We start from the raw sequence: 56,686 nt of genomic DNA, 5'->3' as shown, positions 1-56,686 counted from the left end.
CCTCGACACGGTGGTCCTGACCTCCCGTCCGGCAACCGGCGACGATCTCGCCCGGCTCGCGACAGTCCACGCCGGACTGCCCCGGCCACCCCACCTCGACGGGGTCTACCTCGAACCGGCGCTGGCCAACTCCTGGCCGACCGATCGGCCGGTCGCGCCCTTCGTGGTCGACGGCACGCTCCGGACCGACCAGCCGTGCGGCGAGCTGACGCCCGTGCTGTGGCTGACCCTGCGGCGGTACGGCATCCCGGTCCGCGGCCCGGCCGTCGCGGACCTCGGGATCCGGGTCGATTCCGAGCAGCTGCGCCGCTACAACCTGGACAACCTGCGGAAGTACTGGCAGCCGCGCGCCGCGACCTTCCCGGCCGAACTGGCCGAGGCGGCCCCCGACACGGTCGTGGACCCGGGGATCGTGGCCTGGTTCGTGCTGGGCCCGGCGCGGTCGCACCACACGCTGGCCCACGGCGACATCATCTCGAAGGCCGCGGCCGGCGAACACCTCGCCCGACTCTTCCCCGAGTACGCCGACCTCGCGCGCCGGGCCGTCCGCTGGCGCGGGGGCGCGGCGGAGCGGTTCACCGCCACCGACCTCGTGGCCGCCGGCGACAGCGTGCACGCGGTGGCCGACGACGCCTGGCGTCGCTTCGGCGGCTGATCCGCCACCGGCCACCCAGCGGAGGATCGCCGACCGAGGTCAGGTCAGGCGACAGCCCGCAGTCGAGCGTAGAGGGCCCGGTGACCGGTCAGAGGTCGATCCAGTAACGCCGGGCCGGTCCGAACGGGGTCTTTCCGACTCCTTCGAGCACGCCGCCGCTCCGCTCGATCGTCGTCGCCGAGGCGGCATTGTCGACCGCGCAGACCGCCAGCACCCGATCCAGGCCCAGCGTGCGCGCCTCCGCCAGCATCCGGCCCAGCGCCCAGGTGGCCAGCCCGCGGCGGCGCGCGGACGGCCGGATGCCGTAACCGATGTGCCCGGCCCAGCGTATGTAGTCACTGTTGCCGTGGCGCAGCGCGATCCCGCCGAGCACCCGGCCGTCCTCCACGATCCATCGGTAGGTGCAAGCGTCCAGTGGCTCCGCCGGGTCCGAGTGCTCCAGTAGCCGGGCCACCCACGCCGCGAACCCGGCCGGCGAGATCACGTCATCGGCCGGCTCGAGCCCGAAACCGTCCTCGTGCCGCCCGGGGCCCCACTCCACGTGCGCGTCGAGCCAGGCGGCGTGCAGGCGGGCGGTGGGCGCGATCAGGTCAGGCACCCGGCAACGGTAGCGCCAGGGGTAGGCCGGCCGCGTCGTCGACGCGTGCCGACGGCCTTGACGAGCGCCGTTAACTTGTGCCGGTGATCGCGTACCGCGGGCCGTCATGAGCGGGAAGCGCATCCGGCTGTCCGTGGACCCGCCGGCGGGGTGCAGGATCGTCACGCTGGCCGCGGGGCTCGTCCTGGCCTCGATCCTCGCCTGCCTGGCCGGGCTACTGGTCAAACCGACGGCGATGTTCTTCACCGAAGGCGACTTCGGTGTCGGCAGTGTGCTCCTGTTCGTCGTCTACGTCGTCATCATGTGCGCCGTCCTCTACGCCGTCGGCGCCCTGGCCCGGGTGTACCTGCGGATGGGACGGACCAGGACGTGGCTCAAGGGCACCGTGCTCGTGGAACGGCGGATCGTGCTGCGCCGGAAGATCGATCTGTCCACCGCACGGGTGGAGTTGCGGCAGACCATCACCGCCGACGACGTCACGCTCATCCTGGTGGCCACCGACCAGCGTTCGGGCCGGAGCCTGGAGCTGACGGTCGTGGACGGTGCGATGATCCTGCCCGGGTCCGAACTCACCGCCCTCGCCCGGGCGATCGTCGGTGTGCGCAGCCTCGGCGGCCGCGCCGGCGACGACCACGCGAACGCGATGATCGTCGCCGGCAGGCTGAGCGAGCTCACGGCCGTGGCCGACGAACGGCCGTAGCCCGTCGACGGCTCCTCGACGGCCGCCCCCGGGCCGCGTCAGTCCAGGCAGAACTCGTTGCCCTCGGGATCGGTCATCACGATGAAGCCGCCGCTCAGCGGGGGTTCCGGCTCGTGGCGCCGGACCCGCGTCGCGCCCAGCGCGACGAGCCGCTCGCACTCGTGTTCCAGCGCCGCCATCCGCTCCTCCCCCACCAGGCCGGGAGCGGCCCGGACGTCGAGGTGGACCCGGTTCTTGGCGACCTTGTCCTCCGGCACCTGCTGGAAGAACAGGCGCGGGCCGTGCCCGTCCGGGTCCTCGATGGCCGATCTGGTGTTGCGCTGCTCCTCCGGTACGCCGATCCGGGCGAGGAAGTCGTCCCACGCGGCGAGCGGGTCGGCACCCTCGGGCAGGTCGACGCCGGGTGGGCCGGGGTGGACGTAGCCGAGGACGTCGCACCAGAAGCTGGAGAGCGCCCGCGGGTCGTGGGCGTCGAAGGTGACCTGGAAGTGGCGGCTCATCGGGTTGCTCCGTCCGTGGCGGGTCTCGGGTGCGGGTGCCGGTCGGGTGGCCGGCCGGCCGCGGACCGGTGGTGGATCGGCGCCGGCGCGGGCTTCCGGTCGAGGTGGCCGTGGTCCATAAAGTCACCCTGACACGTCTGGCGGACAGGATCGTTCCGCAATCGCCAGAACGGTGGACGGTTAGGGCGTCGCGGTCGCGCCGGATCCAGGCCGCGTCCCCCGACCGGCCGGCTGGTCAGCGATGGTGTCGGACGCGGTCCCAGGTGCTCGGCGGCTCCAGCCCTTCGCCGGTGCGCAGCGCCGTGGTGACCGGCGCGCTCTCGCCGGCGACAGCGGTGAGCCGGCCGTGCTCGGTGTGGGCCGGCAGCCGCGCCGGTACGGCCGGGATGTCGAGGTCCAGCCGCACCTCCATGCCGGGCCAGCCGAGCACTGTCACACCGGCGGTAGCGTCGATCGTCGTGCCGGCGCCGAGCGGTCCGCGTACCGCCGCGACCTGGTCGCCGGCCCGCACGATCGGGTGCTCGCCGATCGCCTTGGCGGCGGTGCGGACCAGCGGGCGGGTGGCCCGGAACACCCGGTCCAGTTGCACGGGGGTGTTCGCGCCGGGCTGCCCGAGGACGGCGCCCACGATGGTGAGCTTCCGGCCGCCGACCGTGACGACGGCGGCGAAGACCAGGCAACCGCCGGCCTCGTCGGTGGAGCCGGTCTTGATCCCGACGACGCCGTCCCTGCCGACCAGGGAGTTGTAGTTCTTGACGGTGCCGGCGACCGGCAGGGTGGCCGTCCGCTGCGCCACGATCTCCGCGAACGCCGGCAGCTCCATCGCCTTGCGGGCCAGGATCACCTGGTCCACGGCGGTGCTCACGGTGCCCGCGTCGAGTCCGGCCGGGTCGGTGTAGTGGGTGTCGGCCATGCCGAGCGCGGCGGCGGTGTCGTTCATCTTGTCGACGAACGCCTCGACGCTGCCGGCGTCCCAGGCGGCCAGGATCCGTGCCATGTTGTTCGCCGACGGGAGCAGCACCGCCTGGAGCGCCTGGCGCTCGGTGAAGACCGCGCCGGCGACCACCGGCACCAGCGACTCCCCGCGCGCCAGTTCCCTCGGGTACGCGGCGGCCTGCGCCGCGCTGACCGTCAGCCTCGGCCCGGCCTCGCCCCGGTCGAGGGGGTGCTCGGTGAGGATGACGTACGCCGTCATCACCTTGGCCACGCTCGCGATCGGCACCGGGTCGTTGCCGCCCGAGGTGCCCAGCGAGCCGAGCCCCGCCACCGTGAGGGCGGCCTGACCCCGCTGTGGCCACGGGATCGTCGGGGCGGCGCCGGGGATGACCGTCGACGCGGGCAGGGTCCGGGTGACGGTCGGCGTCGGCAGCGGGCGGCGCAGCGGCTCGACCGCGACCAGCGAGGTGCCGGCCAGCAGCACGGTCAGCAGACCGGCGGTCAGCAGCCGGCGGCCGCGACGCCGACCCGGCGGTGGTGGGGCGGCCGGTCCGGTCACCCGGGCCGTGGCGGAGTAGGTCATCTGGTGGTGTCTCCCGGGGTGGCGCGACAGGCGTGCTGATCTGGTGTTACTGGCGGAAGCGTCGGGCGGGCGCCGGCCGCTCAGGTGAGGGTGTCCACCACGTAGGCGGCGGCCTCGGCGATGAGGGCCTGATCGTATGCGGCGTCCCGGGTGGGCTTGCTGGACATGATCGAGATGACCAGGGGCGCCGCGCCCGGGGGCCAGACCAGGGCGATGTCGTTGAGCGTGCCGTAGTCGCCGGTGCCGGTCTTGTCGGCCACGGTCCAGCCCTTCGGCACGCCGGCCCGGACGCGTTTGGCGGCGGCGCCGGTGGCGTTGCGCTCCAGCAGGTCGCGCAGGAAGGCGCGCTTGTCGGGCGGCAGGGCGTCGCCCAGCACGATCCGCTGGTAGTCGGTGCCGATCGCGCGGGGCGACGTGGTGTCGCGGAGGTCTCCGGGGACGGCTGTCACGATGTGCGGCTCGATCCGGTCCATCCGGGTGACCGGGTCGCCCAGGCCGCGCAGGTACGCGGTCAGCCGCGCCGGGCCGCCGAGGTCGCGGAGCAGGAGGTTGCCGGCGGTGCCGTCGCTGTAGCGGACCGCCGCGTCGCAGATCTGGCGGATCGTCATCCCGGTGGCCACGTGCCGCCGGGTGATGGCGGAACTCTTCATGAGGTCCTCCGCGCCGTACCTGACCAGCGTGTCCAGGTGCGACAGCGGGTGGTGGTGCAGCACGGCCGCCGCGGCCAGGCCCTTGAAGGTGGAGCAGAACGCGAACCGTTCGTCCGCCCGGTGCGCGACCGTCGTGCCGGTGCCGGTGGCGAGGGCGTACACGCCGAGGCGGGCGCCGAACCGGCGCTCCAGCTCGACGAGCCGGTCGTGTCGCTCGTCCGGCCCGGTGGCGGCGGAACTGGTCGCGGCCGCAGCGGTGGGAGCGGAGGCGGTGGGGTCGGCAGCGGGTGCCGAGCCGTCCGTGCAACCGGCCAGGGGTAGCGCCACCGCCGCCCGCAGCAGGGCCCGGCGAGTGGTGGTCGGTCGCGGCGACACGTCCGGGGTCATCGGTCGGAGCAGGCCTTTGGAATGGTTGGTCGAGGTGTCCATCGTTGGTTACACGCGTGATCCACTCGGCGCGGTTGCACCTGGCGGCGGCGCGTCGTGCCGGCCGGCTGGCGGCGCCGTCACCGCCTTCACGGGTCGCCTGGTCCGCACCGGCGCGGTCTACCTGGCCCTGGCGCTGGTGCTCGGCGCGTTCGTCGCGCCGTTCGCGGCGGACGCGTACCGCACCCTGACCCCACCGCCGCCCCCGCCGCCGGCGCCCACCGTCGGTCAGGAGCACAGCGGCGGCGACAATCGCTGTCCGGGCGGGTAGCCGGGGCCGAGTGGGCTGTCCGGGAGCCGGCCACGGGCCTGCTCGCTGGCTCGGCGGTGCGGGAGCCGGCGGCACCCCGCCGGCCGGCCGGGCTCAGCGGTCCGTGCCGGCGGTGGGCGTCTCGTCCCAGGTCCACAGCGAGCGCAGCGCGATCCCGTCGTGCCCCGACAGGGTGCGGTTGGCGGCCAGGTAGCGGGCGGCGAGCTGGCCGAGGGCCTTGCGTTCCTCGCGGAACCCGGTACGCGTCCAACGCCGGCTCATGGCGCGTTCCCACAACCGGTCGACCTCGCGGTCGAGGCTGGGCACCAGCGCGGTGCTGGCCGGCGAGCCGACCAGCAGGACGGCGTACATCGCGCTGTTCCAGGCGATCGTCGCCTCCCGGTAGTCCGCCATCGCCATCGCCGCCTCGTCGCCGTGTTTGTCCTCCAGGTACGCCAGGTTCATCAGCCGCCGTACCAGCGTCTGCAGCGCCGACAGCAGGTCGATCGCGGCCTTCAGCTCCGCGTCCCGTTGCCACCGGCGGCGTTCGTGGCGGACGGTCGCCAGCGCCACCAGCAGCCCACCGGCGATGGCGAGCACTCCCCCGACGAGGGAACCGAGGACAGCCTCCATGGGTGCAGTGTGGTGCCGGCGCACAAGCCGGGCGGCTCAGGCGCGCAGCCGGCGGACGAGTTTGCGGAGCCCGGCCTGCCAGCCGTCCGGGTCCTCGGCGCGGCGGCGGGCGTAGCCGGCGACCTCGGGGTGCGGCAGGATGAGGAACCGCTCCTCGGCCAGCCCGGCGATCACCGCGTCCGCCACCTGGTCCGGGCTGAGCACCGCGCCGGAGGCGGCGATCACCCGGGCGCCGAGGTGCCCGGCGGCGAGCCCGTCGGCGAGCATCGGGGTGTCCACCCCCTGCGGGCAGAGTGCGCTGACCCGCAGGCCCTGGTCGCGGTAGGTGACCGCGAGCCATTCGGCGAAGCCGACCGCGGCGTGCTTGGTGGCGGTGTACGGGGCGTCGCCGACCGCGGTCAGCACGCCCGCCGCCGAGCAGGTGACCAGCAGGTAGCCGCCGCCCCGGGCCAGCATTCCGGGCAGCAGCGCCCGGGCGGCGTAGACGTGGGCGAGCACGTTGACCCGCCAGGCGCGGTCCCAGTCGGCGTCGGGCAGTTCCACTCCCCCGCCGGTGGCCACGCCGGCGTTGGCGCAGAACAGGTCGACCCGGCCGTACCGCCGCTCGGTGTCGGCGACCAGCGCGCGGACCTGCTCCTCGTCGGTGACGTCGACGGCCGCGGCGTGGGCGACCGGGCCGATGCCGGCGGCGACCGCAGCGGCGGCGTCGGCGTCGAGGTCGGCCACCACCACGGCGGCGGCGCCCTCGGCGGCGAACCGGCGGGCCAGCGCGGCGCCGATCCCGCCCGCCCCACCGGTGATCACGGCGATCCGGTCGGTCAGGTTCACCTCAGCTCTCCCGCCCGCCGGCCGCGACCCGGGCGGGGCCGAGCCGGCCGACGAGGTCGGCCAGCGCCGCGGCGCCACCGGCGGCCAGCTCCGGGGTGGGCAGCAGCGCCAGCACGGGTACGTCGACCCCGGCGTCGGCGTACCGGGCGACCTGGTCGCGGCACTGCTCGGGCGAGCCGTGCAGCACCAGCGCGTCGACCACCTCGTCGGGCACCGCCGCGCCGGCACCGCGCCGGTCGCCGGCCGCCCAGGCCCGCCACATCGGCCCGAACACCTCCTCCCGGCCCAGCCAGCGGTGGAACTCGGCGTACGCCGGGACGGTGAGGTAGCTGGTGATCAGCCGGCGGCCCAGCGCGCGGGCGTGCGCGGCGTCCTCGGTGGGGCAGACGAAGATCCGGGCGACCACCTCGAACCCGGGCCGGCGCTCGCCCGTGGCGCCGAGCGCCCGGGGCACGTCGTCGGCGGCCAGCCAGTTGAGGATCACCCCGTCGGCCTCGGCCGCGGCCAGCCGCAGCATGCCGGGGCGCAGCGCGGCGAGCAGCACCGGCGGCGGCGTGGCGGGCGGCCGTTCCAGGCTGAACCGGCGGACGGCGAAGGTGTCGTACGCCCCGTCCACCGTCTCGCCGGCCAGCGCGGCGCGCAGGAAGCGCAGCACGTCCCGGGTACGGCGGAACGGCTCGGTGTACGGGATGGCGTTCCAGTCGCCCACCACCACCGGTGAGGAGGCGCCGATGCCGAGGGCGAACCGGCCGGGGGCCGCGTCGGCGAGCGCGGCGGCGCTCATCGCGAGCAGCCCGGGCCCCCGGGTGAAGGCCGGGGTGATCGCGGTGCCCAGCCGCAGCCGGGGCTGCCAGGCGGCGGCGAGCGCCAGCGGGGTGAACGCGTCCGCCCCGTTGACCTCGGCCGACCAGACGTCGGTGAAACCGGCCCGGTCGAGGGCGGCGTAGACCGCCGCGTGGTCGGCCAGCGGGATCCCGCCCAGCGGAACCGTCATTCCCCATCGCTTCGTCACCGGTCGATCGTGCCCGCTCGCCGCGACCCGGATCAAGGTTCCGCCCGCCGGTTTCCCGGTCACCGGCGAGATCGGTGCCGCCGCCCCGCCGCGGCGAGCCGGCGGCACCGCGGCGGCTGTCGTCGGTGTCAGGTTGGGCGGGTGGCCTTGCCGTCGAGCCACAGGGTGTCGGTGGCGTCGCGGTGTGAACCGGCCGAGCCGACGTGCTTCGTACTGATCGTCGGCCCCTTCTTGATCACGTGGACCAGGGCCATCGCGTGCCCGCGCCCGAGGCCGTACTCGCTCTTCAACCAGTCGACGATCACCCCGGCCTTCACGTCGGGCGCGTCGAAGTTGCGCTGCTTGGCCTCGTCGACGAGGGTGCGGGGGGTCTTGCCGGTCTTGTCCTCGATGGCATCGAGGTACGCCTGGAACGACATGGGTCAGCCTCCGATCCGGTGGTGCAGGTGCACGACGCCGGTCTCGAACGTCGTGGAGTCGTTAACGACCTTCCGGTACGTCACGTCGTCGTCCTTTGCTGCGCGAAGGGGTTACGACAACCACCTTCCGTGACTGCGAGACGACGATCAACGACGGTTCCGGCAATCATCGTTGCCCCAGAGGCAACGATGATTGCCGGACACCCGACGCGTCGTGCCGACCGGAAGCTACCGATGAGGCTTCCCGCTGTGGTCGCTCACGACAGGAGCTCGACGTACCCGTCGGTGCCGTGCACGCGGATCCGCTGCCCGTCCCGGATCAACCGGGTGGCCTGCCGCACGCCCACCACGGCCGGCAGACCGTACTCCCGGGCGATCACCGCGCCGTGGGTCATCAGGCCACCCACCTCCGTGACCAGGCCGGTGATCGCGACGAACAGGGGCGACCAGCTGGGGTCCGTGTAGGCGGTGACCAGGATGTCGCCCGGCTCGAGACGGGCCTGCGCCAAATCGAGGATGACCCGGGCCCTTCCCTCGACGGTCCCGGCGGAAACCGGCAGGCCGACCAGCGCGCCGGCCGGCACGTCGGCGCGCCGGTACGCCCCGTCGACGGCCTCACCGTCGGAGGTGAGCACCCGGGGTGGCGTGAGCGCCCGGTACGACCGGAACGCCTCCTTGCGCTGCCGGATGAGCTGCTCGTCCACCTGGTTGGTGCACGCGACGTCGTGGAGCTCCTGGAAGGTGAGGTAGAAGATGTCCTCCGCCTCGGAGAGCACGTTGGCCCGCACGAGGCGCTCGGCCTCGGCCAGCAGGGCCTGCTTGTAGACGAAGTAGCGGCTGATGATGGCGTACTTCGGGTACTCCCGGTAGCCGATGAAGGTCCGGACCCGGTCGATCATCCGCTTGGTCTCGGCCGCCCTCCGTTCGCCGTCCGGCAGGGCCCGCAGGCGTTCGAGCACGTCCTGTTCCTTCTTCCGCGCCGCCTGCCGGCCGTGCTCGAAGCGCCGCTCGGCGGCGCCCGGCTCGAAGTTCCTGACGTTGTCGAGGATCAGGGGCACCAGTGTGCTGGGGCGTTCGCTCCAGCGCGGCCGGGTGATGTCGATCTCGCCGACGCAGCGCATGCCGTACCGGTCGAGGTAGGCCTCGATGGCCTCGCGCGCTTCGGTGCCGCCCGCGAGCTTCGGCAGCTCGTCCAGGAAGCCGTCGTCCTCGACGCTCCGCAGGAACGCCACCACCTCGGGGTGCGCGCGGACCACGTCGGCGACGTCGAGCAGCGCCAGTCCCATCTCCGAGGTGACGTTGTCGGGGGCGGACAGGGTGAGCGTGTCGGCCGCGTTCTTCTCGCCGAGCCATTCCTCCAGCCGGTCGTTGAGCCACCAGGTGGCCTCCATCCCCGCCATGATCGCCCGCATGCTGCGCGGATCGCTGAGGACCCGCTTGTGCTCGTCGAAGGCCGCCAGCAGGAAGTCGAACAGCGCCGGTCCGGTCTTCGTCCGGATGTCGCGCCGCAGCGCGGCGACGGACGCCTCGCTGTGTTCGATCAGCTCGGTGACGATGGCCGGATCGGTCTCGATCGGGTCGGGCGGGCCGCCGGCCGGCGGCCCGCCGGGACCCGCGTCCGGCAGCGCCGGCAGGAAGTCGTCACGGTCGAGGACGGTCTCCAGCGCGTCCCTGGTCAGCGGGTCGGACCTCCCCGCCATGTCGAGGAGGCCGGCGCGGCTCGCGGGTGTGGCCAGGGCCCGGGTGACGTCCACGAACAGCCGTCCCCCGGCCTCGTGCATCGGTGCCATGGCCGTCAGTTGCCACACGGACAGCCCCAGTGGCCTCATGGGGTCGGTCATCATCTGCTGATGGCCGACCGAGAGGTAGACGTGGTTCTCCCGGTCGCCGGCCGCGGGGATCGGGAACAGCGTGGTGATCGGCCGGCTCTGCACGACCTGGAAGTCGTCGTCGACCAGGCACCATTCGATGTCCTGCGGGCGGCCGAAGTGCGCCTCGATCCGCCGGCCGAGCTGCACCAGCCGCACGACCTGCGCATCCGTCAGCGCCGGCTGCTCCTGCCGTTGCGGGTCGATCGTCACGTCCTGCGTTCCGCCGGCCGGGCGAGCCTGTACGGCACGCTGCTTGGCGGCGATCGACCGGGCGATGACCTCGCCGTCGCGCACCCGGAAGACGTCCGGGTTCACCAGGCCGGAGACCAGGGCCTCGCCGAGGCCGAAGCTGGCGTCCACGGTGGCGACCCTCCGGTTGCCCGTGACGGGGTCGGCGGTGAACAGGATGCCGGACGCATGCGGGAAGACCATCTGCTGCACGACCACCGCCATCTGGACCTTCCGGTGGTCGAAGCCGTTGCGCAGGCGGTAGGTCACGGCCCGCTCGGTGAACAGCGACGCCCAGCAGCGGCTGACGTGCTCGAGGACCGCCGCCGGCCCCACGACGTTGAGGTACGTGTCCTGCTGGCCGGCGAAGGAGGCCGTCGGCAGGTCCTCGGCTGTCGCGCTGGACCGGACGGCGTAGGCCGCTTCCGCCCCGTGCCGGGCGAGCGCCCGGGTGATCGCCGCCGCGAGATCGGCCGGGATGGCGATCCCTTCGATGCTCCGGCGGATCTCCGCGCTCAGCGTGCCGGTCGCCGCCCGGTCGTCCGGCTCCAGGCGCGCCAACTGGTCGAGCCGGTCGTCGATCGACGGCACCTGCGCCATGATCCGCCGGAAGGCGGCCGTCGTCACGCAGCAGCCGGCCGGGACGCGGACGCCGTCGATGCGCGACAGCCCGCCCAGGTGGGCGCCCTTGCCGCCGACGAGCGCGACCTGCGTCTCGTCGACCTCTCGAAGATCCAGGACGTACCGCTCGGTCATCGCGCCACCTCCGCGGCGGCCGTGCTCGGTCGCACCGCACCGGCTGATCGAATCACCGGCGCCGCCGCCTCTGTCGAGCCGCTCATGGAACACGTCCGCATCGCTGGTTGCCTTCCCTCTGATGAGTCGGCCGGCCGCGCCGCCCAGCCGGGCGGCGCGCACACGGCACCTCGAGCCCGAGCGCCCGCAACCGCATCGCCAGTGGCACCACCGGCTCGGACGGCACGTCCGTTCGTCGACAACGGCACGCACGCCGTGCCGGCTGTTGCCGCAGGTTGTGGCCTCGGCGGACGATTCTGCGCCACGACCCGGGTCTTGCCACAAGCCCCCGGGTGCGCTATATGTTGACAGTGGCAGGGAGACATCTCCTTGCCATTGTTGTTTGTCCGTCCGCCGGGCCAGCCCACAACATCCGGATTCCGTTTCGGATCGACAGCCCCGGGGCCTACAGGCGCAGGGCCGGATCCAGGCCCACGGCGATCAGTTGCTCGGCAGTGAACGGGCCATGCGTGCCGGAGTCCGGGCCAGCGTTCGGGTCGTGGCAGGCGATGAAGATCCCCGTGCCGTCCGGCTTACTCATCTTCAACACGTACGGCTTGGCCAAGATCCACTCACCATTCGGGCCCCGCTGCGGCCTGTCGCTGTACGCTTCGGGGGATCGATGCATGATCGCGTCGGTCCCGTTGTCTGGTCGGGCCGCGGGCTCGGGCTCGTGGTGAGTGGTCCGGATGATGTCGACCCGGACGTCGTACACACCCGCAGAAGAGGTCAAAGTGCCTCGCCAGATGTAGGACTCACCGCCACTATCCGGCGAACCGGGGCAGGACTGGTCCAGCCGTGCGGCGTCGTACGGCACCAGCTGGCTGCTGGAAGGATTCTCGGTGTCGCACTTGTGCATCTGTCGCTGCAAGGTGTCGAAGCCACCGACGTTGGGCGCCTCCCGGGCGAACGCCGATGTCAGCGCCCTCAGCAGCCGCTCCGCCGGGTCGGCCGCCGCGATGCTCGCAGACGCGGTGGCCGCGGCCGGTCCTCCCGTCGACGGCTTGAGCGTGCTGGCGCCGAGGAGCGCCGACACGGCCAACAGCCCCAACGCGCCCGAACCGACCGCGAGCCGTCGCCTGCGCTGCCCGCGTCGACCACGCCGCACGAGGTCGTCGATGTCGATGGCGGTACGCGGGGAATCTCCCACGTACTCGTCGAGGGTCTTCCGGTACTCGTTCATGTCATCCCTCACCCACACACGTATTCGCCGCCACCGACCGCAGCGTCTCCAGTGCCCGAGCGGACTGACTCTTGACGGTCCCCTCGGAGATGCCGAGCAGACGGGCCGTCTGCTCGACGGAAAGGTCGCAGTAGTACCGCAGGACCACCACCGCCCGCTGCCGGGGCCCGAGCCCGAGCAGCAGCCGTCCGATGGCGCCCCGGTCCTCGGGTTCCGGCGCCGCTGTCCAGTGATCCGGCAACCGCGCGGTGCTGTGTTCACGGCGGCGCCACGGCCGCCGGAGCTCGTCCAGCCAGGCGTTGGTCAGCATCCCCCGCACATAGGCGTCCAGGTTGTCCGCACGCTTGGCCGACCGCCAGGACCGGAAGAGCTTCAACAACACTGTCGACACCAGGTCCTCGGCGGCGTGCCAGTCGTGACAGAGCAGGTATGCGACGCGACGTAGGTGCTCCAGCCGCGCGGACACGTAGTCCCGGTACTCGGCCTCGTCCTCGCGCGTCACACCCACCTCTTTCCGTCGCCACAAGCAGGGGACGTAGCGCAGCCGGGTCGGGGTTGCATCCCCGCGTACCGGGTCGGGGCCCCACGCGACGGGAGGAACCGTCGTCCGCCTGGCGACGCGTCCGCCCGCGCACGGACAGGTCGGCGCGGTGGCACGCCGGTGGGACGGGCGTGTCCCCGGGTCCTGCGCGGCGGGATCAGTCGAGCAGGCCGGCCTGGTGGGCGAGGATCGCCGCCTGCACCCGGTTGGCCAGGGCCAGCTTCGCGAGGATCCGGCTGACGTGCGTCTTCGCCGTCGCCTCGCTCATGTAGAGCGTGGCGGCGATCTCGGTGTTCGACAGCCCGCCGCCGACCGCGACCAGCACCTCTCGTTCCTTGCCGGTGAGCACCGCGAGCCGCCGCTCGGCGTCGCCACGCCGGTCCGGTGTCGGCTCGGCGAAGGTGCGCAGCAGCCGGCGGGTGACCCGTGGCGAGATCATCGCGTCGCCGCGCGCCGCGCTGCGCACCGCGGCGAGCATGTCGCCGGCCGACGCGTCCTTCAGCAGGAACCCGACCGCCCCGTTGCGGAGCGCGGTCCGCACGTACTCGTCGAGGTCGAACGTGGTGAGCACGACGACGTACGGCGCCCGGTCCAGCCGTGCCATCCGCTCGGTGGCGGTCAGCCCGTCGCCCCGGGGCATCCGGATGTCCATGAGTACGACGTCGGGGCGGAGCGTCCGGGCGAGGTCGACGGCCTCGACGCCGTCGGAGGCCTCCCCCGTCACGGTGATGTCGGGGGCCGCCTCCAGGATGGTGCGCAGCATCGACCGCACCATCCACTCGTCGTCGACGACCAGGACGCGGATCGGGCCGCTCGGAGAGGTCACCGCTGCTCCCCTCGGTGGATCGGCACCTCGGCGATCACCTCGAAGCCGCCGTCGGCGGTGGGGCCCGCGGTGAACGCGCCGCCGACCAGCCGCACCCGCTCCGCGAGCCCGAGCAGCCCGTGGCCGCCGGCCGGCAGTGAGGCACCGTCGACCGGCCGCCCCCGGCCGTTGCTGACCGACAGTCGCACCAGGTGCGGGGTCTGCTGGACGCACACCCGGGTCGGTGCTCCCGGTGCGTGCTTGTGCACGTTGGTCAGCGCCTCCTGGACGAACCGGTAGGCCGTGTGCTCCACGAGCAGCGGGGGCCGTTCCCCCGCGTGGTTCGCCACGTCGAGGGTGACGGGGGTGCCGATCCGTCGGGACTCCTCGATCAGGACGTCCAGCTCGGCCAGTCCCGGGTGCGGCGTGAGCGGGGCGTCGCCGTCGTTGCGCAGGACCGCCACCAGGGAGCGGAGTTCGGCGAGCGCCTCGCGTCCGGTCGCGCCGATCTGCCGGCCGATGGTGACCGCATCCTCGCCCTGGGCCACTTCCAGGGCGGTGGCCTGCAGCACCATCACCGAGACCCGGTGCGCGACCAGGTCGTGCATGTCCCGGGCGATCTGGGCCCGCTCGTCGCTGCGGGCGCGGGCGACCCGCTGCTGGTGCTCGCGTTCGACGCGTTCGGCCCGCTCCCGGATGCGTTCCACCAGTTCGTGCCGGGTGCCGACGTACATACCGAGCAGCGCCGGCGCGACACAGACCGCCGTGCTGATCGGAATCGCGCCGTCGGCTCCGGCGAAGCGCCAGAGCGGGATGCCCACCAGGACGGCGGATGCCACCGTGCCGGTGGTGACCTTGGGCCAGGCGGTGGTGCGCTCGGCCAGCGTGTAGAGCGCGACCGCGACGGCCGCGTGCGCCGGCACGAGGGCGTTCGCCAGCAGTGCTCCCGCCAGCACGGTCACCGGAAGCCGGCGTCGCCACCGGGTGAGCAGCCCGACTCCCACGGCGAGCGGGAGGCCGAGCCAGGGCGGCGGAACGCCGTCGTCGAGCCCGGCGAGCGTCGGCCCGAAGAAGTCGGTACCGAACTCGCCCGTCGCCGTGAGCACCGCGACGACGAGCGCCACCGCCGTGTCGGTCACCGGGCGGCGGGACCAGGGCGTCGCCGGGCGCGGGTCGTGCGCGTTCATCGTGCTCCAGGCTAGGCACCCCCGCCGCCGTGCGCGTCGGCAGAAAGTTGTACGTGACCCCGGTGAATGACACCCGATCCAACGATCCGCCTTCCCGGATCGGCCGACGTCCCGGCCCGGTCGGACCGGCAACGCTGGTCGCATGGTCATCCCAGAACGGCTGCGCCGATGGCTCGGCCCCAGGAACCTCCAGCTCGCCTTCGGGATCTTCGCCGTCGTCGCGGGGGCGTCGATCGCGCTGCGGCAGGACGCTCACCATCCCCTGTTCCAGTCGGCCGGGACAGTCGGGTACGCGGTCGCCACCGTGCTCTCCGTCGGGAGCTGGTTGGCGCTCGGCCGCGCGCCGAGCGCCGCACGCGCCCGGCGGATCCTGATCGGCTTCCACCTGCTCTTCATTCCCGCGCAGTTCCTGTTCCTGCTCGCCCACCAGCTGCCGTGGCTCGGCATGCTGCTGTCGACGATGATCACCGCCGGGCTGAAGCCGCGCTTCCCGCGGCTCGGGCGGATCGCGCGCAAGGTGTGGTTGACGCTGCACATCGGCATCGGCGTCGGCTGGCTGGGCATCTCCCTCGCGATGCTCACCCTGTCCGTCGTCGGGGTGACCGCGGACAGCCACGCCGTACGGCACGGCGCCTACCTGCTCATGGACACGTTCAACCTCGCGCTGGCGATCCCGAGCGTCTTCTTGGCGATCATCACCGGTGTGGTGGTGTCGCTCGGCACGCCGTGGGGGTTGATCAAGCACCGCTGGGTGGTCGCCAAGTTGATCATCGCGCTCAGCCTTCCGGTCCTCGCCACCTTCGAGGGCCCGTGGATCGACGAACTGGTGGCGCGCAGCGCGGACCCTGCCGCCCGACCCGGCGGGACGGGGATCCTGCTGGTCGGCGCCATGGCGCTGTTCCTCGCCCTGCTCTGGACCGCGACGATCCTCTCCGTGTTCAAACCGGGCGGCCGGACGCGCTGGGGGCGCCGGGAGAGCCCGCGAGGGCGGCCCGCGGCGACCGCCGAAGGCACCGTCCAGCCGGCCACCGGCACCAGCCGTCGCGGCCTCGCGGTGGCCGACAGGGCCGGACTAAACGCCTGAACGCCCAGCACACGCTGCCGGAGGTGGCGTCGGCCATCCATCAACGCTGATGCGTACCGGGCCGGGGGCGCTACTCTCCAGGCGTGACCTTCTCCATCGTCGCCCGCTCCGCCGACGGCCGCCTGCACGGGGTCGCCGTGGCCAGCAAGTTCCTCGCCGCCGGGGCGCTCGTCCCGGCCGCCGAGGCCGAGGTCGGCGCGCTCGCCACCCAGGCCCACGTGAACCTCGCCTACCGCCCCCAGGGGCTGACCATGCTGCGTACCGGCGTGGCCGCCGCCGACGTCGTGGCCGGGCTGGTCGCCGCCGACCCGGACCGGGACCACCGCCAGGTCGGCGTGGTCGCCGCCACCGGGCCGGGCGCGACCTTCACCGGGCCGATGTGCCACGACTGGGCCGGTGGGCAGGCCGGGGACGGGTGGGCGGCGCAGGGCAACATCCTGGCCGGCCCGCAGGTGATCGACGCGATCCGGGACGCCTGGCTGGGCGGGGGCACCCTGCCGTTCCCGGAGCGGCTGCTGGCCGCGCTGCGCGCCGGCGACCAGGCCGGCGGGGACCGGCGGGGCCGGCAGAGCGCCGGGCTGCTGGTGGTCGAGCGCGGCGGCGGGTACGGCGGCACCGGCGACGTGCTGGTCGACCTGCGGGTCGACGACCACGCCGACCCGGTGACCGAGCTGGGCCGGCTGCTCGCCGTGCACACCCTGCTGTTCAGCCGGCCGGACCCGGCGACGCTGCTGGAGCTGACCGGCGCGGTCGCCGCGGAGGTCGGCGCGCTGCTGACCGCGCTGGGCCACCCGGTCGACCCGGCCGACCCGGAGGAGGCGCTCTTCTCCTGGGCGGGCATGGAGAACCTGGAGGAGCGGCTGGTGCCCGGGCGGATCGACCCGGTGGTGCTGGACCACCTGCGCAAGGCGGTGCCGCAGGTGCCCGCGCCGCGGGTCGGCGCCTGAGGTCCGGGCTCCGCTCCCGCGCCGGGATCTGCCGGGTGTCGGGGTACGTCGGTGCGGCGCCGCCGCGCAGCCGCTGCCCGACGGCGAGGCCGGGCAGGCGTCGGCACTGGTTACCTGTTGGACGCCCATGGCAAGATCAGCCGCGTGCAGCTCGGGATGCTCGGACCGTTCGAGGTTCGCCTGGACGACGGCGAGATCGCCGACGTGCCGGGCGCCCGGTTGCGCGGACTGCTGGTCGCCCTCGCGCTCGAACCGGGTCGCGTGGTGCCGAAGGCGACGCTCGTCGACTGGATCTGGGGCGAACACCCGCCCGCCGACGCGGCGAACGCCCTGCACCGCCTGGTCTCCCGGCTGCGCAAGGTGCTGCCGGACGGTTCGGTCGAGGGGCAGCCGGACGGCTACCGCCTGGCGGTGCAACCCGACGCCGTCGACGCGGTGCGTTTCGAACGCCTCGTCGCGCGGGCCCGGGACGACGAGGGTCCGCAGCGGGCACGCCGGCTGCGCGAGGCCCTCGCCCTGTGGCGCGGCGCGGCCATGCAGGACGTCGGCCTGCCCGAGAGCGGGGCGTTCGACGCGGCGGTCGCCCGGCTGGAGAGGCTGCGCCTGGCCGCCCTGGAGGACCGGTTCGACGCGGAGATCGGCCTCGGCCACGGCGCCGACCTGATCGCCGACCTGACCGACCTGGTGGCCGCCCACCCGATCCGGGAGCGGCTGGCCGCCGCGCTGATGCGTGCCCTCGTCGCGGCCGGCCGCGACACCGAGGCGCTGCTCGTCTACCAGCGCACCCGGGAAGCCCTGGCCGACGCGCTCGGGGTGGACCCGTCACCGGAGCTGTCCGCGTTGCACGTCACGCTGCTGCGGGGCGAGTCCGGACGGCGGGAGGAGAACCGGAAGACCAACCTGCGGGCCGAGCTGACCAGCTTCATCGGCAAGGACGCCGATGTCACCGCCGTGGGCAGACTCGTCGCCGAACATCGACTCACCACGCTGATCGGGCCGGGCGGCTCGGGGAAGACCCGGCTGGCCACGGAAACCGCGCGCACCCTGCTGGGTGACCTGCCGGACGGGGCCTGGCTGGTGGAGCTGGCGGCCATCGGCGCCGACGGCGACGTGGCGCAGGCGGCACTGGCCGCGCTCGGCCTCCGGGATGCGCTGCTCGGCGAGACCCCGAACGTGGAGCCGACGGAGCGTCTCGTCGCCGCGATCCGCGAGCGGGAGACGCTGCTGATCCTGGACAACTGCGAGCACGTGATCGAGTCGGCGGCGGCGTTCGCCCATCGCGTGCTGGGTGAGTGCCGGCGGCTGCGGATCCTGGCGACGAGCCGGGAACCGCTCGGCATCACCGGTGAGGTGCTGTGGCCGGTCGTGCCGCTGGCCCTGCCGGAGCGGCACGCCGGTCCCGCCGAGATGGCGTCCGCGCCCGCCGTCCAGTTGCTGCGGGACCGGGCGAGCGCGGTGCGCAAGGATCTGGCGGTGGACGCCCACACGCTGTCGACGATGGTGCGGGTCTGCCGGGCGCTGGACGGGATGCCGCTGGCGATCGAACTGGCCGCGGCCAGGTTGCGCACCATGTCCCTCGATCAGCTCGCCAACCGGCTCGACGACCGGTTCCGCCTGCTGACCGGCGGCAGCCGTACGGCGCTGCCGCGACACCGGACGCTGCGCGCGATGGTCGACTGGAGCTGGGAGTTGCTGACCGACGCGGAGCGGATGGTGCTGCGCCGGCTCTCGGTGTTCGCCGGCGGGGCGAGCCTGGAGGCGGCCGAGCGGGTCTGCGCCGGCGACGCGGTCGAGCCGGAGCAGGTCCTCGACCTGCTCATCGCGCTGGTGGAGAAGTCGCTGCTGGTCGCGGAGGGCGGCGACGCGCCGCGCTACCGGATGCTCGGCACGATCAAGGAGTACGCCGGGCACCGCCTCAGCGACGCCGGGGAGTCGGATCTGGCGCGCCAGGCGCACCTCGCCTACTTCACCGAACTGGCCGAGACCGCGGAGCCGCACCTTCGCCGCGCCCAGCAACTGGAGTGGCTCGCCACGCTCAACGTCGAGCACGACAACATCAGCGCCGCTATGCGGGGCGCGCTCGCGGCCGGCGAGGCGCAGGCGGCGATGCGGCTCGCGGCCGGCGCCGGCTGGTACTGGTGGCTCAGCGGGCACAAGGCCGAGGGCATCGAGCTGCTCATCGCGGCCACCAGGACGCCCGGCGAGGTGCCCGACGAGATCCGGGCCATGGTGTACGCGTTCGTCGTGCTGTTCGTCAGCGGTGGGCGGGGCGACGAGCACCAGGCCGCGGAGTGGATCCACCAGGCCTACCGGCTCAGCCAGCGCAGCCGGTCCCGCAAGCCGCTGCTGGCGCTGGTCGTTCCGCTGGAGCGCATGTTGCAGGCGCCGGACGCGGTCCTGCCCGCCTGGGAACCCCTGCTGGACAGCGAGGACCCCTGGGTACGCGCACTGGCCCGGCTGCAACTGGGCAAGATGCGGATCCTGCTCGGTCACGGCGGGCGGGACGCGGACGCCCACCTCGAGCTGGCGCTGGCCGAGTTCCGGGCGACCGGCGAACGGTACGGGATCTCGTTCGCGCTGACCGAGCTGGCGGACCGCGTCGCCATGCGCGGCGAGTTCGCCGCCGCGTGCCGGCACTACGAAGAGGCGATCGCGATCGTCACCGAGGTCGGCGCCGTCGAGGACGTCATCCGGATGCGGTCCCGGCAGGCGCAGCTGTACTGGCTGCTGGGTGACGAGCAGTCGAGCGCGACCGCCCTGGCCGAGGCGCACCGGTGCGCGGAACGGGTCACCTGGCCGGACGCGCTGGCCCTGCTGGCCCTGTCGAGGGCGGATCTCGCTCGGTGGAGCGGCGACGCCGAGGAGGCGTACCGCCAGCTCGAGGTCGCGACGACCATGCTGGGCGACGACGCGGAGCTGGCGAACGCCCGTGCGGTGACCCACGACCTGCTGGGCTACCTCGCGACCGACCTCGACGAGGCCCGGAAGCACCACGCCGCGGCCTGCCAGGCCGCGGCCGAGACCGGGCACGCCCCGCTGATCGCCCGGATCCTCGTCGGCGTCGCGGACCTGGCGCTGCGCCGCGGCCAGTACGAGCAGGCCGCGCGGCTGCTCGCGGCGAGCACCGGGGTGCGCGGGCTGCCGGATCTGTCGCATCCGGATCTGGCCCGGGTCGAGCGGGTGGCGTGGAGCCGCCTCGGCGAGGTGGGGTTCGTCGAGGCGGCTCGGGTGGGTGCGGAGGTGGGTTGGGGTCAGCTGGTCGAGGTCACGCTCGCTTGTTGAAGGTGGCACGCGCCCACAGGTATCCGACGAGGGCGATGGCGGTGCACCAGGCGACGGCGATGATGGTGTCGGTGGTCGAGGGTGTGCCGTTGAGCAGTCCGCGGAGGGTTTCGATGATGGGTGTGAAGGGCTGGTACTCGGCGAATTCGCGCAGGCCGGGGCCCATCTTGTCGGCGGGGACGATGGCGCTGCTGAAGAAGGGCAGCATGACCAGGGGCACGGCGGCCAGGCCGGCGGTTTCCACGGATTTGGCGGCGAGTCCGAGGGCGACGGTGAGCCAGGCGGCGGCGAAGCCGAGTAGCACGATGATGCCGAGCACGCCGAGCCAGTCGAGCAGACTCGCCGAGGGGTTGAATCCGAGGAGGAAGGCCACCGCGATCAGGGCGGTGATGGCGACCAGGTTGGTCAGCACGGTGGCGACGACGTGGCCGGTGAGCACCGCGCCGCGGGAGACGTGCATGACTTTGAACCGGTTGATGATGCCTTTGGTCATGTCGGAGTTCACCGCGGTGGCGGTGGCGCCGAGGCCGTAGCAGACGGCCAGCAGCATCAGTCCGGGTGTGGCGTAGTCGATGTAGTCGACCCCGACGCTGAAGGCGTCGCCGAACATGTACACGAACATCAGCATGATCACGATCGGCATCAGGACCGCGTTGAACACCGAGGTCGGATTCCGGGTGATGTGCGTGAAGTTGCGACGCAGCATGACCATCGCGTGGGACGTGCTCATTTCGCGGTCACCTCCGTGGTGCGGCCCGTGAGGGCGAGGAAAACATCGTCGAGGTCGGGGGTGTGCACGGAGAACTCCTCCGCGCGCAGGTGGTACTCGTCGAGCCGGTCCAGCAGCGCCCGCAGCGACGCCGTCCCGCCGTCGCTGGGCACCCGCACGGTCAACGCCTCCTCGTCGCGCGCGGCGTCGGGGAAGATCCGGCCGGCCGCGTCGAGGTCCGCGGCGGTGGCCAACCGCAGCCGCACGTGCGTTCCCGGGATCTGGCGCTTGAGCTCGTCGGGCGTGCCCTGGGCGACCAGCCGCCCCTGGTCGAGCACCGCGACCCGGTGGGCCAGCTGGTCGGCTTCCTCCAGGTACTGGGTGGTGAGGAAGACGCTCACCCCGTCGGCCACCAGATCCCGGATGATCGACCACATGGTCCGGCGGCTGCGCGGGTCCAGCCCGGTCGTCGGCTCGTCCAGGAAAATGATCCGCGGGTTGCCGACCAGCGTCATCGCCAGGTCGAGCTTGCGGCGCATACCACCGGAGTACGTCGACGCGGGCTTACCCGCCGACTCGGTCAACTCGAACCGCTCCAACAACTCCGCCACGACCCGCTTACCGTCCCGGGCCGGCACCCGACCCAGGTCCACCATCAACTGCAGGTTCTCCCGCCCGGTCAACAACTCGTCCACCGCCGCGAACTGACCAGTCACCCCGATCACCGACCGCACCGCCCTCGCCTCGGTCGCCACATCGTGACCCGCCACCCGCACCGACCCACCGTCAGCCCGCACCAACGTCGTCAACACATTCACCGTCGTCGTCTTACCCGCCCCATTCGGACCCAGCAGAGAGAAGATCGTGCCCGCCTCGACCCGCAGATCGATGCCATCGAGCACCACCCTGTCCCCGAACGCCTTCCGCAAACCGGAAACCTCAATCGCTGAACTTGTCATGCGACCACGATCGCCGGGTGATCTGTCACCGCCCTGTCATGCCGCTGACACGACCACTGACACGGCTGGCCGGGGCGGGCCGGGCGACCCGCTCCGACTCGGCCATCGAGCCGCCGGGCGGTGATCAGCCGGCGAAGGAGAGCCAGCGGAAGCCGGCGGCGTCGGCGGTCGCCCGCTCGGCGTCGGTGAGGTCGACCCGGCCGGTCGCCTTGCGGATCAGGGTCAGCCGGTCCCAGCCCAGCTCGGCCGGGACCGGGTGGCCGCCGGTGAGCAGGCCGGCGACGACCTCCGCCGCGGTCGGGGTGAGCCACGGCGACCGGTCCAGCGCCGCCGCCAGGTCCAGGCCGTGCACGGCGACCTCCACCACCCGGGTACGCAGGAACTCGCCGAGCGCCATCGCGTCGCCGTGCCGGGTGCGTACCACGCGGCCGGGCGGCTGGGCGTCGACCGCGTCGAGGGTGGCCCGCCAGGCCCGGTCGAAGTCCGCGACCAGGGCGGCGCCGTCGAGTTTCCGCGCCTCCCGCCGGCCGGCGTCGATCCGGTCGGCGTCCACCGCCGGGGCGAACTTGGCCGCGCCGAAGTAGCCGGCGGCGTCCACCTCGGCGCGGGCCGGGGCCGGCGCGGCGAGCATGTCGACCAGCCGCCCGGCGCCGGTCCGCACGTGCGCGAGCAACTCCCGCACGGTCCACGGCGCGCAGCCGGTGGGCCGGTCGAAGTCTGCCTCGTCGAGGTCGCGCAGCGCCTCGCCCAGCCGGGCACACTCGTCCCGGAATCCCGCCCGCACGGTCTCCACCGGTCCCCCCTCCGCCGGTCCGTACCCTCTCACATCGTCCGGAGCCTGGAAGCCCATGGTCAGCCGCGCCGCCACCAGGACCAGTTCGCCCGCGAGTCGGCCGGGTGGGGCGGTTCCGGCGGGCGGCGGGCGGCGCGACGGGTGTCGACGACGGCGATGCCGAACAGCACCAGCGCGGCGGTGATCCCGGCGGCCAGCGGCGGGGCGGCGAGCAGCGGCAGCACGGCGGCCAGCAGCACACCGACGCCGATCCAACGGCGTACGGAAACCCGGGAGAAGACCGCGTGTTCCAGGGCGGCCCGGCCGGCGAGGAAACAGGCCGGCCCGCCGAGGACCAGCACCAGCCACGCCGGGTAGGCCCGGCCGAGGGTGTGGATCTGGACGAGTTCGTGCCCGATCGCCGTGATCACGATCCCGAAGATGATCACCGCGTGGACGGACGCGACGAAGCGCCCCAACCCGGCGGGGTCCCGGGCCGCGGCGACGGCCTCACCGAGCACCAGGCCGGCCCGGTGGAAGTAGATGCGCCACAGCAGGACCACCGTGACGAAGGCGGTGACCAGCGCGGTCGTCGCGTAGCCGGCACCGCGGTCGGGGCCGGTGGAGTAGATGATGCCGACCGCGAGGAACGTCTCGCCGAGGGCGATCAACACCAGCTGCGTGTACCGGTCGGCGAGATGGTGCGGCGCGGCCGTCCACGCCGACGTCCTGCCACGTCCCAGCCGCGGTACCGGCCAGCCCAGCCGGGCCGAGCCGACGTCGATGACCGCCGCCAGGATCCACAGCAGCAGGTGCGCCCGGCCGGGTACGAGCGCACCGAGAATCCAGAACGGTCCCGACCCGGCGAACCAGAGCGCGATCCGCCAGTACACCCGGGCCAGCGGGTGCCCGCCGAGCATCACGGCGAAGATCACCGACCAGCTCAGCTGGCCGAGCACGTACGACAACGCGAAGGGCAGGGCGCCAGCGCCGTCGAACACGTGCTCCACGTTGGCGCCCATGATCAGCAGAGCGAATCCCGTGGTCAGGATCGCCCACTGCGCCGCCGGACCCCGCGGATCGAGGCGCGCGGTCCGGTAGGCGGTGATCGTCCACATCCAGAACAACGGCACGAACATCAGCACCGTACGCCCCAGGGCGGTCCAGCGCCGGGCCACGTCGGGGCTGTCCAGGCCCGGCCCCTCCAGGCCGGTCACCGCGGAGGCCACCAGCCGGTTCAGGGCGAACACCATCACCAGGTCGAAGAAGAGCTCCACGTACGTGGCCTGCTGCGCGCTCTCCGGGCTGCGCAGCAACCCGGCCGCCTGATCCTGCCCCCGGCTCCGCCACGCTCTGCGCACCTGCCCATCGCAGCCGACTTCCGACCGGTTCGTGGCACAACCGCCGGATGCGCTGGTCCCGCGTCCGGTGGCGGGCCGTTTCGGCGCCCGTCCGGCGGGTACGCGCGACCCGGTCGACGGAGAGGAGCGTCAGGGATGGCCGGGATCATGATGCGCAGCCCCGCGTTCAACGACCACGACCGGCTGCCGGACCGGGTCTCCCGCGACGGCGGCAACGTCTCGCCGCCGCTGGAGTGGTCCCAGGTGCCGGATTCCGCCGTCGAGCTGGTGCTGCTCGTGGAGGATCCGGACGCCGGGAAGACGCCGTTCCTGCACTGGCTGGTCACCGGCATCGCGCGGGACTCGGACGGATCGCCGGAGGGCGGCGTGCCGCTCGGTGGCCGGGAGTGGCCCAACGGCTTCGGCGAGCTGGGCTGGGGCGGGCCGCAGCCGCCCCGGGGCGACGACCCGCACCGCTACTTCTTCCGGCTCTACGCCCTGCAACGGCCGCTGGAACTGCCCGACGCGCCGCAGGTGCCCGACGTGTACCGGGCGCTCACCGACAAGGAGTTCGCCAGCGGCACCATGGTCGGCACGTACGCCCGCTGACCGCGGTCAGCCCGGGCGGCGCGGGACCAGCCGGTGCACGACGCCGAGCACCAGCGCCATCACCAGCCCCATCGTGCCGGCGATGCCCGCGGCGCTGCCGGCGTAGCCGACGAACAGCGGCCGCCGGGACAGCTCGGTGGGTGGGGTCCCACGCAGGTCGACCAACCAGGACAGGGCCAGCGCGCAGCCGATCACCGCCAGCGCGCCGCCGACGCCGAGCACCGCCGCGGCGACCCGGTGCGCGTCGGCGGCGACCACCTGCGCCTGTTCGCGCTGGAGGACCAGGAGCAGCAGCCCGGCCAGCGCCGCCCAGACGCCGACCACGAGGAACGCCGCCACCGCGTCGCTGGGCCGGTGCCAGCCGGCGGAGAGGGTGGCCACCCCGGCGACCGCGGCGTAGCCGGCGCCGAGGAAGGCACCGAGCGCCCGGACCTTGCGGGGCAGCACGAGCACCAGCGCCACCGCCACCGAGGCGGCGACCGTGGCGTGGCCGCTGGGCAGGCTGTTGCCGGCGTACGCGCGTTGCAGGTCGATGCCGAAGTCCGGCCGGTCCAGGCCGTACTTGAGCAGTTGGGTGCTGACGTTGGCGCCGACGACCAGCAGGGTGGCCGTGACGGCCAGGGCGATCCGCCCCCGGATCAGGGCGATGAAGCCGATCACCGCGGTGGTCGCCAGCAGGGACACCACCGACATGGCGTTGAGCAACCGGTCCACCGGCTCGTCGATGCGGTCCTGGCCGATCCGGTTGCCGGTCAGCGCGACGGTGTCCACCCACTGGCCCAGCCCGGTGTGCACGGCGACCCGCCACACGACGACCAGGGCCGCCGCCTGGACGATGGCCAGTACGACCAACCAGACCGCCGTCCAACCCCTTGCCGTCGCGCGCACCCGCACACGGTAGCCGGGCGGGTGGGCCGGAACGGCGACGGCCCGCGGGCTGCCACTGCGTCGATTCACCACGTCCGACCGGGTACCCGATAACGCGTCGCGGCTACCACATTAGGTTGGTGTCGACGGTAGGAGGTGACGGTGGCCAGCGGACCGGAGCAGAACCTGCCGCCCACCGACCGGTCCGAGGCGGCGGTGGGCCGGCCGGAGTCGCTCGCCGACCTGCTCGGTGGCCGGCGGGGCGCGGTCGACGCCACCCTGCCGCCGGTGGCGTTCGCCGCCGGCTGGGTGCTCGGCGGGCAGTCGCTCTGGGCCGGGATCGGGGCGGCCGTGGTCGCCGGCACGGCGGTCGCCGGCTGGCGGCTGCGCCGCGGCGACCGTCCCCGGTCGGTGCTGATCGGGTTGCTCGCCGTCTGCGTGGCCGCGCTGATCGCGTTGCGTACCGGCCGGGCGGAGGATTTCTTCCTGCTGCAACTGCTCTCCAACGCGGCGAGCGCGTTGGCCTGGATGGTGAGCATCGCGGTGCGCTGGCCGCTGCTCGGGGTGGTGGTCGGGGTGGCCCTCGGGCAGCGCAGCCGGTGGCGGCGGGATCCGGCGCTGCTGCGCGCGTACGGGCGGGGCAGCTGGGTCTGGGCGGCGAGCTACGTGGTGCGGGTGGCGGTGTTCCTGCCGCTCTACCTCGCCGGCCAGGTGCTCGCGCTGACCGTGGCCCGGGTGGCGCTGAGCTGGCCGCTGGTGGCCACCGCGCTGACGGTGAGCTGGGTGGTGGTGCGCCGGTCGCTGCCGGCGGGCCATCCAGGGCTGCGGCACCCGGTGGACCGGGCCGCCGAGGTGGCGACGGCGCCGGAAAAGTGAGGGAGAGGCCGCCACGGGGGGAGCGGCCTCTCCGGTGACGTACGTTACTCCGTCCCGGCTCCGCGCGTGATCCCGTGACGGCCTCTTTTTTCGGGCTTTTTCGAGCCGCGCGGTGTCCGGGCGGTGGGGTGGGCCGACCGACCCGCTGCGTCGGCCGGATGGCCGGCCCACCCCGGCCTGACCGTGGGCGTCAGGCCGCCTCGCCGACCGGGCTCGGGGTCTGCTCCCGCCGCCCGATCGGCTCCCGGGTGGACGACCGCGCCGTCCACCCGGGACGCCGGTTCAGCCGTTCGGGAACAGGTGTCCGTAGTCGGCGTACGCCATGGCGACGTCGGCCTGCGCCCAGAACCGGTGGTAGTTGAAGGTCGGCTCGGGGCCGCCGTTCAGGTACGCCTGGACCTTGGGCCAGGCCGGGTCGTTCTTGTAGAAGGAACGGATGTCGACGAAGCTCTTGCCGGCGGCGATGGCGTCGCCGTTGGGCATCGTCCCGGTCCAGCCCGGCGGGATGTAGAGCCCCTGGCCGGTGCCGGCGTCGTAGACGTCGTCGAAGCGGCGGTAGTCGCCGCGCTTCTCGGTGGTGGAGACGCCCTGCGCGTCGCTGGCCGCGTGCAGCGCGTCCAGCAGCCCCTTGGCGGTGTTCTTCGCCGCGGTGTTGCCGGACTTGGCCGCGTACGCGATGAGGGTGCGGGCGTAGGCGGCGGCGACGCCGACGTCCTGGCCCCGCGTGGTGACCTCGACGTGCAGGTTGGTGTTGGGCTGCGGGTTGGTCGGGTTCCAGGTGGTCGGCTGGCCGCTCCAGGTCATGTCCGACGGGATCGACCAGTTGGTGCCGAGCGTGGTGTTGGCGATCGCCCACGGCACCCACTTGTCCAGCAGCGCCTTGGCCCGCGCGTTGCCGGTCTGCAGGTAGAGCTCGGCGATCCGCTGCATCGACCAGGCCTGCATGCCGAACCACTGGTTGGACGGCGGGTCGTTGTAGACCGGGTCGACGTCGTAGAACATGCCGTAGAAGGTGGAGGTGCCGGCCGGCGGCTGGCCGTAGTGCCCACCCCAGCTGTTGGTCGCGCCGCCGGCGATGCCGCCCTCGGCGGACTGGAGCCAGGTGTAGAACTCCAACTGCCGCTCGAAGCTCTTGGTCCAGTCGTCCACCGCGGTGGGCGACTTCGGCTTCAGCTCGGTCACGTTGGTCAGCGCCCAGGCCGCGAACGGGTTCTGGTAGCCGAAGTGGTTGTGGCTGGAGCCGATCCGCCAGGACCAGTTCTGGTTCGTCTCGTACGCGCCGCCCCAGGCGTAGTACCAGGACATCAGGTAGTGCGCGGAGTCCCGGCCGGTGCCGGCCGGGCAGGTGGTGGGGCCGACGCAGTTGCCGATCTTCTTGAAGTACTTGTCGAACATCGCGTAGCGCAGGTAGTCACCCATCTTGGCGGCCTTGGCCACGGTGGCCGCCACGTCGGCCGCCTTGCCCTGCTCCTTGGCCCAGGTCAGCGCCCAGTAGGCGGCCTGCACCGCGCGGGCGTCGGCGTCCGGGGCGTTGGTGTACTTCCACTGCTTCGCCGGTGCGTTGGACTCCTTGATGAACAGGTCCAGGTAGCCGTACCGGCCGCCGTGGGCGAAGGTGTCGCAGGACGGCTGCGGCACGGTCTCCCACACCGACTCCTGGGTGCCGCGCTGGAAGGTGTTGATGTACGCCGGCCGGCTGGTGCCGTCGCCGCACCGGCCGTAGCCGTAGGTGTTGTCCACGTCGAGCAGCCAGTGCATGCCGTAGATGTCGCCGGTGCCGTAGGTGGACTGCAACTCGCTGCGCAGCGGGTCCTGGCCGACCGACACCGACGGTTCCAGCTGGGACGGGTACTGGCTGGGCAGGTCGTGCTCGGCGGCGTACTGCGGGGTGCCCGCCGCGCCGGCAGTCGGCTGGTCGGCGTGCGACGGGATGATGTACTTCTCCATCACCGTCCAGGCGTTGTTGAACGGGGCCCAGTTCTGGGTGACCCGGCCGTACTGGGCCTCCAGCCACAGCCAGAAGCTGAACGCCTCGGAGGTGGTCTCGTGGCCGTGGTCGGGCGCCTCGACGATCAGCGTCTCGATGGAGTGGTACGGCACGCCCTCCGGGCTGAAGTAGCCGGAGTTCTTGATCTTGCCGTACTGGGTGAGGAACCGCTCGACGTACTCGTTGTCGCCGCCGGGGGTGTCGTTGTCGATCTCGGTGGCGGTGATCGCCAGCGGGGCGTACCCGGTGGCCGAGGCGGTGAGGGTGGCGGTGCCGCCGACGGTGTCGGCGTCCTCCGCCGCGGCGACGGTGACGTTCACCCCGGTGTTCCAGTTGCTCGGGGTCAGCGTCACGGTGCTCGGCGCGACGGTGATGTCCGCGTCCCCGGTGCGGGCGACGGTCACCGGGACGTTGGCCGTCGGGGCCGCGCTGAGCTTGAGGTTGACGGTGGAGCTGGCGCCCTCGGTCACGCTCACCGAGGACGGGGTGGCCACCAGCACCGGCCCGCTGGCCGGGGTCACCGTGAAGGCCCGCTCCGCGGTGGCGGTCAGGTTGGCGTTGTCGTACGCCTTGGCCTGGACGGTGTAGTCGCCGGCCGGCAGGTCCTCCAGCGTGTAGCCGTACGGGGCCGTGGTGTCGGTGTTGACCAGCAGGCCGTTGCGGTAGAACTCGACCTTGCTGATGGTGCCGTCCGGGTCGCTGGCGGTGGCGGTCAGCGGCACGTCGGCCGGCGCCTCGAACGGGCCGGCGGGCACGCTCAGCCCGACCGTCGGGGGCTGCTGCGGCGTGCCGCCGCAGGTGACGCCGTTGACCGAGAACGAGGTCGGCTTCGGGTTGCTGCCGCTGTACGAGCCGTTGAAGCCGATGCTGGTGCTGGCTCCGGTGCCCAGGTTGCCGTTCCACGCCTCGTTGGTGGCGGTGACCTCGTTGCCGGTCTGGCTCCACCGGGCCGACCAGCCCTGGGTGACCCGCTGGTTGCCGGGGAAGGTGAACTTCAGGGTCCAGCCGTTGATCGGGTCGCCGAGGTTCCTGATGGTGACGTTGGCGGTGAAGCCGGTGTTCCAGTCGTTGGTCGCGTAGACCACGTCGCAGGCCGGGGCGGCCTGCGCGGCGCCGGCCGGCAGGGTGACCCCGCCGACGGCCAGCGCGGTGACCGCGACCATCGCCAGCCGGCGACGTCGTGCCAGATTTCTCATGTGCGCGGTGTCTCCTCGGACCAGGCCGGGGGCTCGAAACCCCGGCGAGGCGCCCGCCCCGACGACGGGGATCCGGGCGCCCGGGATGGTGGTGGCCCCCGGCCCGGGCGGGGTACGGCGTCGACGCCCCTGCTCGGGCGGCGTTCGCCGGCTGGCTCGGGTGCCGTGCCGGACCTGCCGGATGCCCTCGGCGACCCGCGCTCTCGCGCGCTGGCTCCGCGACGCGGTCGATCGACAGTGTGTCATGGAAGCGCTCCCACAACAAGCACGACCCGTCCCGGGCAGTCAGATGTTTCGATCTCGTTTTGGGGCTTTCACAAAGCCGTGACGGGCGTTACAGTCGCAAGCATCGTCGATGGGAGCGCTTCCATCGACAAAGTTCCACCAACAAGATCGACCTGGGGCGAGTCCGCGGACGGACCCCGGGACCAGCCCGAAGGCTGACGGCGGGCCAGCCCGGACGCCGCCGCCAGCCAACGTCCCACCCAGCGGAGGGAGGTGGATCCTCAGCCACTCGCGTGGCCCGGCTCCCGCGCGACACGCACGACAGGGACGCCAAATCCGCTCGTGCGTGCACTGCAACGGTGGGGACGGGGGTTGCCCTCCCCCGTCCCCACACTAAACCCCCCTTCATGACGGGGAAAGAGGCCGATCGGACCGACCGCGACGCCGCCACAGCCGCCTCCGTCCGCGCCTCCCCCGCCTCGCCAGCCCCCCGGCGCCCCACCGGCGCCTCGGCCGGCGCGCCACCCGCGCCCCGGCTCGGTCGCGGCACACCCACCGGCGCGCGCCGCACCCTCCCGCTCCGCCATCCCCGATCGCCGCCGCCACGGCCCGGGACCCCGTCCCGCCCCGGCCGGCGGATGACCGGCTGGCAACGCGTGACTATGCTGGGAGCGCTCCCGGCACCCGCGGCGGCCACGCACCATCAGAGGAGAATCCATGTCGACACTCACCCGGCGGCACCTGCTCCGCCGCGCCGCGCTCTCCGCCAGTTCCGCCACGGCCGCCGGGCTGGGCACCACCACGACCGCCGCCGTGGTGGGCGCCGCCGGCGGCTGCGACGACCCGGACGAGGGCGCCACGGACCCGCGGACGGACAGCGCCGGCGCGCCCGCCGGGCCGCTGCGCTTCCCGCCGGACTTCGGCTGGGGCGCGGCCACCTCCGCGTACCAGATCGAGGGCGCCGCCAAGGAGGACGGCCGCGGCGAGTCGGTGTGGGACACCTTCAGCCGGACCCCGGGCCGGGTCCGCAACGGTGACACCGGGGACGTGGCCGCCGACCACTACCACCGCTGGCGCGACGACCTCGACCTGATGCGCGACCTGGGGCTGCGCAGCTACCGGTTCTCCATCTCCTGGCCGCGCATCCAGGCCGACGGCACCGGCGCGCCCAACCAGCGGGGCCTCGACTTCTACCGTCGCCTCGTCGACGGGCTGCACGAGCGGGGCATCGCGCCGATGGCCACGCTGTTCCACTGGGACCTGCCCCAGGCCCTCCAGGACGCCGGCGGCTGGGAGTCCCGGGACGTCGCCCACCGCTTCGCCGACTACGCCGACGCCGTCTTCCGCGCCCTCGGCGACCGGGTGCCGGTGTGGCTGACCATCAACGAGCCGAAGACCGTCGTGCAGAACGGCTACCTCTCCGGGCACCACGCCCCCGGCCGGCAGGACCCGGCCGCCGCGTACCTGGTCGCCCACCACCTCCAGCTCGCCCACGGACTCGCCGTCCAGGCGCTGCGCGCCGCGGACCGCGCCGGGCGGATCGGTCCCGCCTTCAACCTGCACCCCTGCTACCCCGCCGACGATTCCGCGGCGGCGGCCGCCGCCACCCGGCTCTACGACGGGTACGAGAACCGGCTCTACCTCGACTCCGTCCTGCGCGGTCGCTACCCCGACGACGTGCTGGCCGACCTCGGCCCGGACAGCCGGATGGTGCGGGGCATCCACGACGGCGACCTGGCCGTCATCTCCACCCCGGTCGACCTGCTCGCCGTGCAGTACTACACGCCGATCTACGTCACCGCCGACGGCGGCACGGTGCGCCGGTGGCCCACCTCCGAGGCCGACTGGCAGCAGATCTACCCCGACGGCATGTACGACATCCTGACCCGGGTCACCCGCGACTACGGCCCGATCCCGCTCACCGTCACCGAGAACGGCCTGCCCACCCCGGACGCGCTCGGCCCCGACGGCACCGTCGACGACGCCGGTCGGATCGACTTCCTCCGCGACCACCTGGCCGCCGCGCACCGCGCGATCGGCGCCGGCGTGCCGCTGGAGAGCTTCCACGTCTGGTCGCTGCTGGACAACTTCGAGTGGGCCGAGGGCTACGACCAGCGCTGGGGCCTGATCTACGTGGACTACCCGACGCAGCGTCGGGTGCTCAAGCGCAGCGCCCACTGGTACCGCACGGTGATCGCCCGCAACGGTCTCTGACCGTCGCGGCGACCACCGGCCCGGTCGGCGGGGGCCGGTGGGGATCCGGGACGCGCGTCGCCGGGGCCCGGCACGGGGGTCCGGCGGCGCGCGACCGCCCGCGTCAGCGGGGCAGCGCCTGCTGCAACTCGGCGCGCAGCGCCGGGGTGAGCATCTCCCCCGCCTGCTTGGCCAGCCGCGCCATCTCGTAGCCGACCACGCCGATGTCGGCGTCCGCGCCGGCCAGGGTGGCCAGGATGGAACCGTCGCGCACCTGCATGACCAGGAAGTAGCCGCGCCCCATCTCGACCACCGTCTGCTTGACCACGTCGCCGTCGAACATCTGGGCCGCGCCCGCGGTGATGCTCATCAGTCCGGACGTGACCGCCGCCAGCTTGTCGGCGTGGTCCCGGGGCAGGTGGTCGGAGATGGCGACCAGGAGCCCGTCGGAGGAGACCACCACCGCGTGCGCCACCCCCGGCACCCGCTGCGCGAACGCGCTGACCAGCCAGCTCAGGTCGCGAGCCTCCTGGCTCAACGTCGTCGTCACTGTCGTCCCCCTTCGGTGGGCACGCCGCCGCGCGGCATGGGTATCTCTCGGGTTTCCTCGGCCTCGGCCCGGCGCACGCCGCTGTAGAGCCGCGAGAGCATCCCGCCGACCGCGTCCGGATCCGGTTCGTGACGGATGGGCTGCTGCTCGGGCCGGGCCGATCGGGTGACCGCCGACAACTGCGCCATCGGCACCCGGACCGGCAGGCCGCGGGCGTTGGTGCCGCCGGTCACCGGGACAGGCGGCGGGACGGGGAAGCCGTCCCCGGACGGGGTCGTCGCCGGGCCGCGCCGGGACCACCAGCCGCCGCCGTCCGGCACCGGCGCCGCGGCCGGGGCGAGCACGTCCTCGGCCCGGACCGGCACCGGCCGGTTCGACCGGGGCACGGCCGGATCGGGGCGCCGACCGGCCACCGGCAGCTCGACCGGGCGGGCCCGGTTCGCGGCGGCGATCGCGCCGGTGAGCATCCGGGACGCCCCCGGCGGGTCCAGCTCCGGCCCCGGGTCCGGGGCGAGCAGCTCGCGCGGCAGCCGGATCCGGGCGGTCAGCCCGTCCGCGCTCGCGTGCAGCCGTACCTCGATCTTGTGGCGGGCGGCCAGGTGGCTCACCACGAACAGGCCCATCCGCTCGACGGCGGCGACGTCGGCCGCCGGTGGTTCGGCCAGCACCGCGTTCGCCTCGGCCAACGCGGTCGGGCTCATGCCCAGGCCCTGGTCGGCGATCTCGATCACCGCGCCGTGGCCCTCCGGCCGGGCGGTGACCCGGACGACGGTGTCCGGCCGGGAGAAGGCGGTGGCGTTCTCCAGCAGCTCGGCCAGCAGGTGCACCACCTCCCCCACGGCGTGCCCGACCACGTGCAGCTCGGCCACCGACTCGTGCCGCACCCGCTGGTACTGCTCGATCTCGGCGCCGGCGGCGAGCAGCACCACGGCCAACCGGACCGGCCGGTTCCACCGCCGGGTGGACTCGGTGCCGGCCAGCACCAGCAGGCTCTCGTCGTTGCGCCGCATCCGGGCGGCCAGGTGGTCGAGCTTGAACAGGTTCTCCAGCTGGTCCGGGTCGCTCTCCTCCCGCTCCAGGTCGTCGAGGAGTTCCAGCTGCCGTTCCACCAGCACCTGGCTGCGCCGGGCGAGGTTGACGAACATGCCGTTGACGTTGCGGCGCATGGTGGCCTGCTCGACGGCGACGCTGACCGCGCTGCGGTGCACCGCGACGAACGCCTCGGCCAGCTCGCCGATCTCGTCGAGGGAGCGGACCACGGCCGGCGCCACGTCGATGGCCGGCACGCCCCCGGTGACCGTACGCAGCCGGTCCAGCGCGTCGGGCAGCTCCACCTGGGCGATCCGCAACGCCTGGCTGCGCAGCAGCCGCATCGACCGGGCCACCGAGCGTCCCACCAGGACGGAGATGAGCAGCGCGAACAGCAGCACCGTGACGATCGCGCCGGCGACCAGCAGGGTGGTCCGCAGCTGGCCGTTGCTCGCGCCGTCGGCCTGCCGGACCGCGTCGTCCAGCACCGACACCTCGAACTGCCGGAGCAGCTCCTGGCGGTCCTCGCTGGCCGCCCACCACTCCGGGGCGGGCAGCACCTGCGGTTCGCCGTCGCCCGGCAGGCTGCGCTCCTCCAGCCGGGTGGCGGCGAGGAACTCCGGATCCACCGAGGTCTGGTCGTAGCGGCGGATCTGCTCGGCGGTGGCGGCGACCCGGAACGCGCCGAGCGCGGTCAACTGCTGGGCACGCAGGTCGCTCAGCGCTACCTGGTCCTCCACGTCGTACCGGCCGGCCCGGGCGGCCTCGTAGAGCTCGGCGCGCACCCGGGAGGAGAGCTCCTTGACCCGGGCGAGCTGCACGTAGCGCAGCACCGCGTCGCTGAGCGCCGGGTGGTCGTCGCCGGGCGAGGGCTCGGCGAGCAGGTTGAGCAGCACGTCGATCGCCCGGTGGTAGTTGCTCAGGATGGTGTCGCTGCCCAGCACCGCCGGCGGCACCGCGGCCCGGATGTAGACCACCTGGTCGTACGCCTCGAGCGCCTCGGAGAAGGCGACCCGCCAGGACGCGTCGGCGTCGGTCAGCGGTTCGGCCGCCTGGCGCAGCTCCCGCATCGCCTGGTCGGTGGCGGCCTCCAGCGGCTTCAGCGCGGCGATGGCGACGTCCCGGTCGCCGCCCGCGCCGGCCCGGCGCAGCTCGGCCAGCTCACCGGCGACCCGGTCGCGCTCCTGCTGGAGCCGGTGCACCGCGGCGGTGATCTCCCGGCCGATGCCCACCTGCTCGGCGAAGTCGCTCAGCGCCGTGGTCTGGTTGACCAGCGCGCCGGTCTGCACGCCGGCCAGCACGAGGAACGCCACCGAGGGGACGACCAGCACGGTGGCGAGCTTGGTCCGCATCCGCCAGTCGCGCAGCCGGAACGGCGAGCGGCGTCGGTGCGGCACGACCCGGACGTCGAACCGGCGCCGGCGGTGACTGGACACCGCGCCGTGCGCCCGGTCCGGCCCTGCGCCCACACCTGCCTCCTACGTTCCCCGCGTCCGCCGCGACCCGGGGAGCGCAGTCCATCCAATCAGGCACGCGAGCTGTGTCAACGGGCCGGGCTGAGGTGCGACTCAGGAGGGTGAGGGGCTCTCATCCGTCCGGCTGATGTCGGCGAGTCGGGCGGCGTCGTCGACCCGGCCGGACGCCACCAGCGCCGCGCCGCTGGCGCCGATCTCCGGGTTACTGCCGTGCCACACCGGCCGGGGCGCGAGCACCGCGGCGAACGCCGAGCGCCACCACCGCGAGGCGGTCACCGCTCCCCCGCCCAGCACCACCTCGACCGGTCCGTCGACGGTGGACTCCAGCACCGTCAGGTTCTCGGCGACCAGGTCGCACAGGCCCCGCATCAGAGCGGCCAGGATGTCCACCGCGCTGGTGTTGAAGCTCAGCCCGCGGAGCTCGCCCGAGCCGGCCGGCACCAGGCCCGGCGGCCGGTCCCCACCGAAGCGGACGTTCACCGGCAGGCGACCGTCGGCCGGCAGCCGGGCCAGGGCGGCATCCAGCTCGACGCCCTCGGGCAGCCGCAGCTCCCGCCGGGCCCAGGCGAAGAGGTTGCCGCCGGAGGAGTAGGCCGCGCCGGTCACCACGTGGTCGTGGTCGACCCGGTAGCGCCAGAGCTCCTCGGGCAGCGGGGGCAGCGCCGCTCCGGCCGGAACCCGCTGCACCAGGCGGACCGCCGCCGAGGTGCCGACGGTCACCGCGGCCCGGTCCGGCCCGACGCAGCCGGAGCCGACGTTCGCCGCCGCCCCGTCGCCCACCGGGCCGGCCCACGGCGCGTCGCCGAGCTGCGGCCAGCGCCGCGCGTACGCCGGCCGCAGCCGGCCCCGCCAGGAGACCGGGGCCAGCTCGGGCAGGCCGGCGGGGCGGCTGCCGGCCAGCGCGCAGGCCTCCGGGTCCCAGTCCATCGTCCGCAGGTCCAGCAGGCCGGTGCCGGAGGCCTGGGACATCGACATGGGCGCGGCGTCGAGCAGCTCGCCGAGCACGTACTCGGGCAGGCCGAGGAACCGGGCGATCCGTGCGCCGGTGTGCTCCCGCAGCCAGGGCAGCCGCATCGACCAGTAGCAGCGGTGCCACCACGTGCCCGTGCGCCGGTGGTACTCGTCCGGGTCGGCCGGCCCGGACGCGCCGGGCAGCGCCTCCGGTCGCGTGTCCAACCAGGTCAGCACCGGCCCCAGCGGCACGCCGTCGGCGCCCACCGGTACCACCGAGTGCCACTGCGCACTCGTCGCCACCAGCGACACGTCCCGCAGGTGGCCGCCGGCGGCCAGCTCGTCCAGGCACTCGACCAGGCAGGCCAGGTAGCGGGGGCCGTCCAGGGTGCCGGTGCCGTCGTCGCCGACCATCAGCTCCACCCGGCGCCGGGCCAGCGCACCCGGCAACGGCCGGGCCTCCGGGTCCAGCACGAGCCCACGTACCGACGAGGTGCCCAGGTCGAGCGCGAGAATGTTCATCGCGGGTCAAGGTACCCGCTGAGCTGGCCGGCGAAGCGCTGGCGCAACGGCGTACGCCCGATCGGCTTCCCGCCGGCCGGCCCACCGCGTAGGGTGGTCGCATGCTCGCGCGACTGACCTGCTGGTGGCCCGCCGACCCGGCGGCCATCCCCCGCGCGTAGCCATCCCACGCGGCCGCCCGTCGAGGCGGCCGCCGGTCTGCTCCGGCCCCCGGGCCGTCCCGCCGGACGGCACCCGGCCCGAGGAGAGACCATGACCCACCTGTCCGACCTGCTCGCCGCCGTCGCCCGCGGCGCGGACCCCGGCCCGTTCGCGCTCGTCCGCCGCGAGGGCGCCGACCACCTGGACCTGTACGCCGGCCCGGTGCGCGCCGTCGACCGGCTCGCCGACGTGCCGCTGCCGGCCGGCCCGCCCGGACCGCGCACGCTGGCGCTGGTGCCCTACCGGCAGGTCACCGAGCGCGGCTTCGCCTGCGTGGACGACGGGATGCCGCTGGAGTGCCTGCTGGTCGAGCGACACGAACGGGTGACCCTGGCCGAGGCGCTCGCCGCGCTGCCGGACCAGCCGGTGGTCACCACCGGCGCCGGGTTCGACGTGGACGACGACGAGTACGCGGCCACCGTCGGCCGGGTGCTGACCGAGGAGATCGGCCGGGGCGAGGGGGCCAACTTCGTCATCCACCGGACGCTGCGGGCCACCGTGCAGGGTCCGCCGCTGCGCGCCGCGCTGGCCGCGCTGCGCCGCCTGCTGCTCGGCGAGCGCGGGGCGTACTGGACGTTCCTGGTGCACACCGGCGGCCGGGTGCTGGTCGGAGCGAGCCCCGAGCGGCACGTCAGCGTCGACGACGGCCTGGTGATGATGAACCCGATCAGCGGCACCTTCCGCTACGGCGCCGCCCCGGACCGCGCCGCGCTGCTGCGCTTCCTCGCCGACCCCAAGGAGGTGGAGGAGCTGTACATGGTGCTGGACGAGGAGCTGAAGATGATGGCCACCGTGGCCGAGCGGGGCGGGCAGGTGGTCGGGCCGTACCTGAAGGAGATGTCCCACCTGGCGCACACCGAGTACCTGCTCGCCGGCCGGGGCTCGAAGGACGTCCGCGAGGTGCTGCGGGAGACGATGTTCGCGCCCACCGTCACCGGCAGCCCGATGGAGAACGCCTGCCGGGTGATCGCCCGGCACGAGCGCACCGGGCGGCGCTACTACGCGGGCGTACTGGCCCTGCTGGGGCACGACGACGCCGGCCGGCAGACCCTGGACGCGCCCATCCTGATCCGGACCGCGGAGATCAGCCCGGCGGGCGAGCTGCGGGTGCCGGTCGGGGCGACCCTGGTCCGGCACTCCACCGCCGCCGGCGAGGTGGCCGAGACCCACGCCAAGGCGGCCGGCGTGCTCGCCGCGCTGGGGCTCGGCCCCCAGGCGCCGGCACCCGGCCCGCGGCCGGCGGCACGCCACGACAGCGCCGTCCCGGCGCGTCCCGGCCCGGACCAGCCGCTCGCCGAGGACCCCGAGGTGCGGGCCGCGCTCGCCGCCCGCAACGCGCCGCTGGCCCGGTTCTGGCTGGACCAGCGCACGCCCGGCGCGACCGGCCGGCCCGGGCTGACCGGCCGGCGGGCACTGATCGTCGACGGCGAGGACACCTTCACCGGCATGCTGGCCCACCAGTTGGGCGCGCTCGGCCTGGCGGTGACCGTACGCCCCTGGCACACCCCCGGCCCGCTCGACGGGCACGACCTGGTGGTGGTCGGCCCCGGCCCGGGCGACCCGGGCAGCGGCACCGACCCGAAGATGCGTGCGCTGCGCGGGCTGCTCACCGGCCTGCTGGCCGACGGCCGGCCCACGCTGGCGGTCTGCCTGGGCCACCAGCTGCTGGCCGGGCTGTTGGGGCTGACCCTGCACCGCCGGGACGCGCCGTACCAGGGGCTGCAACGCGAGGTGACCCTCTTCGGCGTGCCGCGCCGGGTCGGCTTCTACTCCAGCTTCACCGCCCGCGCCGAGGACGACCGGCTGGCCACCCGGTACGGGCCGGTGCTGCTGGCCCGGGACGGGGCGGACGGCGCGGTGCACGCGCTCCGCGGCCCGGGCTTCGCCGGGGTGCAGTTCCACCCCGAGTCGGTGCTCAGCCCGGACGGGCTGGCCGTGCTCGACGAGCTGCTGACCGAGCTGCTTGCCGCGCACCTGCCGGCCGCCGAGCCGGCGTGACGGCGGGCCCACCGGGGTAGAGCAGGCGGTGCCGGTGGTCCGGACGGGCCCGAGAGCCCCCGCCCGGGCCACCGGTCACCGGCCCGTTTCCGCGCCCCCGACGAGCAGGTCCGCTGGCCCGGTCAGGCGGCCAGGCCCTTCTTCACCGCGGTACCGAGCTGCACCGCCCGGCGGGCGGTCAGCGCGGTGGCGGTGAGCGCGATGTCGTCCGGCGCGGTCTCCCCGTTGTTGCTGGTGTGCGAGGCGCCGTACGGGTTGCCGCCGACGAACTGGCTCGCCTCGGTGTAGCCGGGGGTGACCACGACTCCGCCCCAGTGGTAGATGACGTTGAACAGCGACAGCAGGGTGGACTCCTGCCCACCGTGCGAGGTGGCCGTCGAGCAGAACGCCGAATAGACCTTGTTCACCAGGGCGCCCTGCGACCACAACGGGCCGGTGGTGTCGATGAACTGCTTGAGCTGGGCGGCCATCACGCCGTACCGGGTCGGCGTGCCGAAGATGACGACGTCGGCCCAGGAGAGGTCGTCCAGCGACGCCTCGGGCACGTCCTGGGTCTCCATGGCGTGCGCGTGCCAGCCCGAGTTGGAGCGGATCGCCTCGTCCGGCGCCAGCTCGTGCACCTTCCGCAGCCGTACCTCGGCGCCGGCGTCGCCCGCGGCCTCGCAGGCCGCCTGTGCCATCTGGTACGTGATGCCGGTCGCGCTGTAGTAGATCACCGCGACCTTGGTCCGGTCAGCCATCGAAGGGTCCCTCCTCGTCTCGGGCCAGCTCCGGCGACTACCCGACAAAAGCCCCGGCAAACGACGCCCGGGCGGGTACGGGCACGGCCGGCCCCGGGTGCGGTCGGGCCGCGCGGGCGGGCGATGCTGGGGGCATGGAGATCAGACCCGCCACCACCGACGCCTGGCCACGGATCTGGCCGTTCCTGCGCGAGATCGTGGCCGCCGGGGAGACGTACACCTGGCCCCGCGACGTCGACGAGGACCGGGCCCGGGCGATGTGGCTGGTGCCGGAGCCGGGCCGGACCGTGGTGGCGGTCGACCCGGACGGCACCGTGCTCGGCACCGCCAAGCTGACCCCCAACCAGCTCGGGCCGGGCGACCACGTCGCCAATGCCAGCTTCATGGTCGCCCCCGCCGCCGCCGGCCGCGGGGTGGGGCGGGCGCTCGGCGAGCACGTGCTGACGCTGGCCCGGGCGCAGGGCTACCGGGCCATGCAGTTCAACGCGGTGGTGGCGACGAACACCCGGGCGGTGGCGCTGTGGCGCTCGCTCGGCTTCGAGGTGGTCGGCCGGGTGCCGGAGGCGTTCCGGCACCCACGGGACGGCCTCGTCGACCTGCTCGTCATGCACCGGCGGCTCTGAACCGGAACCCTTGTCGCGGCTCAAGATTTCCGCAAGTTCCGATGTGAACCGGTGCCGAGCCGGCCGCCGGCCAGGGATCCTGGTGGCACCGGCGCGACCGGCGGCCCCCGTCGCACCGGGAAACCTGAACGGGGGATCGCGCTCCGCCGGCAACGGCGCTGGCGTAGCGCGATCAGGGGGCCACCGCCCCGAACCGTCCGGCCCGAACGGTCATTCGAGCCGGTCGCGCAGGTCGTCGACCTGCTGTTGCATCCGGTCCACCGCCGCCTCGTTGTTGAGGAAGGTGGTGATCCCGGCGCCGAACGCCAGCCCGATCAGCACCGCCAGCGCGCTGAGCACCAGGCCGCCGATGGCCACGCCCCGGCCGGTCACCCCCGGGCGGCGGGCCATCCGGAGCCCCACGATGCCGAGCACGACGCCGATGATGCCGAGCAGCAGGCCGACCCAGGACAGGATCACGGTGAGCACGCTGATCAGCGCGGCCACCCCGAACACGAGGGCGAAGGTGGCCGCCGCGCTGGTCTTGGCCGCCGTGCCGGTCCGGCCGGCCCGGGCCGGTGCGCCGGTGCCCCGCACCGGCTCGCTGGACGCTGTCATGTCGCTCCCTTCGGGCGCGGAGCGCGCCCCCGTCACGGCCGCATCCCCGTTCCGCCGGCCGTCATGCCTCGCCCGCGGCGGCAGCGGCGGCGCCCGGAAACGTCGGTGCCGGCGCCTACGCTGACGCCCAGCCGACCGGAAAGGGCCGCCCCGTGCACCTGCTCACCGCCACCGACGCGCTGGCGCTGCGGTTGACCAGCCTGCTGCTCCGTCCCCACCCGGCCGCCGCCCCGGCCACGGTGGCCGAGGTGGTGGAGTGGTTCGGCGCCATGCAGGCGCAGGATCTGGCCAGCGGCATGTGGTCGCTCGGGGTCCGGCTGCCCGGGCACGACCACGCCGCGGTGCACGCCGCGCTGGAGCGGCGGGAGGCGCTGCGCACCTGGCCGATGCGGGGCACCGTGCACCTGGTGCCGCCCCGCGACGCCCGCTGGATGCTGGAGCTGACCGGCGTCCGCTCGCTGGCCGGCGCGGCGACCCGCTGGGCCCAGCTCGACCTCACCGCGGCCGACGTGGAGCGGGCGGCCGACGTGCTCGGCGGCGCGCTGGCCGGCGGCGGCCGGCTCACCCGCGCCGAATGCCTGGCCGCCCTGGAGGCCGCCGGGATCGGCACCGCCGGACAGCGCGGCTACCACCTGCTCTGGTACGCGAGCGTGCGCGGGGTCACCTGCCTGGCCCCGAACGTCGGCACCGAGCAGACGTTCGCCCTGCTCGACGAGTGGGCACCGGAGCCGCACCGGCCCGACCGCGACGAGGCGCTGGCCATCCTGGCCCGCCGCTACGTGCGGGGGCACGGCCCGACCACCGACCGGGAGTTCGCCGGCTGGACGGGGCTGACCCTCACCGACGCGCGCCGGGGCCTCGCGGCGGCCGGCGACGCGCTGGCCCAGGTGCGGGTGGACGGGACGGCGATGGTGGTCGACGCGGCCCTGCTCGACGCGCCCCGCGCGCCGCTGGGCGACCTGCTGGTGCTGCCCGGCTTCGACGAGTACCTGCTCGGCTACAAGGACCGCTCGCTGATGCTCGACCCGGCACACAAGGACGCGATAGTGCCGGGCGGCAACGGCGTCTTCCAGCCCACGATCGTGCGGGACGGGCGGGTGGTCGGCACCTGGAAACGCAGCGTCGGCCGGGACGCGGTCACCGTCACGGTCCGCCCGCTGGTGCCGCTGGACGCCGAGCGGGCCCGGGTCGAGCGGGCGCTGGCCGGCTACGCCGATTTCCTTGGCCTGCCACTGCGGGTGGACTGGGCCGCCTGACGCCCCGGGCGTCCCGGAGCGTGCTCGGGCGCCCGCGAGCCTCACCGGCATCACCCGCCCCAGCTTCCACCCCCTGCTCCTATTCGGCGGGCCGGTGACGAATCCGCTCCGGCCCGTCGGGTATCCGCGGGCTGAAGACAGAGGGAGGTACGGTCCATGAAGCTCAACGCACAGCAGGTCAGTTCGCTGTACGGACAGAACGTCACGGACCGCTCAGGGTCGAAGATCGGCAGCGTGGGTCAGATCTGGGCCGACAACGCCGGCGAGCCGACCTGGGTCAGCGTGAAGACCGGGGTGATGGGCACGAAGGAGCAGATGGCTCCGCTGCAGAAGGCCCGGATCGCCGGCGACGGGCTCGCCGTCGACTACGACAAGTCGACGGTGAAGAACGCCCCCGTCGTGGACGCCGACACCGACGAGCCGCTCAGCACGGCGCAGGTCGAGCAGCTCTACCGGCACTATCAGCTCGCGCCGCAGCCGGCTCCGCCGGCGCGGGAGCGCGGGCGAGCGCCGGGCGCCGGTGAGGACCTCATCCGGTCCGAGGAGCGCCTGCGGGTCGGCACCGAGAGCCAGCCCGCCGGCACGGCGCGGCTGCGCAAGTACGTCGTCTCCGAGGACGTGCACACCACCGTGCCGGTCGAGCACGACGAGGTGTACGTGGAGCGCGAGCCGATCGCCGCCGGGGATGCCCGCAACGTCCGCGGCGACATCGGCGAGGCCCAGCAGGAGATGACCCTGCGCGCCGAGCGGCCGGTGGTCAGCAAGGAGACGGTCCCGGTGGAGCGCGTCCGCCTGGCGAAGGACGAGGTGGTCGACCAGCGGGCCGTCGACGAGCAGATCCGGCGGGAGCAGGTCGAGGCCGACATCCCGGAGCCCAGCCGGCGACGTCGCTGACGCCTGACGCACGACGGGCGGGTGGGTCGGTTCCGACCCACCCGCCCGCTCGGTCGTACCGTCAGTCGGCCAGCGCGCCGGCCGCCCGGCCCTCGTGCAGGGTGAGGTTGCGGCCGTTCGCCGGGTCGAACAGGTGGATCTTCTCCAGGTTGAACCAGACCCGGCGGGTCTCCCCCTCCACCACCGGCGACTCCGCCGACAGCCGGGTCACCAGGTTCGCCCCGGCCCCGGTGAAGTCGGCAGCGCCGGCGTCGGCGGCCAGTTCCTCCAGCTCGGCGGCGGTGGCCCGCTCCCCCTCGACGGTGAGGTAGACGTACTTGTCCGAGCCCATCGACTCGACGATCTCCACCGGCGCCTCGAACTCCATGCCGCGGCGGCGGGTGTCCTCGTCGACCAGGTCGGCGTCCTCGAAGTGCTCCGGCCGGATGCCGAGGATCAGCTCGCGCGGGGCGTCGGCCCCTTCCAGCTCGCGCCGGACCCGGTCACCGAGCGGCACCTCGCCCAGCGCGGTACGCAGCGCGCCCTCCTCGACGACGGCGTGCAGGAAGTTCATCGAGGGCGAGCCGATGAAGCCGGCCACGAAGAGGTTGCGCGGGTGGTCGTAGAGCTCCTGCGGCGGGCCGACCTGCTGCACCGCGCCGCCGCGCATGATGACCACCCGGTCGCCGAGGGTCATCGCCTCGGTCTGGTCGTGGGTCACGTAGACGGTGGTGGTGCCGAGCTGCTTCTGCAGCCGGGAGACCACCGTGCGCATCTGCACGCGCAGCTTGGCGTCCAGGTTGGACAGCGGCTCGTCCATCAGGAACGCCTTGGGCTGCCGGACGATCGCCCGGCCCATCGCCACCCGCTGCCGCTGGCCGCCGGAGAGGTTGGCCGGCTTGCGGTCCAGCAGCGCGGTCAGCTCCAGGACCTTCGCCGCCTCCTCGACCTTGGTGTTGATGGTCTCCTTGTCCAGCTTCGCCAGGCGCAGCGGGAACGCCATGTTCTCCCGGACGGTCATGTTCGGGTAGAGGGCGTACGACTGGAAGACCATGGCGATGTCCCGGTCCCGGGGCGCCTTGTCGTTGACCCGCTCCCCGCCGATCCGCAGCTCGCCGGAGCTGATGTCCTCCAGCCCGGCGATCATGTTGAGGGTGGTCGACTTCCCGCAGCCGGACGGGCCGACCAGGATGACGAACTCGCCGTCGGCGATCTCCAGGTCGACGTCGGCCACCGCGACCGTCCCGTCCGGGAACTTCTTGCTCACCTTGTCGAGCACGATGTCAGCCACGACTATCACCTATCCCTTGACGGCGCCGGAGGTCAGGCCGGAGACGATGCGGCGCTGGAAGAAGAGGACGAACAGGATGATCGGAATGGTGATCACCACGGCGGCGGCGCAGATCGCCCCGGTGGGGTCCTCGAACTGCGACTCGCCGGTGAAGAACGACAGCGCCACCGGCACCGTGCGGGACCGCTCGGTGGAGGTCAGCGAGATGGCGAAGAGGAAGTCGTTCCAGCAGAAGATGAAGACCAGGATGGCCGTGGTGAACAGGCCGGGCGCGGCCAGCGGCGCGATCACCCGGCGGAACGCCTGGCCCTGGGTCGCGCCGTCCATCTTCGCCGCCTTCTCCAGGTCCCACGGGATCTGCTTGAAGAACGCCGACAGCGTGTAGATCGCCAGCGGCAGGGCGAAGGTGATGTACGGCAGGATCAGGCCCGGCCAGGTGTCGAAGAGGCCGAGCTGCCGCTCGATGTCGAACAGCGGCGAGACCAGCGACACCTGCGGGAACATCGCGATCAGCAGCGAGACGCCGACCAGCAGCCGCTTGCCGGGGAAGTCCAGCCGGGAGATCGCGTACGCGGCCATGGCGCCGAGCACCACCGCGATCACGGTGGCGATCAACGCGATGCCGATGGAGTTGACCAGGGCCCGGACGAACTGGTCGGTGGCGAAGATCGTCCGGTAGTTGTCCAGCGTCCACTCGCGGGGCCAGAACCTGCCGTCGGTGAGGGTGGCCGGCGTCTTGAACGACAGCGACGCGATCCACAGCACCGGGATCAGCGCGAAGACGACCACGACGACGTCCAGCAGACCCCAGCGGAGCTTGGCCCGGGTGGTGGTTTCGACAGCCATCTCAGCGCCTCTCCCCGTCGTCGCTGCCGGGGGCAGCGGTACCGAACAGCTTCACGAAGACGAAGGCGATGATCGCCACGGTGAGGAAGATCAGCACCGACATCGTCGACCCGATGCCGAGGTTGAGGCCCCGGATCAGGTTGTTGTAGGCGAGCATCGAGACCGAGGAGGTCTCGTTGCCGCCCGCGGTGAGCACGAAGATGTTGTCGAAGACCCGGAACGCGTCCAGGGTGCGGAACAGCAGCGCGACCAGGATCGCCGGCTTCATCACCGGCAGCATCACCTTGGTGAACCGCTGCCAGGCGGTGGCCCCGTCGGTCGAGGCGGCCTTGAGCAGGTCCTCCGGGACCAGCGCCAGGCCGGCCATCAGCAGCAGCGCCATGAACGGCGTGGTCTTCCAGATCTCGGCCAGCATGATGATCGCCAGCGAGCTGGCCCGCTCGGTCAGCGGCGCGCCCTCGCTGAACAGGTTGGCCAGGTAGCCGGTGCCGGGCGTCCAGGCGTACCGCCAGGAGAAGGCGGCGACCACCGTGACGATGCCGTACGGGATCAGCGCGGCGGTGCGCACGATGCCCCGGCCGACCAGCGTGCGATGCATGATCAGCGCCAGGCCCATGCCGAGCACCAGTTCGATCGCGACGGTGACCACGGTGATCAGCGCGGTGACGCCGAACGCCGTCCACCAGAACTCGTTGGTCAGCACGGTGACGTAGTTCTCCAGCCCGATGAACTCGCGCTGGTCGGGAAAGCGCAGGTCGAAACGCTGCAGGGACAACCAGACCGAGTAGAGGATCGGATAGGCCGTCACCAGGACCATGACCAGCGCGGCCGGCGCGCAGAGCAGCCAGCCCAGCCGGCGCTCGGCCTTCTTGTTCTCGCTCAGCGGCGGCTTGCGCCGGCGGTTGCGCTGGGCGGGCACGGCGGCGTGCCGGGCACCGGACCGGGTAGCGGTCTCGTCGGCCGCGACGTCCGCCCCGCCGGGCGTGGCGTTGACACTCACGGCAGCACCCCCTTGGACTCGAGCGCGTCGGCGATGGCGCCGCGCAGTTCGTCGGCGGTCCGCTGCGGGTCGATCGCCGACGGCGGCGAGAGCATCGCCGACATCACGGTGGAGATGCTCTGGTACGCCGGGGTCAGCGGTCGGGTCGCCGGCTCCTTGAGCTCCTCCAGGATGGTCTCCTTCATCGGGTACGCCTCGGTCATCTCCGGGTCGGCGTAGATCCGCTCGATGGTCGGCGGCACGCCGTCGTTGATCGCGGAGAACTTCTGGTTCTCGGCGTTGCGGATGCACTTGGCCGCCTCGAAGGACTCCGCCGGGTGCTCGGAGTAGGCGCTGACCGCCATGTTCACCCCGCCGATGGTTACCTTGCTCGGGATGTTCTCGTCGATGCCCGGCACCCGGGCCCAGGTGACCTGCTTGGCCAGCTCCGGGTTGGCCTCCTGCATGGCCGGGTAGACGAACGGCCAGTTCACCTGGAAGGCGCCGTTGCCGGACTGGAACTCCAGCCGCACCGGGTCCTCGGTGGCGTTGCTGAACGACGGCGAGGTCACCCCGGAGGTGGCGAACCGCTGGAGCTGCTCCAGCGCCCTGACGGTGCCCTCGTCCATCACGGCCCGCCTGCCGTCGTCGCTGAGGATGTGCCCGCCCGCGCTCTCGGCCAGGGTGTTGTAGAGAACCACCAGGCCCTCGTACTGGGCGCCCATGGTGAGCACCTGGTACGGCTTGCCCTGCTGCTTCAGCCGCTGGGCCGCCGAGATCATCTGGTCCCAACTCTTCGGCGGCTCGGGCACCAGGTCCTGGCGGTACCACAGCAGCTGGACGTTGGTGTTCTTCGGCGCGGCGAAGAGCTTGTCCTGGTAACGCGCGGTCTCCAGCGGGCCGGCCAGGGTGCCCTGCTCGACCTCCGCCTTGTCCTGCCCGGTCCACTCCAGGATCCAGTCGGCGCTGGCGAACTCCTGGGTCCAGGTGACGTCGAGGCCGAGCACGTCCATGCCGGGGTCCTGCGCGGCGAGCCGGCGCACCATCTGCACCCGCTGGTCGTCGGCCTGGCGCGGCAGCACCCGATAGGCGATCCGGTACCGGCCCTGGGCCGCGGCGTTGCAGTTGTCCACCACCTTCTGCAGGTTCTGCTCCGGCGGGTAGTACAGGTTGATCGTCGGCACACCGCCGTCGTCGCCGGATCCGCAGGCCGCCATGGGCGCCACCAACGTCAGCGCCGCGGCCGCGGCCAGCGCGCGTACGCGAGGCCGGCGCCGGGTCCCGTCGGGATCGCTCATCACCCCTCCCCTCGCAACAGCCGGGGTGACGCACCGTGCCCCGGCGCACGGCGAGACGGTCGGGACGCTGACCAGTGAGTGATCGGTCCCGGACGTTTCGTGGCCCCAACACTGCCCGACCTGCTGCGGCGCGAAACCTGGCGGCGGTGAGACGGCCACGACAGGCGATGCGTGTGGCGTGGCTCACCGCGCTGCGGGCCGGCCGGCCGGCGCTTACCCTCGGCCGATGGACGCCACCTTCTTCTTCGATCCCGCCTGCCCGTGGACCTGGCGGACCTCGCGGTGGCTGGTCGCCGTCGCCGACGCCCGTGGCCTGCGGGTCGAGTGGCGGGCCTTCAGCCTGGCCATCCTCAACGAGGGCGACGTCGCCCCCGAGTTCGCCGACGTGCTGGCCGCGTCGAGCCGGGCGTTGCGGCTGGTCGAGGCGCTGCGCGCGGACGGCTGCCCGGACGACGTCGCCCGGTTCTACGCCGAGTTGGGCGCGCGCAGCCACGAGGCCGGCAACCCGCTGTCGCCGAGGGCCGTGGACGCGGCCGTCGAGGCGGCCGGCCTGGGTGACGCGGCAGCGGCGCTCGACGACGAGCGCTGGGACCGGGCGGTACGCGAGTCGCACGCGCTGGCGTACGCCTCGGCCGGCCCGGACATCGGCTCGCCGGTGCTCATGGTGCCCGGCGCGGAGCGGGGCATGCACGGCCCGATCCTCACCGAGGTACCCGGCACCGACGACGCCCTGACCATCTGGGACAGCATGCTCCCCCTCCTCCACCTCCCGGCCTTCCACGAACTAAAACGCGCCCGCCACTAACCCCCCTCCCTCCCTCCCTCCCTCCCCCCCCCGGGACCCGCGCTGATCATGAGGTTGGCCGGGCGTTTCGTCCGTTTCGACGCCGCCAACCTCATGATCAATGGAGTTGAGGGGGCCGGGGGTGGGTGGGGAGGATGGGGGGATGATGGGTCGGTTCAAGGATCTCTGTCTGGATGCGGCGGAGCCGCGGGCGCTGGGGGCGTTCTGGGCCCGGATCCTCGACGGTGAGCTGGTGGACCTCGGCGACGGGGACAGCCGGGTCGACCCGCGCGGCGGCTCCGGGGCGGAGTCGATCTGGGTCAACCGGGTGCCCGAGCCGCGTACCGGCAAGACCCGCGTCCACCTGGATCTGCGGCTGGCCGACGCGGAGCCGGCGGCGCTGCTCGCCGCCGGGGCCCGGCTGGTCCGCGAGCCGGACGCGGAGATCAGCTGGTGGGTGCTGGCCGACCCGGACGGCAACCTGTTCTGCGCCTTCCCGGCCCGCGAGGGTGCGTCGCCGGGCCCGATCGCGCTGGTCGTGGACTCCGCGGACCCGGTCGCCCAGGCGACGTGGTGGGCCGGCGTGGCCGGTGGCGAGGTGCGCACCAGCGACCGCGGGCACGCCTCGCTGCTCGGCGCGGCCGGCTTCCCCTGGCGCCAGTGGATCTTCGACCCGGTGCCGGAGCGCAAGACCGTGAAGAACCGGATGCACTGGGACGTCGACCTGACCGGCCCGGAGCCGACCGAGCTGATCAGGGCCGGGGCGACGCTGCTGCGCGAGCCGGACGACACGGTCAGCTGGTGGGTCCTGGCCGACCCGGAGGGCAACGAGTTCTGCGCGTTCGCGCCACGTCCCACCCAGTGAGCGGTGGTGCTACCCAGCGGCCGCCGGGTGGACTAGCGTTTTCCTAGCTCCGCAGCCAGCGCGTTCGCCGTCGACGTCGACACGCCTCCGGCCGACCCCAGCCCGTCCGATCGGTTGGTTCTCGCGGGAACTTCCCTCTGCCGGTCCACCGGTTGGGCAGGATCGTCCCCAACGAGGAGGTGCCGTCGTGGTGCAGGACACCCGCGCTCTCGCCCTGACGTTCGAGGTGAGCGGCCTGCCACCGGTGAAGACCGAGGCGCTGTCCATCTTCGCCGCCGGTCACCGGCAGGCGACGAGGGTCCGCGCCCTGCTCGAAGCGGCCTGTACGGCGGCTCAGCGCACCGGCTGGACCCCGCTGTCCGGGCCGATCGAGGTGGACGTGGTGCTGCGCTGCCCGCCCGGGCACCGCACCTCCGACGCCAGCACACTGCTCGGCGGGGTGTGCGCCGTGCTCCAGGACAAGAAGCGGGTGTCCAGCATCGGCCTGGCCCACCTCGGCGTCCTGGTCGACGTCGCGCTCTACGACGACGACCGGCAGATCCGCCGGCTGTCGTACGTCGAGGAGCCGGCGGAGGACTTCTCGTACCAGGTGCGGGTCGCCGCCGTACCGAACGTGGTTTGACCGACGGCCGCGGTGGGGTACCGCGGACGCCGACGAAGGGAGCGCCGATGTCGGAGCCACATGTCACGCTGGACCCCCGCGGGCTCGACCCCGTGCAGCAGAAGCTGCGCGGCCCGCTGGAAGACCAGCTGACCTCGGCGCTGCAGGCGGCGACGGAACGGGTCCGCGCCGGTTACGCCGGCGAACCGGTCGAGCAGGTCTGCCAGCGGCTGCTCGACGAGACCCGGGCCGGGCTGCACCCCGACATCGCGGCCGGCTTCGAGCCCGACATGGACGAGTTCTGCCGGGTGGCGGTGGCCATCGTCCGCGGCGGAGACACCTGACCGCCGAGTCGGCAGTCGCCGGCCCGCCGGAACGGCCCGGTCGGCGGATGTCGGCCGATGTCGGCACTCCCCGCGGCCGGGCCCGGTTACGGTCGGGCCCGTGCAGCCCGAGGAACTGCGGCACCGGGTCGGCTCGGCCCGGGTGGCCCGGCTCGCCACCGTCCGGCCCGACGGCCGCCCGCACCTGGTGCCGGTCTGCTTCGCCCTGCTCGGCGACGTGGCCTACCACGCGGTGGACGAGAAGCCCAAGCGCCACCGCCGGCTGCGTCGACTGGTGAACATCGAGGCGACGGAGCACGCCTGCCTGCTCGTCGACGAGTACGACGAGGACTGGTCGGCGCTGTGGTGGGTCCGGCTGGACGGCCGCGGCCGCCTGGTCGGCGACCCGGCGGAGGAGGGCGCGGCCCGGGCGGCGCTGGCCGCCAAGTACCCGCAGTACGCGCGGCGCCCACCGGGCGGGCCGATCGTCGCGGTCACGGTGACCCGGTGGTCGGCGTGGTCGGCGGCCGGCGGCGCGGTGGACCTGACGGGGTGAGCGCGGCCCGTGTGGTGCGCCGGACGGGTGTGTCGCCGTCGTGATCCACCGGTGGTTCGACGACAGCGAGATCGGCCACGACCAGGCACGCAGGCGCCCCCTTCCCGGACGGGTAGGTGGTCAGTACCGGCCGAGGTTCTGCACCGGGCAGATCACGATCCGCGGGGCGCGCGCCGGGTCGAGCCAGGTGAGCACCCGGACCAGGTTGGCGTGCGACAGGCTGACGCAGCCGGCGGTCGCGTTGCCGCCGCTGGTGCTGAACTCGTGCAGGAAGATCCCGCTGCCGGCGTTCGGGATCGGCTTCGGCACGTTCGGCGGCATGTTGTACGTGATCACCGCGAAGTGGGTGTACGCGGGGATCTCCTTCCACAGCGCCTCGCTGAAGCCACCGGGGTTGGTGGTGCTGTGCTGGAAGGTGTTGTACAGCGGCGAGTCGGGGTTCTCGTTCCACCAGTCGTTCGTCACCACCCGGTGGTACGGGTAGCGCATCCCCGGGTCGGCGCCGATGCCGTACATCGTCTCGCCGAACGAGTAGACGCCGGTCGGCGTGGTGGGCACGCCCTCGACGTGGTTGTCGCTGAAGCCCCGGGAGCCGATCCGTGCCGGCAGCGGCGGGAAGACCGCCACCCAGTGCCCACCGGCCACGGCGAACGTCTCCAGCGTCGCGTACGTGGTGCTGTAGCCGTTGCCGGTGACGAGGACGACCTGCCGGGTCTCCTCCGGCAGGGTGGTCAGCGCCGAGGCCCGGTTCGGCGGCGGGATCGGCCGCGCCCGCCCGGTCACGAGCGCCCCCGCAGGGTGCCGGTACGCACGGAAGAGTGACTCCGTTCCATTCGCAGCATGATCGCAGTTCCGGTTCGGGCCGGCTGCCCCGGAAAAGGTGAGGAATCTCCGCCGGGGGCAGCGGCGGGTCGGTGTAACGGCATCGGCGCGACGGACGCAGCAGCCGCCCGTCCGGCTCCCGGGAAGACAGGACGGGTCAGGACCGGGTCCGCAACTCCCCGGTCCTGACCCCCAGCCGTCCGGCGTGGTAGCGAGCTGCGCCGGATTGGACACGCGGGCGTGGCACGCCGCCCACGCTCGGCTCAACCCGACGAGCCGGCCCGCCTGCACTCAGCTCCACGGTGCCCAGCTACCGGACTTCGGTGCGCTCCCGACCCACCCCGAAGAGCCGTGAGCGCCGGATCAGGCTAGGCGGGTCCTTCCAGGTCGGACAAGGCGCCCGGCCCTCGACGGAGGGTGATTGATATCAACGTTGAAAACCGGCATGTCGGCGTAACACGACCGTCGACAGGAGCGCTATTTCCGGTCGGAGCGACCTCTGCGCAAGCCGGTTCAGAAGTGCTCGAGCAGGTCGGGGAAGGCGCCCAGGTGCAGCACGCCCGGGTCGGTGCGGTCCAGTTCGTCGTGCTCCAGCACCCAGGTGTTGTCGTTGGGGATGAAGACGGCGTTCAGCCCGGCCGCCCGGGCCGGCAGGATGTCCGACTTCGGGGAGTTGCCGATCATCCACGCGCTGGCCGGGTCGAGGCCGTGCTCCCGGGTCAGCCAGCGGTACGTCTCGACGTCCTTCTCCGGCACGATGTGCGCGGCCTCGAAGTGGTGCAGCAGCCCGGAGGCGTCCAGCTTGCGCTGCTGCTCCTCCCGGTCCCCCTTGGTCAGCAGCAGCAGCGCGTGCCGGCCGGCCAGCTCGTCCAGCGCGTCCGCCACCCCGGGCATCAGCTCGACCTGGTGCTCCACCAGCGCCACCGCCAGCTCCTGGATCTCCCGGCGCTCGGCCTCGGTGGCCGGACGCTGACGCAGCCGCTCCAGGCACTCGCCGAGGCTGTGCAGGAAGACCTTGCTGCCGTAGCCGTGCACCGCCGCGTTGGCCCGCTCGATGTCGTCCAGGACGGCCCGGATCGCGACCCGGTCGAGGGTGGGGTGGTCCAGCCAGGCCAGGAAGTCGTCGATCACCCGCTCGAAGAGCACGTTGTTCTCCCAGAGCGTGTCGTCGGCGTCGAACACCAACACCTGCCCGGGCGACACCCGCGCACCACCGTCCGTCATGCCGTTCCCTCCCCGCGCCGGGCCCGGCCGGCGCCCGGCCCGGGCGGGAACTATAGGACACCGCCGCCGGAGCGCCCAGGGACTTTCCCGCGGCGCCGGGCCGGTGGCGCCGGTACCTCCAGCAGCCGGGTGGCGATCATCTCCTCCCGCTGCTCCTGCGCCTCGGGGCGGAGCCGGCCGCCGCGGGTGAGCATGACCACCCCGTGCAGCAGACTCCAGCCGACCTCGGCGAGGGTGTCCGGGTCCCGGCCGGCGGCCAGCGGCGCCACGGCGGCGCGCAGCTGCGCGAACGCGGCCGCCGGCGTGACCGGCGCCCGGTCCGCGCCGAGGGTCAGGTCGGGGGTGTGCGCGAGCATCGCGTCGTACACCTCGGGGTTGGCGTAGGCGAAGTCGAGGTAGCCGGAGACCACCGCGGACCAGGCCCGGTGCGGGCCGTCGGCGGCGGCCCGGGCGGCGGTGAGCGCGGCGGCCAGCTCGGCGAAGCCGCGCACCGCGACCGCGGCCAGCACGGCGTCCCGGTCGGCGAAGCACCGGTAGAAGTCGCCGAGGTCGACCCCGGCGCGCTCGGCCAACCTCCGCGGGGTCACCGCCGGCCAGCCCTCCGCCTCGGCCAGCTGCCGGGCCGCCGCGACGATGCCCGCCGCCGCGCCCGGCTCGGCGTGGGGCCCGACCTCGCCCGGCTCGGCGGGGGCCGGGACCTCGCCCGGCCGGGCGGGGACGGCGGCCCGGTGGTCGGCGTCGCCGTCCTCTTCGTGGGACACCCCGCCGAGCCTAGCGGCGGTCGCGGACGGTGAGCGGCCGGCGACGGATTGGCGACTGTTCGCCGCCGCGACACAATCCGCAGGTCAGCGGCGCAGGGTCAGGATCAGGTCGGCGACCAGCGCGGTCCACCCGGTCTGGTGCCAGGCGCCGAGCCCCGCCCCGTTGTCCCCGTGGAAGTACTCGGGGAAGGCGATCAGGTCCCGCCAGTCGGGGTGGGTCTGGAAGAGCTGGCAGGCGCCGTAGATCGGCCGGCGGCCCCAGCCGTCGCGGGTGAAGAGCGCGATCAGCCGGGCGGAGAGGTCGTCGGCGATCTCGTCGAGCGTCCGCTTCACCCCGGACCGGGTCGGGTACTCCACCTGGAGGTCGTCACCGAAGAAGGCCGCGTAGTCGCGCAACGCGCTGATCAGCAGGAAGTTGGTCGGCATCCAGATCGGCCCGCGCCAGTTGGAGTTGCCGCCGAACAGGCCGCTGGTCGACTCGGCCGGCTCGTAGCCGACGCAGAACTCCTGCCCGCCGAGGGTCACCGCGAACGGCTTGTCCAGGTGCGCCCGGGAGAGTGTGCGCAGGCCGTACTCGGAGAGGAACTCGTCGGGGTCGAGCATCCGGGCCAGCAGCCGGACCACCTGCTCCGGGCCGACCATGGACAGCAGTCGCTGCTGGCGGCCGTCCGGGCCGAGCCGGCGGGCGCCGATCACGTCGGCGTACTCGGGGCGGTTGGTGAGGAACCAGCGCAGCCGGGCGCCCAGCTCGGGCAGCCGGTGCAGGGTACGCGCGGTGAGCCGGGTGACCGCGGCCAGCGGCAGCAGCCCCACCACCGAGCGGACCTTCAACGGCACCCTGGTGCCGTCGGTCAGCCGCAGCACGTCGTAGAAGAACGCGTCCTCGTCGTCCCAGAGCCCCTGCGAGTACGCGGCCGCCGCGATGTAGGCGAAGTGCTCGAAGAACTTGGTGGCGGTGTCCACCCAGGCGCGGTCGTGCTCGGCCAGCACGATCGCGATGTCGAGCAGGTTCAGGGCGTACATGGCCATCCAGCCGGTGCCGTCGGACTGCTCCAGCACCCCGGCCACCGGCAGCGCCGCCGACCGGTCGAACGGCCCGACGTTGTCCAGCCCGAGGAAGCCGCCCTCGAAGACGTTGTTGCCGCCGGTGTCCTTGCGGTTGACCCACCAGGTGAAGTTGAGCAGCAGCTTGTGCATCACCCGGGCCAGGAAGTCGTGGTCCCGCCCGCCGTCGATCTCGAAGACCTTCAGCGCCGCCCAGGCGTGCACCGGCGGGTTCACGTCGCCGAACGCCCACTCGTACGCGGGGATCTGCCCGTTGGGGTGCAGGTACCACTCGCGCAGCAGGAGCAGCAGCTGCTCCTTGGCGAAGCCCGGGTCGACCCGGGCGATGCTCACGCAGTGGAAGGCCAGGTCCCAGGCGGCGTACCAGGGGTACTCCCAGGGATCGGGCATGGAGATCACGTCGAAGCTGGTCATGTGCCACCAGGCGCTGTTGCGCCCGTGCCGGCGGCCCGGTGGCGGCGGCGCCGAGCCCGGATCGCCCTCCAGCCACCGTTTCACGTCGAAGTGGTAGAACTGCTTGCCCCACATCAGCCCGGCGATGGCCTGCCGGGCGACCAGCGCCTCGTCCGGGGTGGCGGCGGCCGGGATCACCCCGGCGAAGAAGCGGTTCGCCTCCGCCCGCCGGGCCCAGACCACCGCGTCGAAACCGGCGCCCAGGTCCGCCGGCGGCGGCACCGTGCCGCCGGGCGGCGGGGCGGTACGGGTCAGCCGCAGCCGGATCTGCCGCTGCCCGCCGGCCGGCACGTCCAGCACGTAGTGCAGGGCGCCCTTGGTGCCCTCCCGCGCCGGGTTCACCGTCGCCGCGCCGTTGACCACGTGGTCGTTGATCCCGTCCTTCGGGTACGGCGAGCGGCCCGGCAGCCCCCAGAGCCGCTCGGCGTTGGTGTCGTTGTCGCAGAGCAGCGGGGTCGGCGACCCCTCCCCCTCCAGCCGCAGCTGGCCGAGCACCCGGTGCTCGCCGACCAGCCGGGAGCCCTCCCCGACCAGACGGGGGATCCGGTCGCCGCCGGGCAGCCCCCACGCCCAGGTGTTGCGAAACCACAGGGTGGGCAGCACGTGCAGCCGGTCGTCCCGGTCGCCCCGGTTGGCCACCGTGATCACCACGCACAGGTCGGTCGGGGACGCCTTGGCGTAGTCGACGGTCACCGCCCAGTACCGGTCGTCGTCGAAGATGCCCGTGTCGACCAGCTCGTACTCGGTGTCGTCCCGGCCGCGCAGCGCGTTCACCGCGACCAGCTCGTCGTACGGGAAGGCGGCCTGCGGGTAGTGGTAGCGCCAGCGCATCCACGAGTGGGTGGGCGTGGAGTCCTCGTACCACCAGTAGTCCTTGGCGTCCTCGCCGTGGTTGCCGCCGTCGCCGCCGAGGCCGAACATCCGCTCCTTGAGGATCGGGTCGCGGCCGTTCCACAGCGCGAGGGCGAAGCAGAACGTCTGCCGGTCGTCGCAGACGCCCGCCATGCCGTCCTCGCTCCACCGGTAGGCTCGGGACCGGGCATGGTCGTGGGGGAAGTAGTCCCACGCCGTGCCGTGCTCGCTGTAGTCCTCCCGCACCGTCCCCCACGCCCGTTCGGACAGATACGGACCCCATGCCCGCCAGTCCTGCTCCCCCGCGTCGGCCTGGGCGAGCCGGATCCGCTCGGGGTCGGGCGCGGGCGCGTTCGTCGGCGGCACGTCGGTGATCACGTGCACATCTTCGACGCCGCCGGGGTACTCCACCACAGCGGCCATTCTCGTCGTGGCGTGTTACACCCCGCCGCCGGTGGAGGAAAGTTGATCGACATTGGCTTCGGTCCGCAGGTGTGCGGGCAGCTCAGCAGCGGTGCGACCCGGGAGTGGCTGGTCACCGATGGCCTCGGCGGGTACGCCATGGGCACGGTGAGCGGGCTGCGGACCCGCCGCTACCACGGGCTGCTGGTGGTGGCCGGCGAGACGCCGGCGGCCCGGCGGGTCGGCCTGGTCAGCCTCGACCCGGCCGTGCTGCTCCCCTCCGGCGCCCGGGTCCGGCTGGGCGCGCACGAGTGGGCCTCCGGGGTCGTCGACCCGCCCGGCTTCGAGCTGCTGGAACGGTTCACCCTCGTCGACGGGCTGCCCCGGTGGCGGTGGCGGATCGGCGACGTGGTGATCGAGCGGGAGCTGGCCATGCGGCACGGCCACCGCTGCGTCGCGGTGGTGCACCGGCTGGTCGCCGGCGGCCCGGTGCGGCTGGAGCTGGCCGCGGCCTGCACCTGGCGGGACGCGCACGGCGAGCGCCGCGCCGACGGGCCGGCGCTCCGGGTGGAGCCGGTGGCCGGCGGGGCGGTGGTCGAGGGCGCCTTCCGGCTCGCCGGCCCGGACTGGACCCCGGAGGGCCAGTGGTGGCTGGGCGTGCACCACCGGGAGGAGGCGGAGCGGGGCCTGCCCCCGAGCGAGGACCTCTGGTACGCGGGACGCTTCGCCGGCGCCCTGGAGCACCCGGGCGACACCGTCTCGGTGCTGGCGTGGGCCGGCGACCTGGCCGAGCAGCCACCCCCGGCGGCGGAGGTGGTCACCGCCGCCCGGGCCCGCAACCGCCGGGTGGTGGCGGCGGCCGCGCCGGCCGACGAGGTGACCGCGACACTCACCCTGGCCGCC

General features: G+C 73.4%; 51 protein-coding genes (2 of these 51 cut by a window edge). 19 read left to right on the top strand and 32 right to left on the bottom strand.

The annotated features are described in order from the left end of the window. Window positions 1–655: the 3' portion of a nucleotidyltransferase domain-containing protein gene (locus SM577_RS17025; RefSeq protein ID WP_474587321.1), read on the top strand. The gene continues 122 nt to the left of window position 1, outside the view; only the last 655 of its 777 coding nucleotides appear in the window; the start codon falls outside the window, past its left edge; the stop codon is at window positions 653–655. Window positions 656–743: 88 nt separating this feature from the next. On the opposite strand, the gene SM577_RS17020 is transcribed toward SM577_RS17025, so the two are convergent. Continuing rightward, on the bottom strand, window positions 744–1,253 hold the full coding sequence (locus tag SM577_RS17020) for a GNAT family N-acetyltransferase (protein WP_474587320.1): 510 nt from the start codon (window positions 1,251–1,253) through the stop codon (window positions 744–746). 106 nt (window positions 1,254–1,359) lie between these two features. Between SM577_RS17020 and SM577_RS17015 the strand changes: the two genes are divergently transcribed. Further along, complete coding sequence (locus tag SM577_RS17015) at window positions 1,360–1,953, top strand: hypothetical protein (protein ID WP_474587319.1); 594 nt, start codon at window positions 1,360–1,362, stop codon at window positions 1,951–1,953. A gap of 38 nt (window positions 1,954–1,991) precedes the next feature. Here SM577_RS17015 and SM577_RS17010 read toward each other — a convergent pair whose 3' ends face one another. The 3 genes from SM577_RS17010 to bla form a co-directional block, all read right to left on the bottom strand. Further along, a complete protein-coding gene (locus SM577_RS17010) occupies window positions 1,992–2,453 on the bottom strand; it encodes a VOC family protein (protein WP_474587318.1) in 462 nt (153 codons plus the stop codon). A 235-nt stretch (window positions 2,454–2,688) separates the two neighbouring features. Continuing rightward, window positions 2,689–3,972 carry a D-alanyl-D-alanine carboxypeptidase family protein gene (locus tag SM577_RS17005; protein ID WP_474587317.1) on the bottom strand — a complete coding sequence of 428 codons (1,284 nt, stop codon included), beginning with the start codon at window positions 3,970–3,972 and terminating at the stop codon, window positions 2,689–2,691. A gap of 80 nt (window positions 3,973–4,052) precedes the next feature. Further along, window positions 4,053–5,009: a class A beta-lactamase gene (gene bla / locus SM577_RS17000; RefSeq protein ID WP_474587316.1), complete on the bottom strand. Its 957-nt coding sequence runs from the start codon at window positions 5,007–5,009 to the stop codon at window positions 4,053–4,055. A gap of 34 nt (window positions 5,010–5,043) precedes the next feature. Between bla and SM577_RS16995 the strand changes: the two genes are divergently transcribed. Next, a complete protein-coding gene (locus SM577_RS16995) occupies window positions 5,044–5,319 on the top strand; it encodes a hypothetical protein (protein WP_302920256.1) in 276 nt (91 codons plus the stop codon). A gap of 93 nt (window positions 5,320–5,412) precedes the next feature. Here the strand turns inward: SM577_RS16995 and SM577_RS16990 are convergent, their stop codons facing one another. The 9 genes from SM577_RS16990 to SM577_RS16950 form a co-directional block, all read right to left on the bottom strand. Beyond that, window positions 5,413–5,931: a hypothetical protein gene (locus SM577_RS16990; RefSeq protein ID WP_302920257.1), complete on the bottom strand. Its 519-nt coding sequence runs from the start codon at window positions 5,929–5,931 to the stop codon at window positions 5,413–5,415. Between the two features lie 36 nt (window positions 5,932–5,967). Next, window positions 5,968–6,759 (bottom strand): SDR family oxidoreductase, encoded by a 792-nt coding sequence (locus SM577_RS16985; protein ID WP_474582729.1) that lies wholly within the window; start codon window positions 6,757–6,759, stop codon window positions 5,968–5,970. A 1-nt stretch (window position 6,760) separates the two neighbouring features. Further along, window positions 6,761–7,753 carry an LLM class F420-dependent oxidoreductase gene (locus SM577_RS16980; RefSeq protein ID WP_474587441.1) on the bottom strand — a complete coding sequence of 331 codons (993 nt, stop codon included), beginning with the start codon at window positions 7,751–7,753 and terminating at the stop codon, window positions 6,761–6,763. A 146-nt stretch (window positions 7,754–7,899) separates the two neighbouring features. Then, window positions 7,900–8,190 carry a DUF4287 domain-containing protein gene (locus tag SM577_RS16975; RefSeq protein WP_474587315.1) on the bottom strand — a complete coding sequence of 97 codons (291 nt, stop codon included), beginning with the start codon at window positions 8,188–8,190 and terminating at the stop codon, window positions 7,900–7,902. A 257-nt stretch (window positions 8,191–8,447) separates the two neighbouring features. Continuing rightward, entirely contained in the window at window positions 8,448–11,045 is a 2,598-nt protein-coding gene (rph, locus tag SM577_RS16970; protein WP_474587314.1) for a rifamycin-inactivating phosphotransferase, read from the bottom strand. 445 nt (window positions 11,046–11,490) lie between these two features. Continuing rightward, entirely contained in the window at window positions 11,491–12,267 is a 777-nt protein-coding gene (locus tag SM577_RS16965) for a hypothetical protein (protein ID WP_302920261.1), read from the bottom strand. 1 nt (window position 12,268) lies between these two features. Then, window positions 12,269–12,769, bottom strand: a complete 501-nt coding sequence (locus tag SM577_RS16960; RefSeq protein WP_302920262.1) for a SigE family RNA polymerase sigma factor — start codon at window positions 12,767–12,769, stop codon at window positions 12,269–12,271. Between the two features lie 196 nt (window positions 12,770–12,965). Beyond that, window positions 12,966–13,634: a response regulator gene (locus tag SM577_RS16955; RefSeq protein ID WP_302920263.1), complete on the bottom strand. Its 669-nt coding sequence runs from the start codon at window positions 13,632–13,634 to the stop codon at window positions 12,966–12,968. Beyond that, entirely contained in the window at window positions 13,631–14,800 is a 1,170-nt protein-coding gene (locus tag SM577_RS16950; protein ID WP_474582731.1) for a sensor histidine kinase, read from the bottom strand. The genes SM577_RS16955 and SM577_RS16950 overlap by 4 nt, the downstream gene beginning before the upstream one ends. Window positions 14,801–14,942: 142 nt before the next feature. Between SM577_RS16950 and SM577_RS16945 the strand changes: the two genes are divergently transcribed. The 3 genes from SM577_RS16945 to SM577_RS16935 all read left to right on the top strand — a co-directional run bounded on the left by SM577_RS16945 (window position 14,943) and on the right by SM577_RS16935 (window position 20,113). After that, window positions 14,943–15,884 carry a hypothetical protein gene (locus tag SM577_RS16945; protein WP_474587313.1) on the top strand — a complete coding sequence of 314 codons (942 nt, stop codon included), beginning with the start codon at window positions 14,943–14,945 and terminating at the stop codon, window positions 15,882–15,884. Window positions 15,885–15,967: 83 nt separating this feature from the next. Beyond that, complete coding sequence (locus SM577_RS16940) at window positions 15,968–16,831, top strand: DUF1028 domain-containing protein (RefSeq protein WP_474587312.1); 864 nt, start codon at window positions 15,968–15,970, stop codon at window positions 16,829–16,831. A gap of 144 nt (window positions 16,832–16,975) precedes the next feature. Then, on the top strand, window positions 16,976–20,113 hold the full coding sequence (locus tag SM577_RS16935; RefSeq protein ID WP_474587311.1) for a BTAD domain-containing putative transcriptional regulator: 3,138 nt from the start codon (window positions 16,976–16,978) through the stop codon (window positions 20,111–20,113). On the opposite strand, the gene SM577_RS16930 is transcribed toward SM577_RS16935, so the two are convergent. The 4 genes from SM577_RS16930 to SM577_RS16915 all read right to left on the bottom strand — a co-directional run bounded on the left by SM577_RS16930 (window position 20,097) and on the right by SM577_RS16915 (window position 23,914). After that, the gene (locus SM577_RS16930) at window positions 20,097–20,843 is read right to left on the bottom strand and encodes an ABC transporter permease (RefSeq protein ID WP_474587310.1); all 747 of its coding nucleotides are present in this window, start codon (window positions 20,841–20,843) and stop codon (window positions 20,097–20,099) included. The two genes, SM577_RS16935 and SM577_RS16930, sit on opposite strands and share 17 nt — an antisense overlap. Continuing rightward, the gene (locus SM577_RS16925; RefSeq protein WP_474587309.1) at window positions 20,840–21,781 is read right to left on the bottom strand and encodes an ATP-binding cassette domain-containing protein; all 942 of its coding nucleotides are present in this window, start codon (window positions 21,779–21,781) and stop codon (window positions 20,840–20,842) included. The genes SM577_RS16930 and SM577_RS16925 overlap by 4 nt, the downstream gene beginning before the upstream one ends. Before the next feature lie 124 nt (window positions 21,782–21,905). Then, a complete protein-coding gene (locus SM577_RS16920; RefSeq protein ID WP_474587440.1) occupies window positions 21,906–22,631 on the bottom strand; it encodes a maleylpyruvate isomerase N-terminal domain-containing protein in 726 nt (241 codons plus the stop codon). A gap of 2 nt (window positions 22,632–22,633) precedes the next feature. After that, complete coding sequence (locus SM577_RS16915; protein WP_474587308.1) at window positions 22,634–23,914, bottom strand: low temperature requirement protein A; 1,281 nt, start codon at window positions 23,912–23,914, stop codon at window positions 22,634–22,636. 135 nt (window positions 23,915–24,049) lie between these two features. Here SM577_RS16915 and SM577_RS16910 point away from each other — a divergent pair, with 135 nt between their 5' ends. Next, the gene (locus SM577_RS16910; protein WP_474587307.1) at window positions 24,050–24,502 is read left to right on the top strand and encodes a YbhB/YbcL family Raf kinase inhibitor-like protein; all 453 of its coding nucleotides are present in this window, start codon (window positions 24,050–24,052) and stop codon (window positions 24,500–24,502) included. Window positions 24,503–24,508: 6 nt separating this feature from the next. Here SM577_RS16910 and SM577_RS16905 read toward each other — a convergent pair whose 3' ends face one another. Next, complete coding sequence (locus SM577_RS16905) at window positions 24,509–25,396, bottom strand: phosphatase PAP2 family protein (RefSeq protein WP_474582618.1); 888 nt, start codon at window positions 25,394–25,396, stop codon at window positions 24,509–24,511. A 159-nt stretch (window positions 25,397–25,555) separates the two neighbouring features. Here SM577_RS16905 and SM577_RS16900 point away from each other — a divergent pair, with 159 nt between their 5' ends. Then, window positions 25,556–26,245: a DUF3159 domain-containing protein gene (locus SM577_RS16900; RefSeq protein WP_474587439.1), complete on the top strand. Its 690-nt coding sequence runs from the start codon at window positions 25,556–25,558 to the stop codon at window positions 26,243–26,245. 282 nt (window positions 26,246–26,527) lie between these two features. Here SM577_RS16900 and SM577_RS16895 read toward each other — a convergent pair whose 3' ends face one another. Continuing rightward, window positions 26,528–29,419, bottom strand: a complete 2,892-nt coding sequence (locus SM577_RS16895) for a glycoside hydrolase family 48 protein (RefSeq protein ID WP_474587438.1) — start codon at window positions 29,417–29,419, stop codon at window positions 26,528–26,530. A gap of 951 nt (window positions 29,420–30,370) precedes the next feature. Between SM577_RS16895 and SM577_RS16890 the strand changes: the two genes are divergently transcribed. Beyond that, window positions 30,371–31,867: a GH1 family beta-glucosidase gene (locus SM577_RS16890; RefSeq protein WP_474587306.1), complete on the top strand. Its 1,497-nt coding sequence runs from the start codon at window positions 30,371–30,373 to the stop codon at window positions 31,865–31,867. 103 nt (window positions 31,868–31,970) lie between these two features. On the opposite strand, the gene SM577_RS16885 is transcribed toward SM577_RS16890, so the two are convergent. The 3 genes from SM577_RS16885 to SM577_RS16875 all read right to left on the bottom strand — a co-directional run bounded on the left by SM577_RS16885 (window position 31,971) and on the right by SM577_RS16875 (window position 36,373). Continuing rightward, complete coding sequence (locus SM577_RS16885) at window positions 31,971–32,396, bottom strand: roadblock/LC7 domain-containing protein (protein ID WP_088993029.1); 426 nt, start codon at window positions 32,394–32,396, stop codon at window positions 31,971–31,973. Next, window positions 32,393–34,894 (bottom strand): sensor histidine kinase, encoded by a 2,502-nt coding sequence (locus SM577_RS16880; RefSeq protein WP_474587305.1) that lies wholly within the window; start codon window positions 34,892–34,894, stop codon window positions 32,393–32,395. The genes SM577_RS16885 and SM577_RS16880 overlap by 4 nt, the downstream gene beginning before the upstream one ends. Window positions 34,895–34,993: 99 nt before the next feature. Next, window positions 34,994–36,373 carry an FGGY family carbohydrate kinase gene (locus SM577_RS16875; RefSeq protein ID WP_474587304.1) on the bottom strand — a complete coding sequence of 460 codons (1,380 nt, stop codon included), beginning with the start codon at window positions 36,371–36,373 and terminating at the stop codon, window positions 34,994–34,996. Window positions 36,374–36,625: 252 nt separating this feature from the next. Between SM577_RS16875 and SM577_RS16870 the strand changes: the two genes are divergently transcribed. Then, complete coding sequence (locus SM577_RS16870) at window positions 36,626–38,572, top strand: chorismate-binding protein (protein WP_474587303.1); 1,947 nt, start codon at window positions 36,626–36,628, stop codon at window positions 38,570–38,572. A gap of 122 nt (window positions 38,573–38,694) precedes the next feature. Here SM577_RS16870 and wrbA read toward each other — a convergent pair whose 3' ends face one another. Next, window positions 38,695–39,312, bottom strand: a complete 618-nt coding sequence (wrbA, locus tag SM577_RS16865) for an NAD(P)H:quinone oxidoreductase (RefSeq protein ID WP_302920275.1) — start codon at window positions 39,310–39,312, stop codon at window positions 38,695–38,697. A gap of 134 nt (window positions 39,313–39,446) precedes the next feature. Between wrbA and SM577_RS16860 the strand changes: the two genes are divergently transcribed. Continuing rightward, window positions 39,447–39,935, top strand: a complete 489-nt coding sequence (locus tag SM577_RS16860; RefSeq protein ID WP_474587302.1) for an N-acetyltransferase family protein — start codon at window positions 39,447–39,449, stop codon at window positions 39,933–39,935. 210 nt (window positions 39,936–40,145) lie between these two features. Here the strand turns inward: SM577_RS16860 and SM577_RS16855 are convergent, their stop codons facing one another. Next, on the bottom strand, window positions 40,146–40,532 hold the full coding sequence (locus tag SM577_RS16855) for a DUF4190 domain-containing protein (protein ID WP_302920277.1): 387 nt from the start codon (window positions 40,530–40,532) through the stop codon (window positions 40,146–40,148). Window positions 40,533–40,684: 152 nt separating this feature from the next. On the opposite strand from SM577_RS16855, the gene SM577_RS16850 reads away from it, so the two are divergent. Together SM577_RS16850 and SM577_RS16845 are read left to right on the top strand one after the other, a co-directional pair. Continuing rightward, entirely contained in the window at window positions 40,685–41,788 is a 1,104-nt protein-coding gene (locus SM577_RS16850) for a winged helix DNA-binding domain-containing protein (protein ID WP_474587301.1), read from the top strand. 156 nt (window positions 41,789–41,944) lie between these two features. Further along, window positions 41,945–42,682, top strand: coding sequence for a YsnF/AvaK domain-containing protein (locus SM577_RS16845; protein ID WP_302920279.1), 738 nt, complete (start codon window positions 41,945–41,947; stop codon window positions 42,680–42,682). Window positions 42,683–42,743: 61 nt separating this feature from the next. Here SM577_RS16845 and SM577_RS16840 read toward each other — a convergent pair whose 3' ends face one another. The 4 genes from SM577_RS16840 to SM577_RS16825 are packed head-to-tail and all read right to left on the bottom strand — an operon-like array spanning window position 42,744 to window position 47,075. Beyond that, a complete protein-coding gene (locus SM577_RS16840) occupies window positions 42,744–43,952 on the bottom strand; it encodes an ABC transporter ATP-binding protein (RefSeq protein WP_302920280.1) in 1,209 nt (402 codons plus the stop codon). Between the two features lie 9 nt (window positions 43,953–43,961). Further along, window positions 43,962–44,798 carry a carbohydrate ABC transporter permease gene (locus SM577_RS16835; protein ID WP_302920281.1) on the bottom strand — a complete coding sequence of 279 codons (837 nt, stop codon included), beginning with the start codon at window positions 44,796–44,798 and terminating at the stop codon, window positions 43,962–43,964. A gap of 1 nt (window position 44,799) precedes the next feature. Next, entirely contained in the window at window positions 44,800–45,798 is a 999-nt protein-coding gene (locus SM577_RS16830) for a carbohydrate ABC transporter permease (RefSeq protein WP_302920282.1), read from the bottom strand. Further along, window positions 45,795–47,075: an ABC transporter substrate-binding protein gene (locus tag SM577_RS16825; RefSeq protein ID WP_474587300.1), complete on the bottom strand. Its 1,281-nt coding sequence runs from the start codon at window positions 47,073–47,075 to the stop codon at window positions 45,795–45,797. Before SM577_RS16825 ends, SM577_RS16830 begins: the two co-directional genes overlap by 4 nt. Before the next feature lie 226 nt (window positions 47,076–47,301). On the opposite strand from SM577_RS16825, the gene SM577_RS16820 reads away from it, so the two are divergent. The 5 genes from SM577_RS16820 to SM577_RS16800 all read left to right on the top strand — a co-directional run bounded on the left by SM577_RS16820 (window position 47,302) and on the right by SM577_RS16800 (window position 50,204). After that, window positions 47,302–47,880, top strand: a complete 579-nt coding sequence (locus tag SM577_RS16820) for a DsbA family protein (protein WP_474587299.1) — start codon at window positions 47,302–47,304, stop codon at window positions 47,878–47,880. Window positions 47,881–48,022: 142 nt separating this feature from the next. Continuing rightward, window positions 48,023–48,724, top strand: a complete 702-nt coding sequence (locus SM577_RS16815; RefSeq protein WP_474587298.1) for a VOC family protein — start codon at window positions 48,023–48,025, stop codon at window positions 48,722–48,724. Between the two features lie 190 nt (window positions 48,725–48,914). Further along, window positions 48,915–49,346 carry a RusA family crossover junction endodeoxyribonuclease gene (locus tag SM577_RS16810; RefSeq protein WP_302920435.1) on the top strand — a complete coding sequence of 144 codons (432 nt, stop codon included), beginning with the start codon at window positions 48,915–48,917 and terminating at the stop codon, window positions 49,344–49,346. Between the two features lie 47 nt (window positions 49,347–49,393). Then, a complete protein-coding gene (locus SM577_RS16805) occupies window positions 49,394–49,669 on the top strand; it encodes a hypothetical protein (protein ID WP_302920286.1) in 276 nt (91 codons plus the stop codon). A 100-nt stretch (window positions 49,670–49,769) separates the two neighbouring features. Then, window positions 49,770–50,204, top strand: coding sequence for a TIGR03668 family PPOX class F420-dependent oxidoreductase (locus SM577_RS16800; RefSeq protein WP_474587297.1), 435 nt, complete (start codon window positions 49,770–49,772; stop codon window positions 50,202–50,204). Window positions 50,205–50,324: 120 nt separating this feature from the next. Here the strand turns inward: SM577_RS16800 and SM577_RS16795 are convergent, their stop codons facing one another. From SM577_RS16795 to SM577_RS16780, 4 genes are all read right to left on the bottom strand, one after another. Then, entirely contained in the window at window positions 50,325–50,987 is a 663-nt protein-coding gene (locus tag SM577_RS16795; protein ID WP_302920288.1) for a L,D-transpeptidase family protein, read from the bottom strand. Window positions 50,988–51,539: 552 nt separating this feature from the next. After that, on the bottom strand, window positions 51,540–52,250 hold the full coding sequence (locus tag SM577_RS16790) for an HAD family hydrolase (RefSeq protein ID WP_302920289.1): 711 nt from the start codon (window positions 52,248–52,250) through the stop codon (window positions 51,540–51,542). A 50-nt stretch (window positions 52,251–52,300) separates the two neighbouring features. Then, a complete protein-coding gene (locus SM577_RS16785; protein ID WP_474587296.1) occupies window positions 52,301–53,011 on the bottom strand; it encodes a TetR/AcrR family transcriptional regulator in 711 nt (236 codons plus the stop codon). An 84-nt stretch (window positions 53,012–53,095) separates the two neighbouring features. Continuing rightward, the gene (locus SM577_RS16780) at window positions 53,096–55,804 is read right to left on the bottom strand and encodes an MGH1-like glycoside hydrolase domain-containing protein (RefSeq protein ID WP_302920292.1); all 2,709 of its coding nucleotides are present in this window, start codon (window positions 55,802–55,804) and stop codon (window positions 53,096–53,098) included. 42 nt (window positions 55,805–55,846) lie between these two features. Here SM577_RS16780 and SM577_RS16775 point away from each other — a divergent pair, with 42 nt between their 5' ends. Next, window positions 55,847–56,686: the start of an amylo-alpha-1,6-glucosidase gene (locus tag SM577_RS16775; protein ID WP_474587295.1), read on the top strand. It continues 1,092 nt past the right edge of the window; only the first 840 of its 1,932 coding nucleotides appear in the window; it begins with the start codon at window positions 55,847–55,849; the stop codon falls past the right edge of the window.

The organism is Micromonospora desertarenae, from assembly GCF_056150265.1.
This window is presented reverse-complemented; position numbering and strand designations above follow the sequence as displayed.

Bases quoted from the DNA above. Each gene is read 5' to 3' on its own strand.
- SM577_RS17015 (WP_474587319.1), top strand. From the start codon at position 1,360: ATGAGCGGGAAGCGCATCCGGCTGTCCGTGGACCCGCCGGCGGGGTGC.
- SM577_RS17010 (WP_474587318.1), bottom strand. From the start codon at position 2,453: ATGAGCCGCCACTTCCAGGTCACCTTCGACGCCCACGACCCGCGGGCG.
- SM577_RS17005 (WP_474587317.1), bottom strand. From the start codon at position 3,972: ATGACCTACTCCGCCACGGCCCGGGTGACCGGACCGGCCGCCCCACCA.
- bla (WP_474587316.1), bottom strand. From the start codon at position 5,009: ATGACCCCGGACGTGTCGCCGCGACCGACCACCACTCGCCGGGCCCTG.
- SM577_RS16990 (WP_302920257.1), bottom strand. From the start codon at position 5,931: ATGGAGGCTGTCCTCGGTTCCCTCGTCGGGGGAGTGCTCGCCATCGCC.
- SM577_RS16980 (WP_474587441.1), bottom strand. From the start codon at position 7,753: ATGACGGTTCCGCTGGGCGGGATCCCGCTGGCCGACCACGCGGCGGTC.
- SM577_RS16975 (WP_474587315.1), bottom strand. From the start codon at position 8,190: ATGTCGTTCCAGGCGTACCTCGATGCCATCGAGGACAAGACCGGCAAG.
- rph (WP_474587314.1), bottom strand. From the start codon at position 11,045: ATGACCGAGCGGTACGTCCTGGATCTTCGAGAGGTCGACGAGACGCAG.
- SM577_RS16965 (WP_302920261.1), bottom strand. From the start codon at position 12,267: ATGAACGAGTACCGGAAGACCCTCGACGAGTACGTGGGAGATTCCCCG.
- SM577_RS16950 (WP_474582731.1), bottom strand. From the start codon at position 14,800: ATGAACGCGCACGACCCGCGCCCGGCGACGCCCTGGTCCCGCCGCCCG.
- SM577_RS16945 (WP_474587313.1), top strand. From the start codon at position 14,943: ATGGTCATCCCAGAACGGCTGCGCCGATGGCTCGGCCCCAGGAACCTC.
- SM577_RS16930 (WP_474587310.1), bottom strand. From the start codon at position 20,843: ATGAGCACGTCCCACGCGATGGTCATGCTGCGTCGCAACTTCACGCAC.
- SM577_RS16925 (WP_474587309.1), bottom strand. From the start codon at position 21,781: ATGACAAGTTCAGCGATTGAGGTTTCCGGTTTGCGGAAGGCGTTCGGG.
- SM577_RS16920 (WP_474587440.1), bottom strand. From the start codon at position 22,631: ATGGGCTTCCAGGCTCCGGACGATGTGAGAGGGTACGGACCGGCGGAG.
- SM577_RS16910 (WP_474587307.1), top strand. From the start codon at position 24,050: ATGGCCGGGATCATGATGCGCAGCCCCGCGTTCAACGACCACGACCGG.
- SM577_RS16890 (WP_474587306.1), top strand. From the start codon at position 30,371: ATGTCGACACTCACCCGGCGGCACCTGCTCCGCCGCGCCGCGCTCTCC.
- SM577_RS16875 (WP_474587304.1), bottom strand. From the start codon at position 36,373: ATGAACATTCTCGCGCTCGACCTGGGCACCTCGTCGGTACGTGGGCTC.
- SM577_RS16870 (WP_474587303.1), top strand. From the start codon at position 36,626: ATGACCCACCTGTCCGACCTGCTCGCCGCCGTCGCCCGCGGCGCGGAC.
- wrbA (WP_302920275.1), bottom strand. From the start codon at position 39,312: ATGGCTGACCGGACCAAGGTCGCGGTGATCTACTACAGCGCGACCGGC.
- SM577_RS16860 (WP_474587302.1), top strand. From the start codon at position 39,447: ATGGAGATCAGACCCGCCACCACCGACGCCTGGCCACGGATCTGGCCG.
- SM577_RS16855 (WP_302920277.1), bottom strand. From the start codon at position 40,532: ATGACAGCGTCCAGCGAGCCGGTGCGGGGCACCGGCGCACCGGCCCGG.
- SM577_RS16845 (WP_302920279.1), top strand. From the start codon at position 41,945: ATGAAGCTCAACGCACAGCAGGTCAGTTCGCTGTACGGACAGAACGTC.
- SM577_RS16835 (WP_302920281.1), bottom strand. From the start codon at position 44,798: ATGGCTGTCGAAACCACCACCCGGGCCAAGCTCCGCTGGGGTCTGCTG.
- SM577_RS16825 (WP_474587300.1), bottom strand. From the start codon at position 47,075: ATGAGCGATCCCGACGGGACCCGGCGCCGGCCTCGCGTACGCGCGCTG.
- SM577_RS16820 (WP_474587299.1), top strand. From the start codon at position 47,302: ATGGACGCCACCTTCTTCTTCGATCCCGCCTGCCCGTGGACCTGGCGG.
- SM577_RS16815 (WP_474587298.1), top strand. From the start codon at position 48,023: ATGATGGGTCGGTTCAAGGATCTCTGTCTGGATGCGGCGGAGCCGCGG.
- SM577_RS16805 (WP_302920286.1), top strand. From the start codon at position 49,394: ATGTCGGAGCCACATGTCACGCTGGACCCCCGCGGGCTCGACCCCGTG.
- SM577_RS16790 (WP_302920289.1), bottom strand. From the start codon at position 52,250: ATGACGGACGGTGGTGCGCGGGTGTCGCCCGGGCAGGTGTTGGTGTTC.
- SM577_RS16780 (WP_302920292.1), bottom strand. From the start codon at position 55,804: ATGGCCGCTGTGGTGGAGTACCCCGGCGGCGTCGAAGATGTGCACGTG.